Raw genomic sequence first — 51,364 nt, 5'->3', positions numbered from 1 at the left:
CCGCCTGCGGGCTGGAGGCTATCCGCGCTATTGCCAACGAGGTGCCGGAGGCCATCATCGGCGCCGGTACGGTGATCAATCCGCAGCAGCTGCGGGAGGTGACCGAGGCGGGGGCGCAGTTCGCCATCAGCCCGGGGCTGACCGAAGCCTTGCTGCAGGCGGCGACGGTGGGGCCTATCCCGCTGATCCCGGGCATCAGCACCGTTTCCGAGCTGATGCAAGGTATGGATCACGGCCTGCGCGAATTCAAATTCTTCCCGGCGGAAGCCAACGGCGGCGTGAAGGCGCTGCAGGCGATCGGCGGCCCGTTCCCGCAGGTGCGTTTTTGCCCGACCGGCGGCATTACGCCGAGCAACTACCGCGATTATTTGGCGCTGAAAAGCGTGCTTTGCATCGGCGGTTCCTGGCTGGTGCCGGCGGATGCGCTCGAAAGCGGCGACTATGCGCGCATCACTGAACTGGCGCGCAGCGCCGTCAGCGGGGCTGCGTTGTAACCCGCACCGCGCCTGGGGTTGGCGCTTATTTGCGCACCCGCGAATGTCGCAAGGCTCAACGCTTCGTTGAGCCTTTTTTAATTTTTATCGAGATTAACTTTCTTATTTTTAACCCGTTTTTTTCTGCTTTTTTATGAAAACGGCAGTTTGCTTTCTCATTTTGGCTGTGGTAAAAATATCTCAGTCGAAAATTTTACTTTTATGAGGATATTGGGCAAATCGCACGGTGTGCGGCTGATAATAGAGAACTATTATGATGACTATTAACGGAACTACCCTCAGAACCTCTACTTGCCAACTCTTCCTGTCTGCGATCCTTGCCAGTGAGCATCACTGGTGCAGCGAGCTATAGCGTCTTTCTCCCTTAACCGGTGCAGGTGGCGGGCTTAGGCCTTCACGCTACCGTTCAGCCGGGCAAACATTCTTTTTGCGTTTGGGTCAGTTTATCCCCAGGGAACTCTGCGTCTTGCGCGCCGCAATACGGCCGTTCGACGAGATAAATCGGGATAAATATGCCTTGGCGCGCGTAATTCGCCGTTTGGGAGAAAAATTATGATTTATTGGATCTTTTTAGGTTTGGCCATCATGACCGAAATCATCGGCACCTTGTCGATGAAATACGCCAGCGTCAATGGCGGCATGATCGGGCACATCGTGATGTACGTGATGATCACCGCTTCTTATGTGTTGCTGTCGGTGGCGGTAAAACGCGTGGCGCTGGGCGTGGCCTATGCGCTGTGGGAAGGCATCGGCATTCTGTTCATTACCCTGTTCAGCGTGCTGTGGTTCGACGAGCCGATCTCGGCGCTGAAGGTGTTGGGCCTGGCGACGCTGATCGCCGGCATCATGCTGGTGAAATCCGGCACCCGCAAAGAGCGAAAACAGGTCAGCCCGCGAGGTGACAACCATGCAACAGTTTGAGTTGTACCACATTGGGTTCCTGGGACTGGCGATCGTGCTGGAAATCATCGCCAACATCTTCCTGAAGATGTCGGACGGCTTCCGCAAAATTTGGCTGGGGCTGTTGTCGCTGCTGTCGGTACTCGGCGCGTTCAGCGCCCTGGCGCAGGCGGTGAAGGGCATCGATCTGTCGATCGCTTATGCGCTGTGGGGCGGTTTCGGTATCGCCGCCACCATCGCCGCAGGCTGGATCATGTTCGGCCAGCGGTTGAACGCCAAAGGCTGGATTGGCCTGGCGCTGCTGCTGACGGGGATGGTGATCCTCAAACTGTCCTGATAGCCGGCAATAAAAAAACCGCAGGCGTTGCCGTCTGCGGTTTTTTTCGTCTGCGCTCAGGCTTACAGCGCGGCGATGATTTTGATTTCCACCTTGTACTTCGGATTCATCAGCTGCGCCTGCACCGTGCAGCGCACCGGCGCGCTGCCGGCGACCACCCAGGCGTCCCAGGCGGCGTTCATCGCGGCGAAGTCGGCGGTGTTGGCCAGGAAGATGGTGGCATCCAGAATGCGGCTTTTGTCCGAACCGACGCGCGCCAGCAGCACGTCGATGGCGGCGAGGGCGTTGGCGGTCTGCGCGGTCGCGTCGTCGTCCAGGTTTTCCGGCACGCTGGTGTAGTAAACGGTCTCGTTGTGCACCACGGCTTCGGACCAGCGCTGATCGGGATCAATTCTTTCGATATTCATTTGCTTATCTCCATATCATAGTCGCGCTAAGGGTAGCACAGCCGGTCATGAAAATGCGCGGCGATAAAGTGGGTGGTAGCCGGGCGGCAGGCTTGGCATAATCACCGCTGAATGACACCGGCAGAGAGACAGCGTGACAGACGATTTTGCAACAGACGGCGCATTGGCGCAGGCTATCAAGGGATTCAAACCGCGTGAGCCGCAGCGGCAGATGGCGCAAGCCGTTACCGAGGCGATCAATTTCAAGCAGGAGCTGGTGGTCGAAGCCGGCACCGGCACCGGCAAAACCTTCGCTTATCTGGCGCCGGCGCTGCGCGCCGATCGTAAAGTGATCATCTCGACCGGTTCGAAAGCGTTGCAGGATCAGCTGTATGCGCGCGATCTGCCTACCGTTGCCAAGGCCTTGAAGTACAAAGGCAAGCTGGCGCTGCTGAAGGGGCGCTCCAACTACCTGTGTCTGGAACGGCTGGAGCAGCAGTCGATGGCCGGCGGCGAACTGGCGGGGCAGACGCTGATCGATCTGGTGCAGCTGCGCAAGTGGTCGTCGCAGACCAAAGAGGGCGACATCAGCACCTGCAGCGAAGTGGCGGAAGACAGCTTCGTCTGGCCATTGGTGACCAGCACCAATGACAACTGCCTGGGCAGCGACTGCCCGCTGTATCAGGATTGCTTCGTGGTCAAGGCGCGTCGCCGCGCGATGGATGCGGATGTGGTGGTGGTGAACCATCACCTGTTCCTGGCGGATATGGTGGTGAAAGAGGGCGGTTTCGCCGAGCTAATCCCGGAAGCCGAGGTGATGATTTTCGACGAGGCGCACCAAATCCCCGACATCGCCAGCCAGTATTTCGGCCAGCAGCTCACCAGCCGCCAACTGTTGGATCTGGCGAAGGACATCACCATCGCCTACCGCACCGAGGTGCGCGACGCCGCTCAACTGCAAAAAAGCGCCGACCGTCTCAGCCTGAGCACGCAAGATTTTCGCCTGAATCTGGGCGAGCCGGGTTTTCGCGGCAATCTGCGCGACGTGCTCGGCGAACCCAACGTGCAGCGCGCTCTGTTGCTGCTCGATGACGCGCTGGAGCTGTGTTATGACGTGATGAAGCTGTCGCTGGGGCGTTCGGCGCTGCTGGACGCTGCCTTTGAACGCGCCACGCTGTACCGCGCGCGGCTTAAGCGGCTGAAAGCGGTGACGGAGCCGGGCTACAGCTATTGGTATGAATGCAACTCGCGCCACTTCGTGCTGGCGCTGACGCCGCTGACGGTGGCCGATCGGTTCCGCGAAATGCTGGACGACAAGCCGGGCAGCTGGATCTTTACCTCGGCCACGCTGTCGGTCAATGACCAGTTGGGTCATTTCACCGAACGGCTGGGGCTGACCAAGGCCAAAACGCTGCTGTTGCCGAGCCCGTTCGACTATGCCAAACAGGCGTTGCTGTGCGTGCCGCGCTTTTTGCCTTCGCCGAATCAGCCCGGCGGGGCCCGCCAGCTGGCGCGCATGCTGCGGCCATTAATCGAAGCCAACAACGGCCGCTGCTTCTTTTTATGCACCTCGCACCAGATGATGCGCGAGTTGGCGGAAGAGTTCCGCGCCACGATGACGCTGCCGGTGCTGTTGCAAGGGGAAACCAGCAAAGGGCAGCTGCTCGCGCAGTTCGTCGCCGCCGGTAACGCGCTGCTGGTGGCGACCAGCAGCTTCTGGGAAGGGGTGGACGTGCGCGGCGACGCGCTGTCCTGCGTCATCATCGATAAACTGCCGTTTACTTCACCGGACGATCCGCTGCTGAAGGCGCGCATTGAGGATTGCCGCCTGCGCGGCGGTGACCCGTTCAATGACGTGCAGTTGCCGGATGCGGTCATCACCCTGAAACAGGGCGTCGGCCGCTTGATCCGCGACACTGACGACCGCGGCGTGCTGGTGATTTGCGATAACCGTCTGGTGATGCGGCCTTATGGCGAGGTGTTCCTCAATAGCCTGCCGCCGACGCCGCGCACCCGCGATCTGAAGCAGGCCATCGCCTTCCTGCAGGCCGCCGATGCGTCGGCCACGTGAAAGATGAAGGGCTTACGGGGCTGTGCTACAATGCGCGCCCTGTATGAAAAACCCAGTTTTATTCCCGCCAGAGGTTGGCATGTCCACGCGAATTTTAGCGATCGATACCGCGACGGAAGCCTGTTCCGTCGCCGTCTGGAATCAAGGCGAAATCCACGCCCTGTTTGAGCTGTGCCCACGCGAGCATACGCAACGAATTTTACCTATGGTGCAGCAGGTGCTGGCGGAATCCGGTCTGGCGCTCAACCAGCTCGACGCGCTGGCCTTCGGTCGCGGCCCCGGCAGCTTTACCGGGGTGCGCATCGGCATCGGCATCGCTCAGGGCCTGGCGCTGGGCGCCGATCTGCCGATGATTGGCGTTTCCACGCTGCAAACCATGGCGCAGGGCGCCTGGCGCGTCAGCGGCGCGGCGCGCGTGCTGGCGGCGATCGATGCGCGTATGGGGGAAGTCTACTGGGGGCAGTTCGAACGCCAGGTGGACGGCAGCTGGTTGGCAAGCGAAGGCGAAGCCGTGCTGTCGCCGGCGCAGGCGCTGGAGCGTGCGCAGCGCCTGCAGGGCGAATGGGCCCACGTCGGCACCGGCTGGCAAACCTATCCCGACCTGGTCAACGGTTCAACCCTGAGCGTACGCGACGGCCAAATGCTGTTGCCGCAGGCGCAAGACATGCTGCCGCTGGCGCTGCACGCCTGGCAACAGGGGTTGGCGGTGGCGGTGGAAAACGCCGAGCCCACCTATCTGCGCAATGAAGTGACCTGGAAAAAACTGCCGGGCCGCGAGTAAGCGCGGCGTATTGTGCTGTTGTTGAGGCCGGGCGACGAAAGCCTGCAACTTGAACGATGAAACGCGGTCAAAGTTACAGGCATTTCAGGAGATTGCGACCATGTTAATCCGCACTGCAAGTAAAAAGCTGTCGCTGCTGGCCGTCGCCTGCGGCGCGCTGGTTCTGACCGGGTGCGTCACCGTACCGGATGCGATCAAAGGCACCAGCCCCTCGCCGGTGACTCAGCTTTCCTCGGTACAAAATGCACCGAACCTGTTTACCGGCGCGGAAGCCCGCTTCGGCGGCACCGTGGTCAACGTCGCCAATGAGCAAGGGCGCACGGTGCTGGAGATTGCGGCGGTGCCGCTCGACAGCGGTGCACGGCCGATACTGGGCGAACCGTCGCGCGGCCGCTTGCTGGCCACGGTAAACGGCTTCCTCGAACCGGTTGATTTCAAAGGCCAGTTGGTGACCGTCGTCGGCCCTATTACCGGGCTGAAAGAGGGGCGGATCGGCATGACGCCGTATCGCTTCGTGACGATGAACGTGACCGGTTTCAAACGCTGGCATCTGGTGCAGCAGGTGGTGATGCCGCCGGCGCCGATGGGCCCTTGGGGCTGGCGCGGTGGCCCGTGGGGGCCCGGTTGGGGGGCAGGCTATGGCTGGTATAACCCTGGCCCGGCACAGGTGCAAACCATTGTAACCGAGTAGCATACGCTTGATGTGAACAAATTTGACAGGGCGGCTCAGGCCGCCTTTTTGTTTTTTGGGATAAGGAATATCCGACAATTAGTGACGTACATCGCAACCTGAATAATGTTTAAAACCCAAACTGGTCTGCTGAGTTAAAATATTGTTATGGTTAGGCTGCGAGTTTGAGGGCTGCGATGATAATTAGTAATGATTTCAGGAGTAATACCTTGGATAAGGTCTGGTTAAAACGGTATCCGGCAGATGTGCCCGCAGAGATTGATGCCGATCGCTATTCGTCGTTGATCGAAATGTTTGAGCATGCCGTGCAACGCTATGCCGATCAGCCTGCCTTTATCAACATGGGCGAGGTGATGACCTTCCGCAAACTGGAAGAACGCAGCCGGGCTTTCGCGGCTTACCTGCAAAATGAACTGGGCCTGAAGAAGGGCGACCGCGTCGCGCTGATGATGCCAAACCTGTTGCAATACCCCATCGCGCTGTTCGGCATTCTGCGCGCCGGCATGGTGGTGGTCAACGTCAACCCGCTGTATACCCCGCGCGAGCTGGAGCACCAGTTGAACGACAGCGGTGCCAGCGCCATCGTCATCGTCTCCAACTTTGCCCATACGCTGGAAAAAGTGGTGTTCAACACCCCGATCAAACACGTGATCCTGACGCGCATGGGCGATCAGCTTTCGGCCGCCAAAGGCACGCTGGTCAACTTCGTGGTCAAGTACGTTAAGCGCCTGGTACCGAAATACAACCTGCCGGACGCCATTTCATTCCGCAGCGCGCTGCAGCGCGGCCGGCGTCTGCAATATGTGAAACCGGACATCATTAATGCCGATCTGGCCTTCCTGCAATACACCGGCGGCACCACCGGGGTGGCAAAGGGCGCGATGTTGACGCACCGCAACATGCAGGCCAACCTCGAGCAGGCCAAAGCCGCCTATTTGCCGCTGTTCCGCGAAGGGCAGGAACTGGTGGTGACGGCGTTGCCGCTGTATCACATTTTCGCGCTGACGGTGAACTGCCTGCTGTTTATCGACCTGGGCGGGCGCAATTTGCTGATCACTAATCCGCGCGATATTCCGGGGCTGGTGAAGGAACTCGGCAAATATCCGTTCACCGTCATGAGCGGGGTCAATACCTTGTTCAACGCGTTGCTGAACAACGAGGATTTCCACAAGCTCGATTTCTCTACGCTGCGTTTCTCGGTCGGCGGCGGGATGTCGGTGCAAAAAGCGGTGGCCGAGAAGTGGGAGCAAACCACCGGCAAACACCTGCTGGAAGGCTATGGCCTGACGGAGTGCGCGCCGCTGGTGGCCGGTAACCCTTACGATCTGAAACACTACAGCGGCAGCATCGGTTTGCCGGTGCCGTCGACGGACATTCGGCTGGTTGACGACAACGGTCACGATGTGCCGTCGGGCGAACCCGGCGAACTGTGGGTCAAAGGGCCGCAAGTTATGTTAGGCTATTGGCAGCGCCCGGACGCCACCGACGAAGTGCTGAAAGACGGCTGGCTGGCGACCGGTGATGTGGTGACCGTAGACGATCAGGGGTTTGTGCGCATCGTCGACCGTAAGAAAGACATGATCCTGGTCTCCGGTTTCAACGTTTACCCGAACGAAATCGAGGACGTGGTCAGCCAGCATCCGAAGGTGCTTGAATGTGCGGCGATCGGCGTGCCCAGCGAAGTCTCCGGCGAAACGGTGAAGATCTGCGTGGTGAAGAAAGACGCCTCGCTGACCAAGGAAGAGCTGTTGACCCATTGCCGTCGCCACCTGACCGGGTATAAAGTGCCTAAAATTGTTGAGTTCCGCGATGAACTGCCGAAGTCGAACGTCGGCAAGATTTTGCGGCGAGAACTGCGTGATGAGCAAAAAACACCAAAACCGGCCGATGCCGCCTAGGTGTCGCTCTCGCGCCTGACTATCAACAACGCCGGTGAATGCCGGCGTTGTTGTGTTTGAATCCTACAAGAGAATGATGTTTTGAATTATCAGTTGATCACTACCGATGCCGGATTGCAGCAGGTCTGCGAGCAGGCGAGAAAGCATGCCCAGATTGCGCTGGACACCGAGTTTGTCAGAACGCGCACCTACTATCCGCAGCTGGGCCTGATCCAGCTCTACGACGGTGAACAACTCTCCCTCATAGATCCTCTGCCGATCAAGCAATGGCAGCCGTTTGTCGACCTGCTGGCCGACACCGCCGTGGTGAAGTTCCTGCATGCCGGCAGTGAAGATCTCGAAGTGTTTCTCAACGCCTTTAAAACGCTGCCGACGCCGATGGTCGATACCCAGATCCTGGCGGCCTTTACCGGCCGGCCGCTCTCCTGTGGCTTCGCGACGCTGGTGGCGGAGTACATGAAGGTTGAGCTCGACAAGAGCGAGTCGCGCACCGACTGGCTGGCGCGTCCGCTGACCGAAAGGCAGTGTGTGTACGCGGCTGCCGACGTGTTCTATCTGCTACCGATGGCCAAACAGCTGGTGCAGGAGACGGAAGAGGCCGGTTGGACCGCGGCGGCCAATAACGAGTGTCTGCTGCTGTGCCAGCGCCGTAGCGAGACGCTGGCGCCGGCATTGGCCTACCGTGAAATCAGCAACGCCTGGCAGCTGCGCCCGCGTCAGCTCGGTTGTCTGCAGAAGTTGGCGGAATGGCGGCTGCGCCAGGCGCGCGAGCGCGATCTGGCGGTGAACTTCGTGGTGCGTGAGGAAAACCTGTGGCAGGTGGCGCGCTATATGCCGTCTTCGCTGGGAGAACTGGATTCGCTGGGCCTGAGCGGGCCGGAGATCCGTTATCACGGTAAAACGCTGCTGGCGCTGGTGGCGGAAGCCGAAGCGCTGGAAGAATCCGAGTTGCCGGCGCCGTTGGCTAACCTTATCGATCAGCCGGGCTACAAGAAGGTGTTCAAAGACATCAAGGCGGCGATTGCTGCCGTCAGCGAGCAAAGCGGGTTGAGCAGCGAATTGCTGGCATCCCGTCGCCAAATTAACCAATTGCTGAACTGGCATTGGAAACTGAAGGACGGCGAAAGTCGCCCTGAATTAATCAGCGGCTGGCGCGGCGATCTATTAATGGCACCGCTGCAGGACATCCTGAAAGATTATTAAACGCTGATTATCACCAGGGCAGGGTAGGGAAACTCTGCTCGGGTGAATATAGGCAGGAAATAATGCGTTGAAGGTAAATCTGGCCAGAATTTACTTTAAACGAGGCGGCGGCAAAGTTAATTGGGAATTGTCCCAAAGGGAAAAATCGCTTTTTTGCTGCCGATAAAGCTTAATAACTGGATGCACATACAGTTACCCCCTGCACAAAATATACAGGGGGTAATTAATGCGTCGCAATCATTTAGCAGCTTCTTCCGATTCCGGTAATGTCACGTTAAGTTCAAGTACCGAAATATCGTCCCCTTTCTGCTCGAATTGCACGTGCAGCATTTCAGGATCGATCTGAATGTATTTGCAAATAACCGCCAGAATATCGCGTTTCAGATCAGGCAGATACGGGGGCTCACTGTCCCCGCGACGACGCTCTGCGACGATAATCTGCAGCCGTTCCTTGGCTATATTGGCTGTCTGTTTTTTGCGGGACAGAAAGAAGTCTAATAAGGCCATGGTTTATCCCCCAAAAAGGCGTTTCAGGAAACCCTTCTTCTCTTCTTCAATGAAGCGGAATGGGCGTTCTTCCCCCAACAAGCGGCAAACGGTATCGTCGTACGCCTTACCGGCGTCTGACTCGGCATCCAGAATGACAGGCTCACCCTGGTTGGAAGCGCGCAGCACGGACTGGTCTTCCGGAATCACACCCACCAGTGGAATGCGCAGGATTTCCAGCACGTCTTCCATGCTCAGCATGTCGCCACGGCTGACGCGGCCCGGGTTGTAACGGGTCAACAGCAGGTGTTCCTTGATTGGCGATTCGCCTTTCTCGGCGCGGCGTGACTTGGAAGAGAGGATGCCCAGGATACGGTCGGAGTCGCGTACCGAAGACACTTCCGGGTTGGTGGTGATGATAGCTTCGTCGGCGAAGTACAGCGCCATCAGCGCACCGGTTTCGATACCGGCCGGTGAATCGCACACCACGAAGTCAAAATCCATCTCGCCGAGATCGTTGAGAATTTTTTCAACGCCTTCGCGGGTCAACGCGTCTTTGTCGCGCGTCTGCGAAGCAGGCAGGATATAGAGGTTTTCAGTGCGTTTGTCTTTGATCAACGCCTGATTCAGCGTGGCATCGCCCTGAATCACGTTCACGAAATCATACACTACCCGACGTTCGCAGCCCATGATCAGGTCAAGATTACGCAGGCCGATATCGAAATCGATCACGACGGTTTTCTTGCCTTTCTGGGCCAGGCCGGTAGCGATGGCCGCGCTCGAAGTGGTCTTGCCAACGCCCCCTTTACCCGATGTAACAACAATAATGCGTGCCATGAAATGGATTCCTTGTCAAAAGGGCTTAGTTTAAAGGTTGTATGGTTAAAGCGTTATCCAACAGGCTGAGTCGTACGGCCTGCCCGACGTAATCGGACGGGATTTGGTCGCTCAACCAGTACTGCCCTGCGATAGAGACTAGCTCAGCCGCCAGGTGGGTGCAAAAAATCTGACATTGCGTGTCGCCTGACGCGCCTGCCAGTGCGCGACCGCGCATCATGCCGTAGACATGAATGTTGCCGTCGGCAATCAATTCGGCGCCGGCGCTGACGCTGTTGGTCACGATAAGATCGCAGTTGCGGGCGTAAATCTGTTGGCCGGAACGGACAGGCGTGCTGATGATACGCGTTTTGGCGGGGGCGTTATCCGCCACCACGGGCGCAGGCGCAGGCTCCGGCGCCGCCATCTTTTGGCCTTTGCCTTCGCTCAGCAGCGGCAGCCCGGCACGGGCTATCGCGCGCTTTTGACGCTCATCTCTGCAACCGCTGATACCCACAACGCGCAGACCTGCTGCCGCGACAGCCTGTTGAAGTTCTTTCCAGTTCGCATCGCCATCCAGCGTTGCGACGTTGATAACAACAGGGGCGTTTTTCAGAAAAGCGGGCGCTTGCTCAACTTTCTCCTGTAACGCCTGACGTATTACCTCAGGCTGCGAATTATGCAAATGAACAACCGATAGGGTAAAACTGCTGCCTTTTAGCTCAATTGGCGATTGTGACATCTATCCTGACTCAGTCTCAGCAACTTTAAATCCCCGGAATACCACTCGGGGTGCGATATTCCGATGTACTATAAGCATGTTATAGTCAGAGTTATATCCAGGCAAGACGCTCCCTCAATTAAATAGAGTTAAAAAAATGCTTTGTGTGATCTATAGAAGCCCGAAACGCGATCAAACTTATCTTTATGTCGAAAAAAAAGACGATTTCTCTCGTGTGCCGGAAGAGCTGATGAAAAGTTTCGGTGTGCCGCAATTCGCCATGATGCTTTCGCTCGATGAGCGCAAGAAATTGGCCTCGGCGGATATCGAAAAGGTGAAGCAGGCGTTGAAAGACGAAGGCTATTACCTGCAGTTCCCGCCGCCGGTAGAAAACCTGCTCAATCAGCATCTGGCGGGCGACAAAGCCTGAGACGGCGGCTATGGCCAGGGGAGGCGCGATGACACGTTCGGCGAGAAGAACCGTATTGGCCGCCTGGCTGGCGCTGGGCGGTGTGCTGATACCGGGCGCGCCGCAGGCGGCACTGGAGGCGGCACTGGAGGCGACGCTGGCGGCGAGCGGCCGGGATCCGGCGCAGTTCCCGGCGTATGTCGAGCAACTCAAGCGCCAGGCGCGGGAGCAGGGCATCAGCCAGAGCACCCTTGACCGTGCTTTTGCGCAAATACATTTCGTCGATCGGGTGATCAAGGCCGATCGCAATCAGCCGGAGCAGAAGGTCACCCTGGATGACTACCTGCGGCGTGTGATGTCGCCCGCCAAGGTACGCCAGGGGCGCGAACTGTACCGGCAGCGCCAGGCGCAATGGACGCGCGCCAGCGAGCGCTATCGGGTGCCGGGGCGCTATATCATCGCGCTGTGGGGCATGGAAAGCGCCTACGGTAAGATTCAGGGTCGGGAAGACGTGGTGTCTGCGCTGGCGACGCTGGCGTTTGAAGGGCGCCGCGAGGCCTTTTTCAGTCAGGAGCTGATGGCGGCGTTGCAGATAGTCGAGCAGGGGCACGTCGGCGATACGCCGCTGAAAGGCTCCTGGGCAGGCGCAATGGGGCAATGCCAGTTTATGCCGAGCTCCTTCTTGCGCTACGCGGCGGACGGCGACGGTGACGGGCGCATCGATATCTGGAACAACATTGATGATGTCTTCGCGTCTACGGCCCGTTATTTGTCCAAAGAGGGCTGGCAGGCCGGCATCGGCTGGGGGCGCGAGGTCAAATTGCCCGCCGGTTTCAATCGGGCCGAGCTGGGGTTGAAAGACGCGCAGGCGCGCAGCGTCAATGCCTGGCAACAACGCGGGGTGCGTCGTGCGGATGGCAGTGCGTTGCCGCATGCCGTTCAGCGCGGTTGGATCATCGCGCCGGATGACCTGCAGGGGCGGACGTTCCTGGTCTATGATAATTTTCGCACCCTCATGCACTGGAATCGCTCTTACTATTTCGCCCTCGCCGTGGGTATGATGGCGGACGCGATCGGGCATTGATCCGGCCCACCAATAATCGGCTTGGCGCGCCAAGCCTCTACAGTTTGGGAGAAGCGGTATGTATCAACATAGAGACTGGCAGGGTTCGCTGCTCGATTTCCCGGTGAACAAGGTGGTCTGCGTCGGCAGCAACTACGCCGATCACATCAAGGAAATGGGCAGCGCGGTTTCCGTCGAGCCGGTAGTGTTTATCAAACCGGAAACGGCGCTGTGCGATATTCGCCAGCCGGTGGCCATCCCGAAAGAGTTCGGTGCGGTGCATCATGAGGTGGAGCTGGCGGTACTGATCGGCACGCCGTTGAAACAGGCCAACGAAGACCGCGTTGCGCGGGCGATCGCCGGCTACGGTGTGGCGCTCGATCTGACGCTGCGCGATCTGCAGGCGGGCTTTAAAAAAGCCGGTCAGCCTTGGGAAAAGGCCAAGGCCTTCGACGGTTCCTGCCCGATGTCGGGGTTTATCCCGGTGGCGGAATTCGGCGATCCGCAAAATGCCGAGCTGTCGCTGACCGTTAACGATCAACTGCGCCAGCAGGGCAATACGCGTGACATGATCACGCCGATCCTGCCGCTTATCAGCTACATGAGCCGTTTCTTCACGCTGCGCGCCGGCGACATCATCCTGACCGGCACGCCGCAGGGCGTGGGCCCGATGGCCTCCGGCGACATGCTTAAAATCAGCCTGAACGGCAAAACGCTCAGCACCCGCGTGATCTGATCTCTCTTGCCGCCGGCGCCGTCGGCGGCAAAGCTTGCATCTTGTGGTTAAAATGTCTATATAGTCCCCCCTCGAACCTGTGCGCAGGTGACTTATCCATTTACCGAAACCGGACGCTAACATGTCACAACTCGCTTTTTGGCAACAGAAAACGCTGGCGGAAATGTCAGAACAAGAGTGGGAATCGCTGTGCGACGGGTGCGGGCAATGCTGTTTGAATAAGCTGATCGACGAAGATACCGACGAGATTTATTTTACCAACGTAGCCTGCAACCAGCTCAACATCAAATCCTGCCAATGCCGTAACTATGAGCGGCGCTTCGAGCTGGAAGAGGACTGCATCAAACTGACGCGCGAGAACCTCACGACCTTCGATTGGTTGCCGCCGACCTGCGCCTATCGCCTGATCGGTGAAGGCAAACCGCTGTTCCCTTGGCATCCGCTGCTGAGTGGCTCCAAGGCGGCGATGCACGGCGAGCGCATCACGGTGCGGCATATCGCGGTGCGCGAGAGCGAAGTCGTGGACTGGCAGGATCATATCCTCAACAAGCCGGACTGGGCCAGGTAACGTCACCCCTTGGGCAGCAAGAGGGCGGCGTATTCAGACATTCCGTCCTCTGTGCTATCTAGCGCGCTACCGTCGGGCGTGGGGGTTATGGCATAACCGCCACTTCACGCTTTTTTATCGCGGCGATGCCAGTTAGCCAGATTTTTCAGCGGCTGCTTCACATACGGGCTGGCTTTGATCAGGCTGAACAGCAGTTTATTCACCGCCGTACCCACCTTGTCCATCGGCCGGTCGATATCGATAAACAGCACCGTACGCAGCTCGTCGGTGTCGTTGCGGACCTCGTGCTCGTAGGAATCATCAAACAGAATCACCTTGCCCTCATCCCAGTGCAGGATCTGATCGTCAACGCGGATCCACAGCCTTTCCCGATCCTTTGGCACGATCAACCCCAGGTGCGCACGCACCACGGCACGGGTCGGGCCCTTGTGGGGCACGATGTGATAGTGCGGTTTAAGGATCGAAAACATCGCGGTGCGCATGCCGGGGATCTCGCTGACCGCCTATGCAGTCAGGCAGAGACAGGGCCTGGCTCACCGAAAGAAAGGGTGAAAATCACAACGTCATTCAGCATAAGGAAAGCATCGCGAATGATTTTAATCATTAGTGCGCGAACGGTGAGCGGGGCTTGGGATAAAGGGGAATATTCGCCAATCAAATGAGGGGGGAAGGAAAAAAGCCCCTGCAAAGATGAGGGGCAAGACACACAACAACACCAGGGAAATCGGTAATACTCACTTTGCCGATACTATAAGGATTTTATGGGCAAACTTCACCAAAATATTGTGCTCTGAATGTGACAAAGACGCAGTGGTTCATAAGTAACGGTAATTTATTGCTGCTCTAAGGCGGAAAGGAAAGCGCTGCTGCCGCCCGTTGTTGCCCGCCAACATCGCAGAAGTTTAATGTTATGTAAATTACGCGCTTAACCGAGCCGGAATGCTTCTTTTTAAACGATAAGTTGGGTAATTTGGCCGCTCTCCCGCATGTTCGAGAGTATAACAATGAAAATGATCCGTCTGTTTGCCGTGGCTGGAGCGCTGATTGTGCTCGTTTATTTCCTTACGCATACCTGAAATGGGGTTATCTCTGAATTTGACCGCAATACCCTAAAAAAACGGCGCCTTTCGGCGCCGTTTTTTGTTTGTCTGCCGATCAGCGGCCGAACAGGTCGCGGCGACGTGGGCGAACAAATTGTGCGATCAGCACAATCAGTGCCACCAGCAGGTAGGTGCCGAAGATGCCGACCAGCCACTGTGGCATTTCCAGCGTCAGGAACTGCCATTGGCGCACGGAGCAGTCGCCGGAAGCGTGGAACACCGCCGGCAGCCATTTGTCCAGCGGCAGCCACGAAGGGAAGCTGACGAAGAAATCGCAGGTATTGAACGGCGAAGGGTGCAACTGGATCATGGTGTGCTTCCACGCCAGCTGTACGCCTTCCCAGGCGCTGTAGATCCACAGCAAGATCGCCACATAGCGCAGTGGGGTTTTCGGCGCGATGGCACCCACCAGCGAGGCGCCGAGGATGCCGAACAGCGCGCAACGCTCGTAAATGCACATGACGCAGGGCTGCAGCAGCATAACGTGCTGGAAATAGAGCGCGACCAGTTCCAACACCAACGCTGTCAGGGCCATCAGCAGCCAGGCGCCGCGTCCTTGTGAACAGCGGTTAAAGAATTGCAACATATCTAGATTCTTCCATGCAGTAAGCAATTGAACCGGCAGTGTAAACCAATTCCTTCTCGCTGCCAGCCACCTGGGCCGGATTCAGCGTAAAAATAGTCGGTTCACCCTGCCGGCGCCGCCTTAGTGGCCGACGGCGTCGATGGGCGGCAGCGCCAGCCAATGCCACTGCGTCAGCAGCTCGGTCGCCGGCTCCAGCGTGAACTGGACGCACAGCAGACCGACCACCGTCAGAACCACCGTATAAGGCAGGGCCATCCACACCATGCGGCCATACGACAGACGCACCAGCGGCGCCAATGCCGACGTCAGCAGGAACAGGAAAGCGGCCTGGCCGTTAGGGGTGGCAACCGAAGGCAGGTTGGTGCCGGTATTGATGGCAACCGCCAGCAGCTCAAACTGCTTCAGCGCGATGGTGCCGGTCTCCAGCGCCGCGCGCGCCTCGTTGATATAAACCGTACCGACGAACACATTGTCGGAAACCGACGACAGCAGACCGTTGAACAGGTAGAACAGCGAAAGCTGAGAGGCGGGGTCGGCGCGCAGCACAAACTGGATCACCGGGCTGAACAGGTGCTGCTCGATGATCACCGCGACCACGGTGAAAAACACCGTCAGCAGGGCGGTGAACGGCAACGCTTCCTGGAACGCTTTGCCGATGGCGTGTTCGTCGTTTACGCCGCACAGGGAAGTGGCGAGGATGATCACCGACAGGCCGATCAGCCCAACTTCCGCCAGATGGAAGGCCAGCGCCAGCACCAGCCAAACGCCGATCAGCGCCTGCATCACCAGCTTGAGGCGTTCTTGCCTGCTGCGGCCGGCGGTGGCTTTGCGATCATACTCTTTCAGCACGTCGCGCACCGCCGCCGGCAACTGCGCGCCATAGCCAAACAGGCGAAAACGCTCTACCAGCCAACAGACCAGCAGACCGCACACCAACACCGGCAGCGTGACCGGCGCCATCCGCAGGAAGAAATCGATAAAGCCCCAGCCCGCGCTTTTGGCGATGATCAGGTTTTGCGGCTCGCCTACCATGGTCATGACCCCGCCGAGCGCGGTGCCGACGCCGGCGTGCATCAGCAGGCTGCGCAGAAAGGCGCGGAATTGTTCCAGCGTCTGCTTGCGCTCTTCACCGGTGAAATCGCTGTCATCGCCGATGTCGCCATCGGGGCGATTCGACGTCACGTTGTGATAGATGGAATAAAAGCCGGTAGCCACGCTAATCACTACCGCCACGACCGTCAGCGCGTCGAGGAAGGCGGAAAGGAAGGCGGCGGCCAGGCAGAACGCCAGCGACAGCAGCGTTTTCGAACGGATGTTGAGCAGCAGCTTGGTGAAGACGAACAGCAGCAGCTGCTTCATAAAGTAGATGCCGGCCACCATAAAGACCAGCAGAAGCAAGACTTCCAGGTTATGTTCGATTTCCTGCGAGACCTGCGCCGGGCTGGTCATGCCGATGGCCACCGCCTCCAGCGCCAGCAGGCCGCCCGGCAGCAGCGGGTAGCATTTCAACGCCATCGCCAGGGTAAAGATGAACTCGACCACCAGCAGCCAACCCGCGACAAACGGGCTGGCGAAGAAGAACACCAAGGGGTTGATCGCCAAGAAAATGAGAATAGTCAGTTTGTACCAGTCGGGAGATTGCCCCAGAAAGTTTTTGAGCAGGGCGCTGCGCAGGGTTGTTTCCATTGTCCTTTATGCATCCTTAAATCAGTCGTAGCACGTACCCTAACAATGCGGCGGGGGCGGGCGCAACCGGAGCTTGTTTTACGGTGGCAAATTTCTGACGGCCGGTGTTTTTGCGCGTTTTTTGCCACTTTATGCACACTTTCGTTTATTGTTTTTCGCTCACGCTATGTCATGTCAGCACGATCTGGTATGATGAGCTGATTACTTTTACTGATTTTATCGTCGCAACGGAACGTCAAACACATGGTCATAAAGGCGCAGAGTCCTGCCGGTTTCGCGGAAGAGTACATTATTGAGAGTATTTGGAATAATCGCTTCCCCCCTGGCTCTATTTTGCCCGCGGAGCGTGAGCTTTCGGAGTTGATTGGCGTCACGCGCACCACGTTACGTGAAGTGTTGCAACGTCTGGCCCGCGATGGCTGGTTGACCATTCAGCATGGCAAACCGACCAAAGTGAACAATTTCTGGGAAACGTCCGGCCTCAATATCCTTGAGACCGTGGCCCGTCTCGATCACAAGAGCGTCCCGCAGCTGATCGACAACCTGCTGTCGGTGCGCACCAATATCGCGTCGATCTTTATTCGCGCCGCGGTGCGCAATCATCCGGAACAGGCCCAGGAAGTGCTGGCGAAGGCCGCCGAGGTAGAAGATCAGGCGGACGCTTTCAATCTGCTCGATTATGAGATCTTCCGCGGCCTGGCGTTTGCTTCCGGCAACCCGATCTACGGCCTGATTTTCAACGGCCTGAAAGGGCTGTACACCCGCGTGGGCCGTTACTACTTCTCCAACCCGGAAGCGCGCAAGCTGGCGCTAATCTTCTACAGCAAGCTGTCCACGCTGTGCCATGAGAAGCTGTACGACCAGGTGATGGATACCGTGCGCAACTACGGTAAAGACAGCGGGGCGATTTGGCAGAGCATGCAGGGCACCATGCCGAGCGATCTGACTGAAGCGCGTCGCTAATCGCGTATTCATGAAATCAGAAAGGGCGCCCTGCGGCGCCCTTTGTCGTTGTGGCGGTTACAGCGGCGTCGGCCGCGGCGGGCAACGATCGAGCAACTCCACGCTGCCATCTTCGTTTTGCTGCTCGAGGATCACGTCGAAGCCCCACAGGCGATGCAGGTGCTTCAACACGTCGCGGCGGCTCTTATCCAGCGGTGTGCGTTCTTGCGGGATGTAGCGCAACGTCAGCGAGCGGTCGCCGCGCAGGTCCACGTTCCAGATCTGAATGTTCGGCTCATGGTTGCTCAGGTTGTATTGCGCCGACAGCTCCTGGCGGATCGCCCGGTAACCGGCTTCGTTATGGATCGCGGCAATCTCCAGATAGTTGTTGCGATCGTCGTCCAGCACGGTGAACAACCGGAAATCGCGCATCACTTTGGGCGACAGGAACTGGCTGATAAAGCTCTCGTCCTTGAAGTCGCGCATGGCGAAGTGCAAGGTGTCCAGCCAGTCTTTGCCGGCGATGTCCGGGAACCAGTAGCGGTCTTCTTCGGTTGGCGACTGGCAGATGCGCTTGATGTCCTGGAACATGGCGAAGCCCAGCGCATACGGGTTGATGCCGTTATAGTACGGGCTGTTATACGGCGGCTGATACACCACGTTGGTGTGGCTGTGCAAAAACTCCAGCATAAACCGCTCGGTCACCCGACCCTCGTCGTACAGATGGTTGAGGATGGTGTAGTGCCAGAAAGTGGCCCAGCCCTCGTTCATCACCTGAGTCTGCTTTTGCGGGTAAAAATACTGGCTGACCTTGCGCACGATGCGCAGCACCTCACGCTGCCAGGGTTCCAACAGCGGCGCATTCTTCTCGATGAAATAGAGGATATTTTCCTGCGGTTCGCTCGGATACCGGCGCGCCTGCTCCGGCGATTCTTCGCGTTCGACGCGCGGCAGGGTCTTCCACAGCGTGTTCACCTGGCTTTGCAGATACTCTTCGCGGCTTTTCTGGCGCGCTTTCTCTTCTACCAGGGAGATTTTCTGCGGGCGTTTGTACCTGTCGACGCCGTAGTTCATCAGCGCGTGGCAGGAGTCCAGCAACCGCTCCACTTCATCGACGCCGTAGCGTTCTTCGCACTGGCTGATGTAGTGGCGGGCGAACAGCAGGTAATCGACGATGGAACTGGCGTCGGTCCAGCTGCGGAACAGATAGTTATTCTTGAAGAACGAGTTATGGCCATAGCAGGCGTGCGCCATCACCAGCGCCTGCATGGTGATGGTGTTCTCTTCCATCAGGTAGGCGATGCAGGGATTGGAGTTGATGACGATTTCATAGGCCAGCCCTTGCTGCCCCTGTTTGTAGCGCTGTTCGGTTTCGATGAACTTCTTGCCGAAGGACCAATGGGTATAGTTGATCGGCATGCCGACGCTCGAATAAGCGTCCATCATCTGTTCGGAGGTGATCACCTCGATCTGATGGGGGTAGGTGCCGAGCCGGTAATGCTTGGCGACGCGGTCGATCTGCTCCAAATACACCTGCAGCAGCTCGAACGTCCAGTCCGGTCCATCGCTCAGACGTTTATCATCCTTAACCTTTTCATGTGTTGAAGTAGTCATCAGCGCACCCTCATTATTCACGGGTCTTGCTCAAACGGCAGGCCCTGTAACAAGCATAGTTCAAGTCATAATTAACCGTTGCAAATCAGTGAAATAAAAATGTCGGTACGCAGGGGAGCGAACGGCAGTCAATCCAGCGCCCGCTGGCGCCGCGTCCGTCCCGGCAGAAGGCGGCGCAGCGCCGCGCTTCCTCTTCGAGTATAACCCTGCGGCAGGGGGGCGCAATAGATACTCTGCAGCGCGACAGGGATTGAAATTTGTTATGTTATATTGTAACTTTTTGTTTTCTCAATGACGGACAAGGAGCATCTTTTGGCGAGGCATTTTGGCAAACTGGCGGTGGCGCTGGCAGCGTTGTTTATCGGCGGGCAGGCGCTTGCCCACGGGCATCATTCACATGGCAAGCCGCTGACGGAAGTGGAAAAAAAGGCGGAGGCGGGCGTATTCGACGATAAAGACGTCAAAGATCGCGACCTGGCGGATTGGGAGGGCGTGTGGCAATCCGTGTATCCTTATCTGCTCAATGGGGAGCTCGATCCGGTGTTCAAGAAGAAGGCGGCGCAGGATAAGAGCAAGACCTTCGCAGAAGTGAAGGCCTATTACCGCAAAGGGTACGCCACCGACGTGGATACCATCGGCATTGAGAACGGCGTCATGGAATTTCACCGCGGCGACCAATCCAGCGCCTGCCAGTATAAGTACGCCGGGCATAAGATCCTGACGTATGTCTCAGGTAAAAAGGGCGTGCGTTATCTGTTCGAATGCCAGGATGCCGGCAGCCTGGCGCCGAAATTCGTGCAGTTCAGCGATCACATTATCGGTCCGCGCAAGTCGGCGCACTTCCATATCTTTATGGGCAACACATCGCAAGAGGCGTTGCTGAAAGAGATGGACAATTGGCCGACCTATTACCCATTCCAGCTGCAGACCAAAGAAGTCGTGGACGAGATGCTGCACCATTGATGCCGCTCGCTCACGCAGGTATAAGCCCACTCACGTGGGCTTATAGTCAGTCAAACGGCCTGATTTGCAGGTAATCGTCCGTCACTTCCATTTCAAACAACGTTTCATCCGCCAACAAAGTCGCGCGCATTCGCTCCCGGGCTTGCCGGTAGCGCTCATCCAGCTGAATATCACCGGCGTTTTCCCATGCGGCGCGGCTTGGCCACTGCGCGTAGCCAATAAACTGCCCGCCCATATCACGGTGCAGGCGGGAGCCGAGGCTGCCGCGCTGCAGATAAATGCCTTGGGTCAATTCAAGCCAAGCCTGGCGAAAGGCTTGTTCGTGTCCGGGTTTGACTGAGAACTGATAGAGAGCGATGAACATGCGAGGTTCTCCTGAATAGCGACAGTATGAACTCTAGGTGCGGCTGGGGGCTTGAACGTTCATATCGTGCTGCAGCGAAAACAAGATGACGCCACAGTGAGCGGCCGCTTTATTCCAGCAATAAAAATAAGGCTATTGAGGGCTGAAAATTTACGCGATTTTTCTGCTGCAGCGGGGGGCGCCGTTATTTGCCAGTTGTTTTGGTATTTTTTTCTTTTGTGGTTTTTTATTCTATTTATGGGTTGGCTGATATTTTTATATTCTGTTAAATCCATGTTGCTTATCACGCCAATTTTCTATGCTATCAATGATAGCAATGCTAGCGAGCCAGGGGTGACCTTGCGCCATAATCCCCCTTAAACCGTATCTTATCGCTATTTTCTGGCGGCTATTGCAAATGCGCGGGCCATCGACGATAAATTAATTGTGAATATTGTCACGTTTGATGATGAAGTTGTTGGACGGATTTTTTCACTGAGTTAATTTCCTGTGAGCAGAAGATTATGCTTTGTGAAGCCTTGAGCTGGAGTCAGCGATGCGAGTGGTAATTTTAGGTAGTGGAGTGGTGGGCGTAGCCAGTGCCTGGTATTTGGCGAAGGCGGGGCATGAGGTGACGGTGATCGATCGTCAGCCTGGCCCGGCATTGGAAACCAGCGCGGCGAACGCCGGGCAGATTTCACCGGGCTATGCCGCTCCCTGGGCGGCACCGGGCGTGCCGCTGAAGGCCATCAAGTGGATGTTCCAACGCCATGCGCCGTTGGCGATCCGTTTCGACGGCAGCAGCTTCCAGCTCAACTGGATGTGGCAGATGCTGAAAAATTGCAACACCGAACACTACATGACCAACAAAGGCCGCATGGTGCGCCTGGCAGAATATAGCCGCGACTGTATCAAGGCGCTGCGGCAGGAAACCGGCATCCAGTACGAAGGCCGCCAGGGCGGCACGCTGCAGCTGTTCCGCACCCAGCAACAGTTCGAAAACGCAGCGAAAGACATTGCGGTATTGGAAGATGCCGGGGTGCCTTACAAACTGCTGGAGGCCAGCCAGCTCGCCAGCGTTGAGCCGGCGCTGGCCCAGGTGGCGCACAAGCTGACCGGTGGTCTGCAGCTGCCGAACGACGAGACCGGCGATTGCCAGCTGTTTACGCAACAGCTGGCGAAGATGGCAGAGCAGGCGGGCGTGACTTTTCTGTTCAACCGCAGCGTCGATCGTCTGCTGGTGGAGGGCGACAAGATCGCCGGCGTGCAGTGTGGCGAGGAAGTGTTCAAGGCCGATAGCTACGTGGTGGCGTTCGGCTCCTACTCCACGGCGCTGCTGCGCGGCCTGGTGTCGATACCGGTTTACCCGCTGAAGGGCTATTCGTTGACCATTCCTATCACCGACGAAGCGGCGGCGCCGTTCTCTACGGTATTGGATGAGACGTATAAAATCGCCATCACGCGCTTCGACCAGCGTATTCGCGTTGGCGGCATGGCGGAGATCGTCGGTTTCAACACGCAGCTGGAGCAAAAACGGCGTGAAACGCTGGAGATGGTGGTACGCGATCTCTACCCGAACGGCGGCAGAGTGGCGGACGCGACGTTCTGGACCGGCCTGCGGCCGATGACACCGGACGGCACGCCAATTGTCGGCCGCACTTCGCTGAAGAACCTGTATCTCAATACCGGGCATGGCACGTTGGGCTGGACGATGGCCTGCGGTTCCGGGCAGCTGTTGTCCGATCTGATGTCCGGCATTACGCCGGCGATCCCTTCCGATGATCTGGCGGTGGCGCGTTACAGCGCCGGGTTTCGCCAGCAACACGCGGTTCCGCTGAACGACGTGCATCCCGCACGTTAATCGTCAACGCTGTCATAGACTTTCCCGGCCACGCGCAGGCGCGCGTGGCCGCTGTATGCTGCCCCAAGGAGAACCGATGCCCCGTCCCATAACCGCCACGATGCATCTCGGCGCGATTGAAAATAACCTGCAGGTGGTGCGCCGTTTCGCCCCCGGCGCCAAAGTGTGGGCGGTGGTCAAAGCCAACGCCTATGGCCACGGCATCAACCACGTTTGGCGCAGCATGGCACAAACCGACGGCTTCGCCATGCTGGATCTGGCCGAAGCGGTGCTGTTGCGCGAATTGGGTTGGCAAGGGCCGATTCTACTGCTGGAAGGTTTCTTCCAGCCGCAGGATCTGGCGTTGCTCGATCGTTATCGCCTGACGACGGCGGTGCACAGCGACTGGCAGCTGGCGGCGATCGCCGACGCCACGCTGAGCGCGCCGCTCAATGTCTATCTGAAAGTGAACAGCGGCATGAATCGGTTGGGGTTTGCACCCGAGCGGCTGCGCGAGGTGTGGCAAAGAGCGCAGGCGGTTGCCAATATCGCCGAACTTACGCTGATGAGCCATTTCGCTACCGCCGACGGCCCGGAAGGCGTAACCCAGCAGATGGCCACCATCGAGGCGGCGGCTACCGATATACCGCTGCCGCGCTGCCTGGCCAACTCGGCCGCCACGCTGTGGCACCCTTCGACCCATGGCAGCTGGGTCCGCCCTGGGATCATTCTGTATGGCGCTTCGCCGAGCGGTTGCTGGAATGATGTTGCGGCAACGGGGCTGCAGCCGGCGATGACGCTGAGCAGCGAGATCATCGGCATTCAACAGCTGAAGTCTGGCGATCGCGTGGGGTATGGCGGCCGTTACAGCGCCGCCGGCGCACAGCGTATCGGCGTGGTGGCCTGCGGCTATGCCGACGGCTATCCGCGCCATGCGCCGACCGGTACGCCGGTATGGGTGGATGGTGTACTGACGCGCACGCTGGGAACGGTATCGATGGACATGCTGGCGGTGGATCTGACGCCCTGTCCGCAAGTCGAACTGGGCGCCGAAGTGGAGCTGTGGGGGAAACGCCTGCCGGTGGACGAGGTGGCCACGGCGGCAGGGACGTTAGGCTATGAGCTGCTGTCGGCCTTAGCGGCGCGGGTGCCGGTCGTCACCGAAGCCTGAGCCGTGGCTCAGGCGACTTTTCTAATCTGCCCTTTAATCTGCTTGCTGAGCCGCCGCGCATGCAGCGCCAGCAGGCAGCCTGCCAGCATCACCAGCGCCAGCGAGAGCTTGGGTTGCAGCGGCAACGCCATCGCCACCAAACCCAGCGCGGCGCCGCCCGCCATCTGCACGAAACCGACCAGCGCGGACGCGACGCCGGCCTCATTGGAATACGGCTCCAAAGCGTAGCTGGTGGCTGGGCCCATCACGAACGCCAACCCGGCGCAGGCGCTGGCGACCGGCAGCATATACGCCAGCCAGTGCGCTTGCGCCGTTGCAGGCAACAGCATGACGCCCAGCAGCAGGCCCAGACAGCCCAACCCCATCAACATGCCGCCGGTCGCCAGACAAACCGGGCGGCCGACCTTGTGAATGATGCGGTTGGCGAAGAAGCTGACCAGCATGATCCAGAAACCGTTGGCGCCGAACACCAGCGAGAATTGCAGCGGGGTCAGGCCGGCGGTACCCATCAACACGTTCGGTGCCAGAGAAACGTAGGTCAGCGCCATGCCCATCGCCCCGGAGTTCACCACCGCAAAGGAGAGGAAGCGGCGTTCGCTGAGGATGCGCGCGTATTGGCGCACCGGCAGCCCTTTGACCGGCACGGTATCAGCGGGGCGGGTTTCCGGCAGGCGCAGCGCGATGAGCACCAACACCAGCAGCGCATAGCCGACCAGGAACCAGAAAGGCGCGCGCCAGCCGAAGGCTTCGGCGAGCAGGCCACCGAGCAGCGGCGCCAGCGCTGGGATGATGTTCAGCGTGCCGTTAAGAAAACCGAAAGCGCGGGCGGCGTCGTCGCCATTCAGGCGATCGCGCACGCCGCTGAAGGCGACGACGGCGGTGCAGCAAACCGCTACCCCTTGCAGCAGACGCGAAGCGATGAAAACCGTCGGGCTGGTGGCCAGCGCCGCCATCGCGGCGCCGATCATGTAGAGGATAATGCCGGCCAGCGCCACCGGCTTGCGTCCATAGTTATCGACCAGCGGGCCGGCGATGACCTGGCCGAGGCCGAGCACCAGTATAAACAGCGATATGGTGGATTGGATCAGCGCTTCACTGCTGCCGAGGCCGACGGCAATGGCGGGAATGGTCGGCAGGTAAAGATCGATGCCTAATGGGCCGAGCAGCACCAGGCTGAGAAGCATAAACAGAAACTTTTGCATAACAGGAAAGGCACGTCCGAGTGACAAAGAGGGCTAGAGTAGAGACTCTGGCGGTAAATGAAAAGGGGCAAAGCGGGTCAGCGCTGCGCCCCCTGGCGGTAATAGAGCGCCGAGACGGTATCGGCCACATAGCGGGCCTGGTGGCGAGCATCATCCAGCGCGCGATGCGGCATGCCTTCGAACGGGCGGGTCTTTTTCGGGTTAAAGCCGTGCAGTTCCGCCAGCGTGATCACCGTACGCGCATCCTGAGTATCCCAGAATTTCCACGGGCAGGGCATTTCCAGCTGCTGGAAGGCGTGCTCGAGGATCGCGCAGTCGAACTCTTTGCCGTTGCCCCAGACTTTCACCGTATCGGTGCTGTTCATATGGATGAAGCGGCTAAGGTTGCTCAGCACGCGCTTCAGGCTCTCGGTGCCGCCGAAGGCCTGCTTGCGCGCTTCATCGGACTGCTTCGCCCACCAGGCGACCGTATCCAGGCTGATGGTACGGCCCGGTTGGTCTTTCTGGCTGCTGACGGCGGCTTCGAATTCGGCGCCCAGCTCCCCGGTTCGGGGATCGAAAAACACCGCCGCAACCACCAGGATGACGGCGCTGGGTTTTATATCCAGGGTTTCAATATCTAACATCAGATGGTGCATCGGCGTTTCCGGTGGGTGGCGTGGTGGCTTAATGTTACTACAGAACGTGCGCCGATGCGGCCGGTGTGCACATGAAATCCTTTTAAAGCGCCGCGTTCAGGTTATGATGCTTGGGATACTCTTGTGTGGTTGGTCGCTATCGGTGAGAACGCTTATCTTTATTCTGTGCATGGTTGGCTACTTGCTGCTGCTGGGCTACCTTAGCGTGTTCGTCACGGACAAGATCTGTGAGAAGGCGGGCAACTACACCAAAATATGCCGCATCGTAGACATTTCCGAGCCCCATATCCCCAAATAGCGCCGTGTTTACCCCAGGTAGTCAGTGGTAATCAACGGGGTCAGGATGGCCGCCAGCGCCGTGAGCGCTCCCCATTGCCGCCAACCCAGCCGCGCCAGCCAGTCATGCCGCTGCGGGGGCGTGGCCAGCTGCCCGACGGCCACGGCACCGGTAAGCAGCAGCGTCAGAATCAGCAGCACCAGGCCGCGGCTGACCAGCGTGAATTCAACATGCAGTACATTGGCGTAATACAGGCGCATCAGAATAAAATAACTCAGCAAGATCCAGGCGAAAACGACGTTCTTTTTGAGCACCTGCTGCAGCATCAGCGCGAGGAACAGGCTGTGAAACAGCGACAGCAGGGGCGCCTCAAGCGGATGCCGAACGCAGACGTTGTAGACCGCCATGTAAATGTTGAAGACCAGCAGGATATAGATCACGTAAATATACCAGCCGTAGATCACTTTGAGTTTTTTCAGGCTCGGCGGCAGAGAGAGTGCGTCCGGTTTCATTAATGCCTCCTGATGATGCCAGGCAAACGCTGCGGTTGAAGACGGCGCGGCGGCATCGTAATTTAAAATTCACAGGGTATATATCACCCGAGCGCTAAATGACGATTAAACACGGGATCGGCTTTATTTACGCGCTGGCCTGGAACTCTTTTTCTCTCGCGGGGTCGGCTGGCGTGCGAATATTTGGCGGTTTCTGCACCATGGTGAAAGACGCAATATATTGATATGAAAGATTATAAAAACACTTCGGGCACTAAGATTCTGCTGCTGTTCAGCCTGGCGTTTTACACGCTGTTGCCGCCGCTGTTGACGGCGGCCGTGTTCAACCGTTTCAATCTTAACCCCTTCGCGATCGTCAAATTTTTGCACTTCAACCCGTTTTTGGCCGACCGGGGCATACCCGGTTACCAAACTTTCTTCTACTTGTTGATGCTCTGGTTGGGGATGAATATTTTGCTGTGGCTGCTGGTGTGGGGGATGGGGCGGTTGTATCGGTGCTGGCGAGCGCCGCGCGGCTGATATTTTCCCAAAGGGGAAACGTTGCGCAGGGAAATGACTTTACAGTCAATAATGAGACGTATTATCATCTTTTCGCCGGTGAGGGGAAAGGGTTGTCTCCTTCTGTGCCCCCCGAGCCGGCACGACATTGCTCACATTGCTTCCAGTTTTCATGCCAGCCTTGCGCTGGCGTTTTTTTTATCCCACGCCAAAAATCCGCGACGCCGGCGGCCTTCCCTTTTCATTAGCATGGCTGTTTAAAAGCCCAAGCCCGCCGCGAGGTCTGTTGGGGGATTAGAACAGCGAAAACAGCAACACGACCGGCAGGCTCAACGGCCAGGTTAAGCCGATGGTCAATGCGCTGATACAGCGTATTTTAACGGTGTCCCGGCTAACCAGGTAGGTGAAAATCATAGAAACTAACAGACCAATAAAATAACAGTATTGCGTTGCAACCCACAGCGACGACATGAAACCCGATCCCAGTTGTATTTTTACGCGCGAATTCTAGGAGCTTGGCGGGTGATAATCAATGACCAAAGGCCGTTTATTCATACCTTTATCCATAAGAATGCATAATTTATTTCTATAAAGAACGTAGGGTTATTAACGGCTTTTCGGTTATTACAAAAAGAAATCAACAACATAGTTACCGGTAACATTTTGCGTCGGGCAAGCCCTCTGTTTGAGGGGCTGCGCCAGGTCAGAAAAAAGTCGACGAGGGACGCAGAAAGGGGATAAGACTGTTATCCGTAAATATTATTGATGTATCTGTGGGCGGAAAGGTTAAGGCGGGATAGCGTCAGGTTTCGCTTTCGTGGGCACTTTTGGGGCCGGTTTTAGCGCATCGTCCCGATGCGCTGCTTGCCAGCCAGGGAGGGGGATTTATTGCCGCCGCAGGTTTAATGAATGTTAAGACCGTAGACGAACAGCCACGAAAACAGCAGCGCCAGCAGGCATGCCATAAAAACGATGGAGATCATTTCCTTCACAACTTCATTCCTTTTCCCGGTGAGCTAAATTTACTTCTCTTTGTTTTTGCGCGAAATTTTAGATCGGTATGGGTAAAAATCCTAGTTTTAATCCCGATTTTTTGCTTTGCGCGCTGCGTGGATAGGCCATGGCGATGCCGGGAAATCGCGTGCGTTAACCCGTCGTAGCTATTGCCGAACGCCGCGAGCCTGACTGTATAAAATGAGGACTGCGTGACGTCGCCGGTAGCAAGGCGTGCCCCTTAAGGGCTGCAGTTCATCTGTCTATAGCGCTTCCCTATGATGAAGGAGTCGGCAATGAGCACAAAACCCACTATCGTGCTGGTACACGGATTCTGGGGCGGCGCCGCGTACTGGAGTAAGGTCATCCTCGAGTTGTCGCGCAGGGGATATTTGGCTATGCCAGCGGGGGGCATGCTTTGCGGGTTTCCCATGCCGAAGAGGCGGCGGGATTGATGGACGAAGCGGCCGGTTTTGAATAAAGCCAGGGCAGGAAGGTCATCTGGCTAAAAGGTGACGGTCTGCATCTTCGCTGTCTATTACGCCGGGCCAAAGAGCCGGCGTAATAGGCGCTTATTAAGGATAAGGGTTGATATCGCTATCAAGGGTAATAATGAGCATCATCACTAACACCACGAGGGTGGCAATAATGGCGTAGATTTCCGCCTTGCGCATATCGCCTTAACGCCCGTTGACGCCGATCATTTCTATTGCTGCACGATGCAGTCTCTGAAAATAATCATCGGACTGTTTTTCCACCTCCTGGATAAGGCAGGCGAGCAGATTCTGTTTGGTTATCGGCTTGTTGGCGGTCAGCACCAGCAGCACGCTTTTGCCGAGCAGGCAGCATATTTGCTTATGGTATTCATCAACATCTTGCTTGTTGAGGCCATAGAGAGTGTAGTCGATCATAATGTCTAACCTGCTGACAGGTAAATGCCCGCCGTGGCGGGCTGAGAAGCCATGGAAAAATAAAATGAGGCAAATTTCGCTTAGGAAAGGACTTAAGCGATGAGGTAACGATAACTGAATGGGAATATTCCTATCAAGCCGTGCGGGCCTGGAGGCGAAGGTTTAGGAATAACCTCAGAAGAAAGAATGGAAAGTGGCCGTCAGCACCTGAGCACGTATTTGTTAGGGATCTTTGTAAAGGTACTTTTTCCTTTTGCGTTATTTTTTGCCATCCGTGCATCCACTTGGCGCCCCTCATACGTATATCAGTAATGAGCGACACTTCCGCTCCGCTTACGTTGAGGACTTAATCATGAAAACGCTTATCTCCACTATCTTCACCGGCTCATTACTGTTCAGCGCCGCAACCCTGGCCGTTGCCGCTGATTCGGCATCCGTGATGGTTGGGGGGGCTGCGATGTACCCCTCAAAAAACATTGTGCAAAATGCGCTGAATTCAAAAGATCATACCACGCTGGTCGCGGCGGTTAAAGCTGCCGGCTTGGTCGACACCTTGCAAGGCAAAGGACCTTATACGGTCTTTGCGCCAACGAATGCCGCATTCGCCAAATTGCCGGCCGGTACGGTGGATAATCTGCTAAAACCTGAGAACAAAACTCTGTTGACCAGCGTGTTGACCTATCACGTCGTGGCGGGGAACTATGACATGAAAGCGCTGGAGAGAAAAATTGAGCAAGGCGGAGGACGGGCGGAACTCAAAACCGTCAATGGTCAGTCGCTATGGTTTATGAATAACGGCCCGCATAATATTCAGATCAAAGATGCTAAAGGCGACGTCGCCAACATCAGCACCTATGACGTGCGGCAGCAAAACGGTGTAATCGACGTTATTGATACCGTACTAATGCCCAAGTAATGCCTATACTCGAAATGGGCAAAGTTTAACCCCTTTAGGGATGGCATGGATCACTCGTTGAAAGAAAACCAGATAATGTGCTTAAAGGCGATCGCTAATGGCGATCGCCGAGCATTTGAACGCTTGTACAGTTCGACATCGTCATGTTTGTTCGCCATTGCGCTACGCATGTTGCGTAATCGCCAGTGGGCGGAAGAGGTTATGGTCGACGGTTTTCTTACCGTATGGCAGCGTGCCGGGGATTATGATCCGGCCAAGAGCTCGCCTATGACATGGCTTACTCACATTATAAGGAATCGATGCATTGATGGATTGCGCAGCCGGCAGGGACGCCATGCCGAACTGGAAGAAGAATATAGTGACCAAATCCCTCAGTCGGAAAATGAAAATCTGGATGATGAGGGAGAGCAGGCGAAAAAGCTAAATGACTGTTTGAAGCATCTGACTTCTGAACAACGGCAAAGTATTGTTCTGGCATATTATCAAGGGATGTCGCACGCGGATATCGCTGATTGGTTGCAGCAACCGCTGGGTACGGTAAAAAGCTGGGTCCGCAGGGCGCTAGCGCATCTGAAGGATTGCCTGGGCCTATGAACAGACGCAAAAGTGATGACATGTTGGCTGCAGAATATGCGCTTGGCACGCTCAGAGGGTATGCAAGGTTGCATTTTGAGCGCCGTCTGAAATCGGATAGCGTTTTGGCGACCCAGGTTGGAAAATGGCAAAATATGTTGTCGGGGCTGGATATTGGTATAACGCCGATACCTCCCCCCGAAAGCGTTTGGAAAAAAATTGAATTAAATCTGCCTCGATACGCTTCGCCCCGACGGCGCGGACGAAATTATATTGCATGGGGGCTTGCGGCAGGATTAGGCGTATTGAGCCTGAGCTCGTGGTTTTATTGGCGTACGCCTGAGTTGAAACCGTTAGTGGTCCTGAACGGAACACATCAAGGGACGTGGGTTGTGAGTTCAGATGGCCAAAGAAAAATTGTTCGTATAACCCCCTTAGGCCTGGCCGCTATTCCTGACGGGAAAAGTCTTGAACTATGGCTGATTCCCGTTGGCCATAAGCCCGTTTCAATTGGACTTGTGAACGCGAAGAACGTGAGTCAGTTTTATTTGGCAGATGCAAATTTAGTGAAAGGAACAACGATTGCCATTAGCCTGGAGCCATTAGGCGGCTCGCCGAACCAACAGCCGACGGGCCCCGTGTTGTATTCAGGTGAGTTGCCTCTTTGATTGACGCAGGCTGTATCCCGCAGAAATAGCATTTGAGTTCGTTGAGAATAAAAAACGGCCGGGCATATGTTCTCCGGCCGTTTTATGATTACACGGTTTGCTTGCGAAACAGTTCGCGGAATACCGGATAAATATCGTCCGGTTCGCGGATATGCTGCATGGCGAAGTTGTCGAATTTCGCCTGCAGATCCTCATATTCGCGCCACAGCGTTTGATGAGCGCGACGAGTGATTTCTATATAGCTGTAATAACGCACCATCGGCAGGATCTTCTTCGCCAACAGCTCATGACACAGCGGTGAATCGTCGGCCCAGTTGTCACCGTCCGACGCCTGCGCGGCGTAGATATTCCATTGCGCCGGGTCGTAGCGCTCTTCGACGACGTCGTTCATCAGCTTCAGCGCGCTGGAGACGATGGTGCCGCCGGTTTCTTGCGAATAGAAGAACTCCTGTTCGTCCACCTCTTTCGCCTGGGTGTGGTGGCGAATATAGACTACCTCGACGTTTTTGTAGGTACGGCTCAGGAACAGATAAAGCAGAATGTAAAAACGTTTGGCCATGTCTTTGGTCGCCTGATCCATCGAGCCGGATACGTCCATCAGGCAGAACATCACCGCCTGGCTGGAGGGTTCCGGCCGGCGCTCGTAGTTTTTGTAACGCAGATCGAAGGTGTCGATAAACGGCACGCTTTCGATTTTCTTGCGCAGTTCGGCAATCTCTTTGCGCAGCCGTTCTTCTTCCAGCAACTGCACCGGTTCAGTGTTTTCCAGCTGGTTCAACTCGTCTTCCAGTTCGTGCAACGCGCGCCTTTTCCCGGCGGTCATGGCGGTACGCCGCGCCAGCGAGTTTTGCAGCGATCGCACGACGCTGATGTTGGCCGGCACACCGTTGGCGGTATAGCCTGCGCGGTGGGTTTTGAACTCGGTCAACTGCTTGTACTGGTTCTTTTTCAGGTTGGGCAGGGCAAGATCTTCGAACAAAAGATCGAGATACTCGTCTTTGGAAATCTGGAAGACGAACTCATCCTGGCCTTCACCGTCCTGGCTGGCGTTGCCCTGGCCGCCGCCACCGCCTGATCCGCCCTGAGGCCGCTCAACGCGATCGTTCTGCACGAAGTGGTCGTTGCCCGGATGTACCCGATGGCGCGTGCCGCCGCGCCCCTGATGAAACATCGGTTCGTTGATATCGTCAGTGGGGATGGAGACCGATTCCCCGCTGTCTACGTCGGTGACCGAACGCTTGTTGATGGCTTCGGCAATCGACTGTTTGATTTGCGACTTGTAACGACGCAAGAAGCGCTGGCGGTTCACCATGCTCTTGTTTTTGCCGTTCAGCCGTCGGTCAATGAAATAGGCCATACTTCCCCCAAACGACGTTGCCAACTCTTCATGTCCCGGCCGCTGCAGCGCAATGTGCAGCCCCTCCGTGGGCTGCGCTGCAACGTCCATGACTGTGGACATGGCCCTGATAATGCCGCTTACCTGAGGCGTTATGAGGATTTTCTGACCCGCAGATACCATTCACACAGCAGGCGCACCTGCTTACGGGTATAGCCTTTCTCCATCATACGGTCGACGAAGTCGTCGTGTTTTTTCTGCTCGTCCGTCGAGGTTTTGGCGTTGAACGAAATCACCGGCAACAGCTCTTCGGTATTGGAGAACATTTTCTTCTCGATCACGGTGCGCAGCTTCTCGTAGCTGGTCCAGTTCGGGTTACGGCCGTTGTTATTGGCGCGGGCACGCAGCACGAAGTTCACGATTTCGTTACGGAAATCTTTCGGGTTGCTGATTCCGGCCGGCTTTTCAATTTTCTCCAGCTCGGCGTTCAGGGACTCACGATCGAACAGCTGACCGGTATCGGGATCGCGATACTCCTGATCCTGAATCCAGAAGTCCGCGTAGGTCACGTAGCGATCGAAAATGTTCTGTCCGTATTCCGAGTAGGATTCCAGATAGGCGGTCTGGATCTCCTTGCCGATAAACTCGGCGTATTTCGGGATCAGGTAGCCTTTCAGGTGCTCCAGGTATTTCTCGGCCAAATCCTGCGGGAACTGTTCGCGTTCGATTTGCTGTTCCAGCACATAGAACAGGTGCACCGGGTTAGCCGCCACCTCGGCGTGATCGAAGTTAAACACTCGCGAGAGGATTTTAAAGGCGAAACGGGTGGAGAGGCCGTTCATGCCTTCATCAACCCCGGCGTAGTCGCGGTATTCCTGATAGGACTTGGCTTTCGGATCGGTATCCTTGAGGCTTTCGCCGTCGTACACGCGCATTTTCGAATAAATGCTCGAGTTTTCAGGTTCTTTCAGTCGCGACAGCACGCTAAACCGCGCCAGCGTCTCCAGGGTGCCCGGCGCGCAAGGCGCGTGGGTCAGCTCGCTGTGATCCAGCAGCTTGTCGTAAATCTTGATCTCTTCCGACACGCGCAGGCAGTAAGGCACCTTGACGATATATACGCGGTCGAGGAACGCTTCGTTATTCTTGTTGTTGCGGAAGGTCACCCACTCGGACTCGTTGGAGTGCGCCAGAATAATGCCGTTGAACGGCAGGGCGGAGATGCCTTCGGTGCCGTTGTAGTTGCCTTCCTGGGTCGCCGTCAGCAGCGGATGCAGCACCTTGATCGGCGCTTTGAACATCTCGACAAACTCCATAATCCCTTGGTTGGCGCGGCACAGTGCGCCGGAGTAGCCGTAGGCGTCCGGATCGTTCTGCGCGTGGTTCTCCAGTTTACGGATATCCACTTTACCGACCAGCGCCGAGATATCCTGGTTATTCTCATCGCCCGGTTCGGTTTTGGCGATGGCGATCTGTTCCAGAATGGAAGGGCGCACTTTCACGACTTTAAACTTGGTGATGTCGCCGCCGAACTCATGCAGGCGCTTGGCCGCCCACGGCGACATGATGGTGCCGAGATAGCGACTCGGGATATTGAACTCTTTCTCCAGGATCGAGGCATCTTCCTGCGGATTGAACAGGCACAGCGGATGATCGTTGACCGGGCTGCGTTCGCCGTTGGCGCTGAGGGTGTAGATGGGCACGCGCTGCATCAGCGCCTTCAGGCGTTCTGCCAGCGAGGATTTACCGCCGCCCACCGGGCCGAGCAGGTACAGGATCTGTTTCTTCTCTTCCAGGCCCTGCGCGGCGTGTTTCAGGTAAGAGACGATCTGTTCGATGGCCTCTTCCATGCCGTAGAATTCTTCGAAGGCCGGATAGCGTGCGATCACGCGGTTGGAGAACAGGCGCGACAGGCGTGATTCTAGCGCAGTGTCGACCATCACAGGTTCACCGATAGCCATCAGCAGACGTTCGGCCGCGTTGGCATAGGCACTGCGATCTTGCCGGCAAATGGTAAGAAATTCCTGCAGTGTGAACTCTTCGTCCTTGGCAGCTTCGTAGCGCTGGCGATAGTGGTCAAATATGTTCATGATGCCCGTCCTTTCGTTATTAGCACAGGTTAAAGAGAGCGTGTGATAGTGTTCTGGCTCCCGAAAGATGAGAATACGCCTGAGTACAGCAACCCGTATGCCAACTTGGTGCGCTTATTATCGCGAGTTGCGCTGTATGCCACTGGGCCCAGGATAAATTCACCTTCTGATTTAAGCTTAGTTTGCTTGCCGGAAAATTTCCTGCCGTAGAAAAAGCTTTTTTTAAGTCATATCAATGACTCAGTTATTACCGTGCGAGCCAAATGCCTTGTCTGGCGCGGCCTGCGGGATGAAACGTCATCGTTCCGCCATGATTAATTCATAATTCCGCTATAAGTTATTCGATCTTGGTCGTTTTCTATTGTAAAGATTAGGCGCGTAACTAAATTTTCACATAAACTGTTGCAGCTATTAACCCTGTAATTTATGGAAAAAGAACCAGTGAAGATTTCAAAACTCAAAACGCTAGCAATTATCGCTTCCGCAATGGTTTGTGCGCAAAGTGCTCAGGCGGGAACCTGGTCACTCGGCGCTGCCGCGCTGGTTAGCCCGGACGCGTATCGTGGTTATCAGGACCGCGTTTATCCGGTGCCCGTTATTGACTATGAAGGTGACGACTTCTACTTCCGTACTCTGACCGCCGGTTACTACCTGTGGAAGGATCAAGAAAACCAGCTGAGCATCATGGGTTACTACACGCCATGGGGCTACCGTCCGGGCGACAGCGACGACGATCGCATGAAGCGTCTCGACAAGCGCCGCGGCACGCTGATGGCCGGCCTGGCCTACTCGCACAACGCCGAGTGGGGCACTCTCCGCACCACCTTCACCGGCGACACGCTGAACAACAGCAACGGCCTGGTGGGCGATGTGACTTACCTGTACAAGTTTAATCTGGACGCGCTGACGCTGGTCCCGGGCGTGGGCGTGATGTGGAACAGCAAGAACCAGAACAAATATTACTATGGCGTCAGCGCCAATGAATCGCGCCGCAGCGGCCTAGACAGCTACACCCCAGGCGATAGCTGGGCGCCGTATCTCGAACTGAGCGCCAATTACCAGATCAACAAAAGCTGGAACGCCTTCTTCGTCGGCCGCTATGTGAAGTTGTCTGATGAAGTGAAAGATAGCCCGATGGTGGATAAATCCTACACCGGTTTGTTGATGACGGGTGTGAGCTACACCTTCTAATCACGCATTGCACGAACATCGTGCATGGTGGGCATCAAAAAGGGGCGCTAGCGCCCCTTTTTGCACATTTGTGGTGCGCTGCCGCGCACGATTTTTCAAGCCTGCTTACGGCTGCGGAAGGTAACACCTAAACGAGCAGGTTGTTCGCCGGCGGCGACCAGCGGTTTGCTGACGCGCCCAGTCTCAACGCAGACCATGGTTTTGTAGCCGTCGTTCGGCATATCCCCCATGCTGCATGAGAGTTCTACGCCCGGGTTCCAGGCGATAACGTCACTCATATGATGGTGGTGAACCTCGATGGTGCGCGTGAACGCCGGATCGCGGATCAGGCTGAAGGCCTCGGGGCGGGGGTAGACGCGATCGGTTTGGCCGACAAAGGTCACTTCGCCTGTCTGGCGCGCCTCTGCGCCACCCGCTACCTTGTCGATATAAGGCTCACCCAGGCCCGCCACGCTAACCCGGTCGATGTCGCCTACCTGGAAGTAGCTGTGCAGCGCCGCCGTGGCCTGATAGTCACCGTGCGATTCCAGTTCGATCTCGCATTCTTCACCCAGCTTGAAACGGGCAATCAATGTGAAGGCGTGTGGCCACAGTTTGCGGGTCTGCTCATTGTCTTTCAGCGTGAAGGTCAGGATGACGCCGTTGTCATCTTCATCGTGTGCCGTTAGGCTCCAGGGCTGGTTGCGGGCAAAACCGTGAGAAGGTTGCGCTACCGGGCCGAACCACGGCCAGCAGATCGGCACGCCGCCGCGGATGGCCTTGCCTTTGGCGAATGGGGTGTTATTGCTGAGCCAAATCACCGGCTGCTCACCGCTGGGCTGCCAGGCCAGCAAATGGGCGCCTTGCAGCGCGACGGCCGCACGCACTTTAGGGTGCGAGACCACAACCACGCCCAGCTCATCGAGTTGACGCTGGCTGATGTAAGGCGAAATCTGTTCGGAAACGGGCAGGGTGAAAATTTTCTCGTTCATTTCATGACCTATTGTTTGCCGGAGATACAAATAAAAAAGGGCGACAAAAATGTCGCCCTCATTATCAGCTTAACATCATGCCATTACTTGGAGATGTGAGCGATCAGGTCCAGAACCTTGTTGGAATAACCGGTTTCGTTGTCGTACCAAGAAACCAGTTTCACGAAGTTGTCGTTCAGTGCGATGCCGGCTTTGGCATCGAACACGGAAGTCAGCACTTCGCCGTTGAAATCGGTGGAAACCACGTCGTCTTCAACGTAGCCCAGAACGCCTTTCATAGAACCTTCAGCGGCGTCTTTGATGGCTTTCTTGATTTCTTCGTAGGTAGCTGCTTTTTCCAGACGCACGGTCAGGTCAACAACGGATACGTTAGGCGTCGGTACGCGGAACGCCATACCGGTCAGTTTGCCTTTCAGCTCTGGCAGAACCACGCCAACCGCTTTCGCTGCGCCAGTAGAAGAAGGGATGATGTTCTGGGATGCGCCGCGGCCGCCGCGCCAGTCTTTGTGAGACGGGCCATCAACGGTTTTCTGAGTTGCGGTGGTCGCGTGAACGGTGGTCATCAGGCCTTCAACGATACCGAAGTTGTCGTTGATAACTTTAGCCAGTGGTGCCAGGCAGTTGGTGGTGCAAGAGGCGTTGGAAACGATGTCCTGGCCGGCATATTTGTCAAAGTTAGCGCCGCGAACGAACATTGGGGTCGCATCTTTGGATGGGCCAGTCAGAACCACTTTTTTAGCGCCAGCGGTGATGTGTTTACGCGCGGTTTCGTCGGTCAGGAAGATACCGGTCGCTTCAGCAACCACGTCAACACCCACTTCGTTCCACTTCAGGTTAGCCGGGTCTTTCTCTGCGGTAACACGGATGGTTTTGCCGTTAACAACCAGGTGGCCGTCTTTAACTTCTACCGTACCGTTGAAACGGCCGTGAGTAGAGTCATACTTCAGCATGTAGGCCATGTACTCTGCGTCCAACAGGTCGTTGATTGCAACGATCTCGATGTCAGAACGCTCTTGAGCAGCACGGAAAACAATGCGACCGATACGGCCAAAACCGTTGATACCTACTTTGATAGTCATATATTCCACCAGCTATTTGTTAGTGAATAAAAGGTTGGTTGTAAAATTACAAAAACCTTACCCAGCGTCAAGCGGAATCGTGTCAATTCTTGCGGCAAGTCAAACCGGAAGGGTGGTTTTGCACGCTTATTGCACAGTCCATTTGCGCTCGGCCTCATCCGTTATATGGGGACAAGCCGCCAAGTATAAAGTCAGCATACGCAAGATGTGTGATCGCTATCACATATCATCGTGACGTGGCCTTTATGGGCTACAGTTTAGGCCAAAAACCCCTGCAGCGGTGTTAATTTTTTGTTATTATTAATCATTGTTTTCGTTGACATTATCCACATTCAGAGATAAGCACAAATGGCTAAAGAGACAACCCCCGGTCATCCGGTCACGGAACTGAATGAAATCCAACGTTATGTGACACAACAGCGCGGCACCGAAGCGCCGTTCAGCGGCAAATTGCTGCACAACAAGCGCGAGGGCGTGTACCATTGTCTGTGCTGTAACCAGCCGCTGTTCTATTCCGAAACCAAATACGATTCCGGCTGCGGCTGGCCGAGCTTTTATGAGCCGGTTTCCGCCGATGCAATCCGTTATCTTGATGATAATTCACATAATATGCACCGTGTTGAAATCCGCTGCGGCCATTGCGACGCGCACCTGGGGCACGTTTTCCCCGATGGCCCGCAGCCAACCGGCGACCGCTATTGCGTCAACTCCGCCTCGCTGAGTTTCACCGATGGCGAAAATGGCGACCAAACGGCCGGCTAAGTGGTAATTTAACCAACAAAATCGATTCAGCTAATTATTCATCCGTAAGCGAGAAGGGCTCTGATGGACGTGAAAGATCTGATTGAGGCGATGACGCCCGAGATATACCAGCGCCTGGTACAGGCGGTTGAGCTGGGCAAATGGCCGGACGGCGTGGCGCTGACGCCGGAGCAAAAAGAAAACAGCCTGCAGGCGGTGATGCTGTGGCAGTCGATGAACAACGTCGATCCGCAGCACATGAGCATCGGCACCGACGGGCAGATCGTGATGAAGAGCAAGCAAGAGCTGAAGCAGCAGTTCGTCGCCGAGCCGTTGGTGAAACTCAAGCCGCAGTAAGGCTGCCCTAAAACGGGGCGATATCGCCATCGCCCCCTCGGTTTACCGTTTCTCGCCCTTGATTCCCAGCGATTCCGCCAGCTGCTGCGCCAGCCGGTTGTTATCGTCCGCGCCGTATTCCCAGAACATCGCACCGCCCAATCCCTGGCTTTTGATGTACTCGGCCTTGATGGCCACCGAACGCGGGTTCTCGTAGGAGATGGCGAACAGCGGTTTGCCTGCGGCGGATTGCAGCGTCAGGTAAGGTACCTTGGCGTCGTCATCCCAGTGTTCGCGAAAACGATGCTGTGGATCGTTGAGCAATTTGCTGACGATATCGTGGTATTTAAAGTAGGTGTCTTTACCGAGATCCAGCCCCAGCGCGTTGAACAGGGCGGTTTCGCGCGTGCTGAAGTATGGCTGCGTCACCGGATGTTTGGCGGCGTCCGGCTTGTCCCAGTCGATGCCCGCCTCGGTCGCCCGCTTCGGTACCCGGCCGTAGAAACCGATGCCCAGGTTCATCTGTGCCGGTTTCAGTCCGGCAGCCAGATAATTCGTTACCACGAAATCGGCGCTGTAACGGTCGGCGGCCGCCACGGTTGGCCAACGCTTTGAATCGTACAGGTTGGCATTGAAATACTGCGTGCCGTAAGCCATGTCGTAGGTCATCAGATTGATGTAGTCGAGGTAAGGGGCAATGCTTTTTACATCGACCCATTCCTGCGGGCTTTTGACGTTGGCCCCGACGGCGATGGTTAACAACTTGCCTTTACCCAGCGCCTGGTGAAGCTCTTTTAGCAGCAGGGTGAAGTTATCGCGGTCTGCCGGTTGGCTTTCCACCAGCCCCCAGGCGCCGTTCACCGGATATTCCCAGTCCAGATCGATACCATCCAGCTGATACTGGGCGATCACCTGCAGCGCGGAGCGGATGAATATCGCCCGGTTTTCCGCAGTCGCCGCGGCGGCGGAGAAACCCCGTGCGCCCCAGCCGCCGACCGACAGCAGCACTTTCAGCTCGGGGTTCTGCTTGCGCAGCGTCGGTAGCCGTTGCAGATCGGCCATCACCTTCGGCGACAGGTAGATCTGGTGGCGGTGAGCGGGGTCTTTCAGCGCCGCATTGGTTTCGTCTTTCTCGCCGTTGTAGATCAGCCCGAACGAATAGTTGAGGTGGGTGATTTGCGTGACGTCCAGCTTGTCGATGTCGCCACCGGGACCGGCAGTGACGTCGCCGCCGCCGTTGAAGTAGCCGACGGAGAGATAAGCCGCCTGGGCCGTGCCTGCGCCGGCCATAGCCAACTGCACCGCCGCCAGCAAAGGTAGCAGTTTTCGGGTTATTTTCATGTCTGTCTCCTTGGGCCGGCAAGGCCGACCGCACCGCCAGAGGCGGTTACAATAAAGCCGGGCTCAGCGGGCCCCGGATGCGTATAACCGGTTGACGCCAAAAGCGTCGCAGCCATCACAGCAAAAGCGCCTGCCGGTCACAAGCCGTTGGGGAAGAAGAAGGGCGGTATTGTGAGCGGCGTCGATATTTTCGCCGTCGCGCAGAGAGGGCGCCGGTGGCACCCGAGAGGATTTAGCTGGCGAGAAATTGTGACAGGGTAACCAGTTGCGCACCGGCGCGCGCCATGTCCTGCAGCGCCCGCTCGCTGTCGTCCGGCTGCAGATTCACGCCGCGGCAGCCGTCGACGATCACCTGCGTTGGATAGCCGGCAGCCAGCGCATCCAGTACGCTGAACTTGACGCAGTAGTCGGTCGCCAGGCCCATGATTGCCAGCCGCTGGACGCCCTGCGATTGCAGCCAGCCGTGCAGTTCGGTCTGTGCACGGTGGCCGTTATCGAAGAACGCGCTGTAGCTGTCGATGTCCGTCTCCTGCCCTTTGCGAAAAACGGCATTGATATGTTGCCGCTGCAACCGGGGGTGAAAATCGGCACCGTGGCTCCCTTGCACGCAGTGCACCGGCCACCACACCTGCGGCAGGCCCTCCAGCTCGCCGAGGGTGCCGACCTGCGCATGGGAATTCACCGCAAAGCTGCGGTGATTGGCGGGGTGCCAGTCCTGGCTGGCCACGACCGGCTCGCCACGCGCCAAACAGGCAGCGATCGCCTGATTGGCAACCGGGATGACGGCGTCGCCCGCCGTGACCGCCAGCGCGCCGCCGGGGCAAAAATCGTTTTGCAGATCGATCAACAACAGGGCCGTTTTCATCGCCGCTCCAAAGATCAGTAGGTTAACCGTTGATGCTCAGTTCGCCGCGCAGGTCTTGCTGCATCAGGGCGCGGATTTGTTTCGGCGTCAGCGGCTGGCTCAGCAGGTAGTGCAGCTTGGTCAAGGCGGCTTCCACCGTCATGTCGAAACCGCTGATCACCCCGGCGTGCGCCAGCGCGTTACCGGTGGCGTAGCCTTCCATATTGACGCGCCCGGAGATGCACTGCGTCAGGTTGACCACCACGATGCCGCGTTCGGAGGCCGCACGCAACTCGTCGATCAGCTCGGCCTTTTGCGGCGCGTTACCGACGCCGTAGGAGCGCAGGATCAGCGCCTTGACCGGCTGCAGCAGGAAGTTGCGCACCACCGCGCCGGAAATGCCCGGATAGATGGTGACCACGCCGATCGGTTGCGGCGTGATGTCGTGCACCCGCAGCGCGCCGTTGCAAGCCGGGCTGTCGATGCCGTGCTGGCGACGAATGTGAATGCCGGCTTCCAGCAGCGGCGGCAGATTCGGGGAGGCGAAGGCGTCGAAGCCGTCGGCGTGGGCTTTGGTGGTGCGGTTGCCGCGGAACAGCTTGTTGTTGAAGAACAGACTGACTTCGTTCACTGGATGGTTAGCCGCCAGATACAGCGCGTTAAGCAGGTTGGTCTGGCCATCGGAGCGCAGCTCCGCCAGCGGAATCTGCGAACCGGTGACGATCACCGGTTTAGCCAGGTTTTCCAGCATGAAGGAGAGCGCCGATGCGGTGAACGCCATGGTGTCGGTACCGTGCAGGATCACGAAGCCGTCGTAGCGATCGTAGTTCTGTTTGATGTCGTCGGCGATGTGCTGCCAGTCTTCCGGCGTCATGTCCGAAGAGTCGATCAATGGCGCATATTCATGAATGGTGAAATCCGGCATTTCCGGGCGATGGAATTCGGGCATCAGCGCCAGCTGGCGCTGCAGGTGGCCGGAAACCGGGATATAGCCGTGATCGGAACGCTGCATGCCGATGGTGCCGCCGGTGTAGGCGACGTAAATGGATTTCTTTTGCATGGTCATGATTTTAACAAAGATAAGATGGGCTGAATTATAGGGGCATGGCGGCAGAAAAAAAGCCCGGCGATGGCCGGGCTGCAGAATTATTTGTTAGCGGACTTCTCCGCAGGTCAGGCAGATCGCATAACGGTTTTGCGGATCGTTCAGGTTATTGAACAAGCCCGGCTGTTCTTTCACCGCGTTGGCGACCGAGGCCAGCGGGGCGGGCAGCATGGATTGAATCGCCGCCGGCAGCATGGCGTGAATGGAAACGCCGAACTGGCTGAGCACCATATCGCTGAGGCTTGGGGTATCGACGAACCAGTCGAGCTGCCACTGCTGCAGCTTCGCCAGCTCGGCGGCTTTCTTCACCGCGTCGTCGAAATCGCCCAATTGATCGACCAGGCCGTTAACCTTGGCGTCGCTGCCGAGCCAGACGTGGCCTTGCGCGATTTGGTCAACCTGCTGCGGGGTCATCTTGCGCGATTTGGCGACCAAATCGAGGAAGTTCTTATACCCGTTTTCGATGTTCAGCTGCATCATCTGCGAGAACTCTTGCGGCAATGCCTTGGTGACCGCAATGTCGGCCAGCGGCGAGGTTGCCACGCCGTCGGTGTGCACGCCCAGCGTATCCAGGGTCTTCTCGTAGGTGTTGATGATGCCGAAAATGCCGATGGAGCCGGTCAGGGTGCTCGGGCTGGCGATGATGTAGTCGGCCGGCGTCGAAACCCAGTAGCCGCCCGACGCGGCCATGCCGCCCATCGAGACCACCACCGGCTTGCCGGCGGCGCGCACGGCGGCCAGTTCGGAGCGGATCACTTCGGATGCGCTGACGCTGCCGCCCGGGCTGTTGACGCGGAACACCACGGCTTTGATGGCCGGATCCAGGCGCGCCTGGCGCAGCTCGGCGGCGGTGGTATCGCCCCCGACGTTACCCGGCGTCTGCGGGCCGTCCATGATGGCGCCGTTGGCGAACACCACGGCGATCTTACCGCCCTGGTTGGCGTCCGGCTTCGGCTGGTAGTCGTAGATGCTGGTGGCGTTGAAATCGTTCGCCTGTTTATCCCAGCCGAAGGCCTTGACCAGCTGATTTTCGATCGCGGTGCGCGAGGCCAGCTCGTCCACCAGCTTATTGTCCAGCGCATAGCGGGCGGTGTCGCCACCGGCCGCCTGCAGGCCGCTCAGCACGCCGGCGGCGCCTGGGAACAGCTGTTGCGGCGTCAGCTGGCGGTTGGCCGCCACGGTCTCGAGATAGTTTTGCCACAGGCCGCCAATCCAGCGGCTGTCCGCTTCGCGCGCCGCTGGGGACATATCGTCGCGGATCAGCGGCTCGACCGCCGATTTATAGGTGCCGACGCGGAAGATATTGGTAGTGACCTTAAGCATGTCCAACAACGATTTGTAGTAAAGATTGTTGGTGGCGAAACCGTGCAGATCGACCGCGCCCTGAGGCGACAGGTAGATTTTGTTGGCGTAGCTGGCCAGGAAATATTGCGTCTGGTTGTAGCTGTCGCCGATGGCGAAGATCGGCTTGCCGCTGTCGCGGAACTCGCGCAGCGCCTTGCCGATATAACGCAGCGACGGCTGATCGGCACCGGCGAAGTCATTCAGCTGCAACACCATGCCGGTAATGTTTTTGTCGTCTTTGGCCTTACGGATGCTGTCCACCACGTCGAACAGCGAGTTTTCCTGCAGGCGGCTGCTGGAGGCGCCCAACAGCTCGCGGCCCCATTGCCGCACCCGGTTATTTACCGAAGGCTGATCGACCACCACGCCGCTTAAGTCGACCAGCAGCGCGCCGCGCGCCGGGGCCGTCGAGGTGGAGGAACTTTGGAAGGACAGATAGATGCCGACCCCAACCAGGATCAGCAAGACCAGGAACAGGTTAAGGATCAGTTCCCTGATAAAATTCAGCAGACGCCATGTCCACCGGAAAATGCCGGCAATAATTTGCCACAATGTGCGCATGTGCTCTCCAACAAGAGTCGAGAATGTTCCGCTATCCTAATGAGCGGCCGGGTAAATGTCAGCTTTAAATCGTGGCACGCAGACGCTATCGCCGAGGCTGTAACTCGTCGTTTAGCTATGTTAACGTGGCCGGAATGAAAATTGTTATCAGGAGTTTACGATGGATGCTCTGGATCTTTTATTGAATCGCCGCTCGGCTTCGCGCCTGGCGGAACCGGCGCCGACGGGGGAAGTGCGTCAAAATATCATCAATGCGGGCCTGCGTGCGCCCGATCACGGCGCGCTGCAGCCGTGGCGTTTCGTGATGATCGAAAATCAGGGCCTGGAGCGCTTCAGCCAGCTGTTGCAGGCGGCGGCGAAGCAGGATCAACTGGACGAAGCGGCGATCGAAAAGGCCACCAAGGCGCCGTTCCGCGCACCGCTGATCATCACCGTCATCGCCCATTGTACTGAAGAGACCAAGGTGCCGCGTTGGGAGCAGGTGGTTTCCGCCGGTTGCGCGGTGCAGGCGATGCAGATGGCGGCGCTGGCGCAGGGCTTTAACGGCATCTGGCGCACCGGCGCCTGGACCGAGCATGCGCTGGTGCGCGAAGCCTTCGGCTGCCGTGAGCAGGATGAGATCGTCGGCTTCCTCTATCTGGGCACGCCACAGCTGAAGGCCGCCACCAAGGTGACACCGCCGGACAGCACGCCTTTCGTCAGCTATTTCTGAGTTTTCTCCCGCGGGGCGCGGCGAAAATGCGCCAAACCCCGCAAAATCGCATGGTTTTTGAGCAGGCCGTTCGCTTATCGGCGGCCCGCTCTTATCAATCCCCTCGGCAAGCGCTACCCTATGATATCTTGAGTGCCGTTACCGAAGGGAGTGGACTATGACATCGCCAGCGATCCGTTTAACCCAGTACAGCCATGGCGCTGGCTGCGGCTGCAAAATCTCACCGAAAGTTCTCGAAACCATCTTGCACAGCGAGCGGGAAAAGTTTGTCGATCCGCGCCTGCTGGTCGGCAATGAAACCCGTGACGACGCGGCGGTGTACGACATCGGCAACGGCGTCGGCATCATCAGCACCACCGACTTCTTCATGCCGATCGTCGACGATCCGTTCGATTTCGGCCGTATCGCCGCCGCCAACGCCATCAGCGACGTGTACGCCATGGGCGGCAAACCGATCATGGCGATCGCCATTCTCGGCTGGCCGATCGCCAAACTGCCGCCGGAGGTGGCGCAGCAGGTGATCGACGGTGGGCGTTTCGCCTGCCAGCAGGCGGGGATCGCGCTGGCAGGTGGCCATTCAATCGATGCGCCGGAGCCTATTTTCGGCCTGGCAGTCACCGGCGTAGTCAATACCGAACGGGTGAAGAAAAATAGCGCCGCACAGGCCGGGGCGAAACTCTATCTGACCAAACCGCTGGGCATCGGCGTACTGACGACAGCCGAGAAGCAAAGCAAGCTGCGCCCTGAGCATCAGGGCCTGGCGACGGAAGTGATGTGCCGCCTGAACAAGCCGGGCGCCGACTTTGCCGAGGTAGCGGGCGTCACGGCGATGACCGATATCACCGGCTTTGGCCTGCTGGGCCACCTGAGCGAGGTGTGCCAGGGCTCCGGTCTGCAGGCGACGGTCTGGTTCGATCGGGTGCCGAAGCTGCCGGACGTCGAGGCGTATATTGCCGAAGGCTGCGTGCCGGGCGGCACCGGGCGCAACTTCGACAGCTATGGCCATCTGGTGGGCGAGATGAGCGATTTGCAGCGCCAGCTGCTGTGCGATCCGCAAACCTCCGGCGGCTTGCTGTTGGCGGTATTGCCTGAGTCGGAGGCGCAGGTGCTGGCGATTGCCGAGCAGCACGGTATCTCGCTCAACGCTATCGGTGAATTGCATGCCGCACAGACCGGACAGCCGCTGATCGAGGTTGTGTAGTGTCCAACATGCAAGAAAGGCCGGACAGCGACGATTACCCACGCATTTTCCTGCAGGACGTGCCGCTGATTGACGTGCGCGCGCCGATCGAGTTTCAGCAGGGCGCTTTCGCCCAGGCGGTGAATTTACCGCTGATGATCGACAGCGAACGCCAGGCGGTCGGTACCTGCTATAAGCAGCATGGGCAACAAGCGGCGCTCGCGCTCGGCCACCGCCTGGTGAACGGCAAACTGCGCGAACAGCGCACCGCCGCCTGGCTGGCGGCCTGCGCAGAGCGGCCAGCAGGCTATATTTACTGCTTCCGCGGCGGGCTGCGCTCGCAGCTGGTGCAGCAATGGCTGCATGAGGCCGGCGTGGATTATCCGCGTATCACTGGCGGTTATAAGGCACTGCGCAATTATCTGCTCGGTGTACTGACGCAAAGCGCGGCATTGCCGATGGCCCTGGTGGGTGGCAATACCGGCAGCGGCAAGACGCTGCTGGTCAACGAGCTGGCCGACGGCGTCGATCTGGAAGGCGCGGCGCGCCATCGCGGTTCATCTTTTGGCCGAACGCTGGCGGGACAGAGCTCGCAGATAGATTTTGAGAATCGTCTGGCTGTGTTATTGCTGAAAAAACAGCATGGTGGCAGCCGCCGTTGGGTGCTGGAAGACGAAGGGCGGATCATCGGCAGCAACAATCTGCCGTTGCCGTTGTTCAACGGCATGCAGCAGGCACCGGTGGCGGTGATCGACGATCCGTTCGACATTCGCCTGGCGCGCCTGCAGGCGGAATATATCGACGGTATGCGCGAACAGTTCGAACAGGCCTATGGCGTGGAAGAAGGCTGGCGGCAGTACGACGACTATTTGCATCACGGCCTGTTCGCCATCCGCCGCCGTTTGGGCCTGGAGCGCTTCCAGCAGCTGACGCAGCGGTTGGGGGCAGCGCTGCGGGCTCAGCGCCTCAGCGGCCAGGGCGACGCGCACCGCGAATGGTTGGCGCCTCTGTTGCAGCAGTACTACGATCCGATGTATTGCTATCAGTTGGAAAAGAAAGCCCAGCGGATCGTCTTCCGTGGGAACTATGCAGAAGTAAGAGAATTCTTGATGACGTTCAGCCAGAAAAACGGTGATTAATGCGACTGTTCATAGCCGAGAAACCGAGTTTGGCGCGCGCCATTGCCGACGTCTTGCCCAAGCCGCATCGCCGCGGCGACGGCTATATCGCCTGTGGCAACAACGACGTGGTGACCTGGTGCGTCGGCCACCTGCTGGAGCAGGCTCAGCCTGACGCCTATGACAGCCGCTATGCGCGCTGGTCGTTGGCGGATCTGCCGATCATCCCCGAAAAATGGCGCTTGCAGCCGCGGCCTTCGGTCAGCAAACAGCTCAACGCGATTAAAAAGCTGCTGCTCGAAGCCGATGAAGTGGTTCACGCCGGTGACCCGGATCGCGAAGGGCAACTGCTGGTGGATGAGGTGCTGGACTACCTGGATTTGACGGCGGAGAAACGCCAGAACGTGCGCCGCTGTCTGATCAACGATCTCAACCCGCAGGCGGTGGCGCGTGCGGTCGAGCGCCTGCGTGACAATCGGGACTTTATCCCGCTGTGCGTGTCCGCGCTGGCGCGTTCGCGCGCCGACTGGCTGTACGGCATCAATATGACCCGCGCCTATACGCTGTTGGGCCGCAACGCCGGTTACGACGGCGTGCTGTCGGTGGGCAGGGTGCAGACGCCGGTGCTCGGATTGGTGGTGCGCCGCGACGAAGAGATCGAAAACTTCGTGCCAAAAGACTTCTTTGAGGTCAAGGCGCACATCGTCACACCGAAAGAAGAACGCTTTGTGGCGCTGTGGCAACCCAGCGACTCTTGCGAACCTTATCAGGATGAAGAAGGGCGTTTGCTGCACCGGCCGTTGGCGGAACACGTGGTCAAGCGCATCGAGGGCCAGCCGGCCCTGGTCACGGCCTATAATGATAAACGGGAATCAGATACCGCACCGCTGCCGTTCTCGCTTTCCACGCTGCAAATCGAGGCGGCCCGGCGCTACAACCTCAGCGCGCAACAGGTGCTGGACGTTTGCCAGCGGCTGTACGAAACCCACAAATTGATCACCTATCCGCGTTCCGATTGCCGCTATCTGCCGGAAGAACATTTTGCCGGCCGCCACGCGGTGCTGAACGCCATCAGCGTGCACCAACCCGAGCTGTATCCGCAGCCGGTGATCGACAGCGATCGCCGCAACCGCTGCTGGGACGATAAAAAGGTCGATGCGCACCATGCCATCATTCCCACCGCCCGCGCCGGCAAGATCAATTTGACGCAGGATGAACGGAACGTGTATGGGCTGGTAGCGCGTCAGTATCTGATGCAGTTTTGTCCGGATGCGGTGTTCCGCAAATGCGTGATCGAGCTGGATATCGCCGGCGGCAAATTCATCGCCAAGGCGCGTTTTCTGGCGGAGGCCGGCTGGCGCACGCTGCTGGGCAGCAAGGAGCGCGACGAGGAAAACGAAGGTGCACCGCTGCCGGTGGTGGCCAAGGACGATGAGCTGCTGTGCGAGCGCGGTGAAGTGGTGGAGCGCCAGACGCAGCCGCCGCGGCCGTTTACCGACGCTAGCCTGCTGTCGGCTATGACCGGCATCGCGCGATTCGTACAAGATAAAGCGTTAAAGAAAATCCTGCGGGCGACCGATGGTTTAGGAACGGAAGCGACGCGAGCGGGGATCATCGAATTGCTGTTCAAGCGGGCGTTTCTGTACAAGAAGGGACGCTATATTCACTCCAGCGAAACCGGGCGCGCGTTGATTCACTCGCTGCCGGATCTTGCTGCGCGCCCTGATATGACGGCCAACTGGGAGGCCACGCTGACGCAAATCAGCGAGAAATCCTGTCGCTATCAGGACTTTATGCAGCCGTTGGTCGGCACGCTGCAAGAGCTGATTTATCAGGCTAAGCAGAGCCGGGCGAGCATGGCGTTTCGTGGATTGCCGCCGCCGCCCTCCAGCGGAGGCAAAAAACGCAGGAAAAGCGCCGGCAAGGCGCAGGAGAAGAGTGAATGAAGCGTGGACTCAGTAGGGTATTGGCTGCCGCGGCCCTGATGTTTTCCGGCCTAGCGGTCGCCAATCGCGGCGATGTGGACGTGGTGTTACCGGTTTCGCCGGAGATTTGGGGCACGGCCAAAAGCGGCGTCAACCCACCGCCGGCACAGCCCTGCAACCGCTGTTGCGTCTACCAGAATCAAAACTATTCCGAGGGCGCGGTGCTTAAAGTGGAAGGGGAAGTGCTGCAGTGCGTGCGTGAGCCTAACACCATCGGCACCAACCCTTTGATTTGGGTGCGATTGAAGAAGTGACAATGTAACCTGTCGCCGCGCTCAGCGTGCACCGCTTTGCGCGGCGATATAGTCCGCCAGCAGTGGAACGTCGGCGGGCGCCAGGGCGTATTCCTGCGCCTGCTGCGGCGTAACCCAGACCAACGCCGAGTGGCAGCGCTGTTGCAGTTCACCGGAGAACTCCGTGACTTGCCAGGCGTGCAGGCGGATGATGCGTTCGCCTTGCTGCCACTGATTGCTACCCACATAGTCGCCGATACGGGCGCAAATCCCCAATTCTTCATCCAGCTCGCGCGCCAGCGCTTCTGGCTGGCTTTCGCCCGTTTCAACCTTGCCGCCGGGAAACTCCCACTGACCGGCCTGATCGCTGCCTGTGCCGCGCTGGGCCAGTAAAATTTGACCGTTCTGTTCCAGAATAGCGGCTACCACGTCGATAATTTTCATTGGCTTCACAGAGTAAAACCCCGGCGAGCGCCGGGGTGATGGGGTTACAGCGTAAATTCCGCCCAGACCGGCGCATGGTCGGAAGGTTTTTCCATGCTGCGGGTTTGGTAATCGATGCCGGTGGCGATGCAGCGCGAAGCCAGCGGGGTGCTGGCCAGCAGCAGATCGATACGCAGGCCGCGGTTGTCGTCGAACCCTTTGGAACGGTAGTCGAACCACGAGAATTCGTCGTTGCGCCCCGGGTTGGCGTGGCGATAGGTGTCTACCAGGCCCCAGTTCAGCAGGCGGTCCATCCATTCGCGCTCTTCCGGCAGGAAGGAACACTTCCCGGTGCGCAGCCAGCGTTTACGGCTGTCTTCGCCGATGCCAATGTCATAATCGCTCGGGCTGATGTTCATGTCACCCATGATCAACACCGGGGATTCCGCCGACAGCTGCTGCTCCAGGTAGTTTTGCAAATCCTGATAAAAGCGTGTTTTAGCCGGGAATTTGATCGGGTGGTCGCGGCTTTCACCTTGCGGGAAGTAGCCGTTGATCACCGTCAGTGTGCCCTGCGGCGTCGCCAGATCGGCCATGATGATGCGACGCTGCGCATCTTCTTCATCGGTCGGGAAACCGCGGCGCACGGCCAGAGGCTCCGCTTTGGTCAGCAGCGCTACGCCGTAATGGCCTTTTTGCCCGTGATAGAACACGTGATACCCGTGCTGGCTGACTTCTTCCAGCGGGAACATGTCGTCGTGAACTTTCGTTTCTTGCAGGCCGATCACGTCGGGCTGGTGCTGTTCGATAATTGCTGCCAGCTGATGCGGACGCGCGCGCAGTCCATTGATATTAAAAGAGACAAACTTCATGAGCGGTGCCGTTTTCACGAGAAAAATGTGCTGTGATAGTAGCAGAGTTTGGCGGGAAATGTAACGCAGACAGCGGCAGGACCGCTGGCTGCGCAGCGGGTTTATTTCGCCCAGCGGTCGTAATTTTTGGGTTGATAATCGTCAAACTGTTGCAGCAGTGTTTGCGCCGATTCACTGATGTGCAGGGTGCCGAGATAGTCGTGGCGCATAAAGCCCTGATCGGCGACGTGTTCGAGGAATTGGCTCAGCGGGCGGTAGAAGCCGTTAACGTTCAGCAGGCCGACCGGCTTGTTGTGATAGCCGATTTGCCCCCAGGTCCAGATTTCAAACAGCTCTTCCAGCGTGCCGATGCCGCCGGGCAGGGCGATAAAACCGTCCGCCAGCGCGGCCATACGGGCTTTGCGCGTATGCATATCAGGCACCACTTCCAGTTCGGTCAGGCCGCGATGCGCGGTTTCCGCTTCAACCAGGCGCTCGGGGATAATGCCGACAGCTTCACCGCCCGCCGCCAACACGGCATCTGCCACGATCCCCATCAATCCTTTCTTGCCGCCGCCATAGATTAAACGGCGCCCCTGTGCGGCCAGCAGCTGTCCCAGTTGACGAGCCTGCTCGGCATAAGCGGGATTGACGCCTTCGCTGGCGCCACAAAAAACGCAAATATTGTTTCGCATCCACCTGTTCCTTACTGCACTAAAGAAGCCAGTGGTATAGCGAATTGTCGGCCGGAGTTCAAGTTACGGCTGGGAGTGAGGAAATAAAACATCGAGGTGAAAGCGGGGAATAAGGGGAGATAAATTGAGTTTTATTGATACGAGAGCATTGGGTGCGATGTGCTTTAAGTTTGTTTGGGATTTTCTATAAAGAGATGCTGGTGGGAGAAGGATGATTCGTCGCTGTGCGACTCACCCT

Annotated in this window: 55 protein-coding genes; 30 read left to right on the top strand and 25 right to left on the bottom strand. The window is 57.6% G+C overall.

What is annotated here, in order from left to right; genetic code table 11:
• The 3 genes from HMPREF3138_RS19935 to mdtI all read left to right on the top strand — a co-directional run.
• Window positions 1–494 (top strand): bifunctional 4-hydroxy-2-oxoglutarate aldolase/2-dehydro-3-deoxy-phosphogluconate aldolase (locus HMPREF3138_RS19935; protein ID WP_246828740.1); only part of this gene is annotated, 494 nt, incomplete at its 5' end.
• Window positions 495–1,046: 552 nt separating this feature from the next.
• Window positions 1,047–1,415: a multidrug/spermidine efflux SMR transporter subunit MdtJ gene (gene mdtJ, locus HMPREF3138_RS19930; RefSeq protein ID WP_004932327.1), complete on the top strand. Its 369-nt coding sequence runs from the start codon at window positions 1,047–1,049 to the stop codon at window positions 1,413–1,415.
• Complete coding sequence (gene mdtI, locus HMPREF3138_RS19925; protein WP_016927446.1) at window positions 1,402–1,731, top strand: multidrug/spermidine efflux SMR transporter subunit MdtI; 330 nt, start codon at window positions 1,402–1,404, stop codon at window positions 1,729–1,731. The genes mdtJ and mdtI overlap by 14 nt, the downstream gene beginning before the upstream one ends.
• Before the next feature lie 62 nt (window positions 1,732–1,793).
• Here the strand turns inward: mdtI and HMPREF3138_RS19920 are convergent, their stop codons facing one another.
• Window positions 1,794–2,138: a RidA family protein gene (locus tag HMPREF3138_RS19920; protein WP_015378124.1), complete on the bottom strand. Its 345-nt coding sequence runs from the start codon at window positions 2,136–2,138 to the stop codon at window positions 1,794–1,796.
• A 133-nt stretch (window positions 2,139–2,271) separates the two neighbouring features.
• Here HMPREF3138_RS19920 and HMPREF3138_RS19915 point away from each other — a divergent pair, with 133 nt between their 5' ends.
• The 5 genes from HMPREF3138_RS19915 to rnd all read left to right on the top strand — a co-directional run bounded on the left by HMPREF3138_RS19915 (window position 2,272) and on the right by rnd (window position 8,761).
• Window positions 2,272–4,188: a DNA repair helicase YoaA gene (locus HMPREF3138_RS19915; RefSeq protein ID WP_038877150.1), complete on the top strand. Its 1,917-nt coding sequence runs from the start codon at window positions 2,272–2,274 to the stop codon at window positions 4,186–4,188.
• A 79-nt stretch (window positions 4,189–4,267) separates the two neighbouring features.
• Complete coding sequence (gene tsaB / locus HMPREF3138_RS19910) at window positions 4,268–4,969, top strand: tRNA (adenosine(37)-N6)-threonylcarbamoyltransferase complex dimerization subunit type 1 TsaB (RefSeq protein WP_038877152.1); 702 nt, start codon at window positions 4,268–4,270, stop codon at window positions 4,967–4,969.
• A 100-nt stretch (window positions 4,970–5,069) separates the two neighbouring features.
• Window positions 5,070–5,660: a Slp family lipoprotein gene (locus HMPREF3138_RS19905; protein WP_038877154.1), complete on the top strand. Its 591-nt coding sequence runs from the start codon at window positions 5,070–5,072 to the stop codon at window positions 5,658–5,660.
• A gap of 209 nt (window positions 5,661–5,869) precedes the next feature.
• The gene (gene fadD / locus HMPREF3138_RS19900) at window positions 5,870–7,558 is read left to right on the top strand and encodes a long-chain-fatty-acid--CoA ligase FadD (protein WP_038877156.1); all 1,689 of its coding nucleotides are present in this window, start codon (window positions 5,870–5,872) and stop codon (window positions 7,556–7,558) included.
• 81 nt (window positions 7,559–7,639) lie between these two features.
• The gene (gene rnd / locus HMPREF3138_RS19895) at window positions 7,640–8,761 is read left to right on the top strand and encodes a ribonuclease D (RefSeq protein ID WP_038877158.1); all 1,122 of its coding nucleotides are present in this window, start codon (window positions 7,640–7,642) and stop codon (window positions 8,759–8,761) included.
• 237 nt (window positions 8,762–8,998) lie between these two features.
• Here rnd and minE read toward each other — a convergent pair whose 3' ends face one another.
• The 3 genes from minE to minC are packed head-to-tail and all read right to left on the bottom strand — an operon-like array spanning window position 8,999 to window position 10,805.
• Window positions 8,999–9,268 (bottom strand): cell division topological specificity factor MinE, encoded by a 270-nt coding sequence (gene minE / locus HMPREF3138_RS19890; RefSeq protein ID WP_004932303.1) that lies wholly within the window; start codon window positions 9,266–9,268, stop codon window positions 8,999–9,001.
• Window positions 9,269–9,271: 3 nt separating this feature from the next.
• A complete protein-coding gene (gene minD, locus HMPREF3138_RS19885) occupies window positions 9,272–10,084 on the bottom strand; it encodes a septum site-determining protein MinD (RefSeq protein ID WP_016927452.1) in 813 nt (270 codons plus the stop codon).
• A 25-nt stretch (window positions 10,085–10,109) separates the two neighbouring features.
• Window positions 10,110–10,805: a septum site-determining protein MinC gene (gene minC, locus HMPREF3138_RS19880; RefSeq protein ID WP_038877161.1), complete on the bottom strand. Its 696-nt coding sequence runs from the start codon at window positions 10,803–10,805 to the stop codon at window positions 10,110–10,112.
• 136 nt (window positions 10,806–10,941) lie between these two features.
• On the opposite strand from minC, the gene HMPREF3138_RS19875 reads away from it, so the two are divergent.
• The 4 genes from HMPREF3138_RS19875 (at window position 10,942) to HMPREF3138_RS19860 (ending at window position 13,560) form a co-directional block, all read left to right on the top strand.
• Entirely contained in the window at window positions 10,942–11,214 is a 273-nt protein-coding gene (locus tag HMPREF3138_RS19875; protein ID WP_004932294.1) for a YcgL domain-containing protein, read from the top strand.
• Window positions 11,215–11,242: 28 nt separating this feature from the next.
• The gene (locus HMPREF3138_RS19870) at window positions 11,243–12,277 is read left to right on the top strand and encodes a lytic murein transglycosylase (RefSeq protein ID WP_038877163.1); all 1,035 of its coding nucleotides are present in this window, start codon (window positions 11,243–11,245) and stop codon (window positions 12,275–12,277) included.
• Window positions 12,278–12,335: 58 nt separating this feature from the next.
• Entirely contained in the window at window positions 12,336–12,992 is a 657-nt protein-coding gene (locus tag HMPREF3138_RS19865) for a fumarylacetoacetate hydrolase family protein (RefSeq protein WP_004932286.1), read from the top strand.
• A 121-nt stretch (window positions 12,993–13,113) separates the two neighbouring features.
• Window positions 13,114–13,560, top strand: a complete 447-nt coding sequence (locus HMPREF3138_RS19860) for a YcgN family cysteine cluster protein (protein ID WP_025159803.1) — start codon at window positions 13,114–13,116, stop codon at window positions 13,558–13,560.
• A 104-nt stretch (window positions 13,561–13,664) separates the two neighbouring features.
• Here HMPREF3138_RS19860 and HMPREF3138_RS19855 read toward each other — a convergent pair whose 3' ends face one another.
• From HMPREF3138_RS19855 to nhaB, 3 genes are all read right to left on the bottom strand, one after another.
• Window positions 13,665–14,030 (bottom strand): aspartyl/asparaginyl beta-hydroxylase domain-containing protein, encoded by a 366-nt coding sequence (locus tag HMPREF3138_RS19855; RefSeq protein ID WP_223295905.1) that lies wholly within the window; start codon window positions 14,028–14,030, stop codon window positions 13,665–13,667.
• 685 nt (window positions 14,031–14,715) lie between these two features.
• A complete protein-coding gene (gene dsbB, locus HMPREF3138_RS19850; protein ID WP_038877166.1) occupies window positions 14,716–15,246 on the bottom strand; it encodes a disulfide bond formation protein DsbB in 531 nt (176 codons plus the stop codon).
• Window positions 15,247–15,366: 120 nt separating this feature from the next.
• Window positions 15,367–16,932: a sodium/proton antiporter NhaB gene (gene nhaB / locus HMPREF3138_RS19845; protein ID WP_038877168.1), complete on the bottom strand. Its 1,566-nt coding sequence runs from the start codon at window positions 16,930–16,932 to the stop codon at window positions 15,367–15,369.
• Between the two features lie 243 nt (window positions 16,933–17,175).
• On the opposite strand from nhaB, the gene fadR reads away from it, so the two are divergent.
• Window positions 17,176–17,895: a fatty acid metabolism transcriptional regulator FadR gene (gene fadR / locus HMPREF3138_RS19840; RefSeq protein WP_038877169.1), complete on the top strand. Its 720-nt coding sequence runs from the start codon at window positions 17,176–17,178 to the stop codon at window positions 17,893–17,895.
• A 57-nt stretch (window positions 17,896–17,952) separates the two neighbouring features.
• On the opposite strand, the gene HMPREF3138_RS19835 is transcribed toward fadR, so the two are convergent.
• Entirely contained in the window at window positions 17,953–19,488 is a 1,536-nt protein-coding gene (locus HMPREF3138_RS19835) for a SpoVR family protein (protein ID WP_038877171.1), read from the bottom strand.
• A gap of 312 nt (window positions 19,489–19,800) precedes the next feature.
• Here HMPREF3138_RS19835 and zinT point away from each other — a divergent pair, with 312 nt between their 5' ends.
• Complete coding sequence (gene zinT, locus HMPREF3138_RS19830; RefSeq protein WP_038877173.1) at window positions 19,801–20,451, top strand: metal-binding protein ZinT; 651 nt, start codon at window positions 19,801–19,803, stop codon at window positions 20,449–20,451.
• 46 nt (window positions 20,452–20,497) lie between these two features.
• On the opposite strand, the gene HMPREF3138_RS19825 is transcribed toward zinT, so the two are convergent.
• The gene (locus HMPREF3138_RS19825; protein WP_038877175.1) at window positions 20,498–20,815 is read right to left on the bottom strand and encodes an antibiotic biosynthesis monooxygenase family protein; all 318 of its coding nucleotides are present in this window, start codon (window positions 20,813–20,815) and stop codon (window positions 20,498–20,500) included.
• Between the two features lie 51 nt (window positions 20,816–20,866).
• Between HMPREF3138_RS19825 and HMPREF3138_RS26470 the strand changes: the two genes are divergently transcribed.
• The 3 genes from HMPREF3138_RS26470 (at window position 20,867) to dadX (ending at window position 23,805) form a co-directional block, all read left to right on the top strand.
• On the top strand, window positions 20,867–21,175 hold the full coding sequence (locus HMPREF3138_RS26470; protein WP_139145167.1) for a hypothetical protein: 309 nt from the start codon (window positions 20,867–20,869) through the stop codon (window positions 21,173–21,175).
• 175 nt (window positions 21,176–21,350) lie between these two features.
• Window positions 21,351–22,655: a D-amino acid dehydrogenase gene (locus tag HMPREF3138_RS19820; RefSeq protein WP_038877178.1), complete on the top strand. Its 1,305-nt coding sequence runs from the start codon at window positions 21,351–21,353 to the stop codon at window positions 22,653–22,655.
• A gap of 76 nt (window positions 22,656–22,731) precedes the next feature.
• Entirely contained in the window at window positions 22,732–23,805 is a 1,074-nt protein-coding gene (dadX, locus tag HMPREF3138_RS19815) for a catabolic alanine racemase DadX (protein ID WP_038877180.1), read from the top strand.
• Window positions 23,806–23,813: 8 nt separating this feature from the next.
• Here the strand turns inward: dadX and HMPREF3138_RS19810 are convergent, their stop codons facing one another.
• Both HMPREF3138_RS19810 and HMPREF3138_RS19805 read right to left on the bottom strand, forming a co-directional pair.
• Window positions 23,814–25,007, bottom strand: a complete 1,194-nt coding sequence (locus HMPREF3138_RS19810; RefSeq protein ID WP_038877183.1) for a multidrug effflux MFS transporter — start codon at window positions 25,005–25,007, stop codon at window positions 23,814–23,816.
• A 77-nt stretch (window positions 25,008–25,084) separates the two neighbouring features.
• Window positions 25,085–25,645: a 3'-5' exonuclease gene (locus HMPREF3138_RS19805; protein WP_038877185.1), complete on the bottom strand. Its 561-nt coding sequence runs from the start codon at window positions 25,643–25,645 to the stop codon at window positions 25,085–25,087.
• Window positions 25,646–25,787: 142 nt separating this feature from the next.
• Here HMPREF3138_RS19805 and HMPREF3138_RS19800 point away from each other — a divergent pair, with 142 nt between their 5' ends.
• Complete coding sequence (locus HMPREF3138_RS19800; RefSeq protein ID WP_223294931.1) at window positions 25,788–25,943, top strand: hypothetical protein; 156 nt, start codon at window positions 25,788–25,790, stop codon at window positions 25,941–25,943.
• Between the two features lie 8 nt (window positions 25,944–25,951).
• Here HMPREF3138_RS19800 and HMPREF3138_RS19795 read toward each other — a convergent pair whose 3' ends face one another.
• The gene (locus HMPREF3138_RS19795) at window positions 25,952–26,434 is read right to left on the bottom strand and encodes a hypothetical protein (RefSeq protein ID WP_038877190.1); all 483 of its coding nucleotides are present in this window, start codon (window positions 26,432–26,434) and stop codon (window positions 25,952–25,954) included.
• Window positions 26,435–26,659: 225 nt separating this feature from the next.
• Between HMPREF3138_RS19795 and HMPREF3138_RS19790 the strand changes: the two genes are divergently transcribed.
• Window positions 26,660–26,953, top strand: a complete 294-nt coding sequence (locus tag HMPREF3138_RS19790; protein ID WP_038877192.1) for a hypothetical protein — start codon at window positions 26,660–26,662, stop codon at window positions 26,951–26,953.
• Between the two features lie 273 nt (window positions 26,954–27,226).
• Here HMPREF3138_RS19790 and HMPREF3138_RS25810 read toward each other — a convergent pair whose 3' ends face one another.
• Both HMPREF3138_RS25810 and HMPREF3138_RS19785 read right to left on the bottom strand, forming a co-directional pair.
• On the bottom strand, window positions 27,227–27,403 hold the full coding sequence (locus HMPREF3138_RS25810; protein ID WP_033634815.1) for a GhoT/OrtT family toxin: 177 nt from the start codon (window positions 27,401–27,403) through the stop codon (window positions 27,227–27,229).
• 1,202 nt (window positions 27,404–28,605) lie between these two features.
• Window positions 28,606–28,836, bottom strand: a complete 231-nt coding sequence (locus HMPREF3138_RS19785) for a hypothetical protein (protein WP_038877195.1) — start codon at window positions 28,834–28,836, stop codon at window positions 28,606–28,608.
• Between the two features lie 352 nt (window positions 28,837–29,188).
• Between HMPREF3138_RS19785 and HMPREF3138_RS19780 the strand changes: the two genes are divergently transcribed.
• The 3 genes from HMPREF3138_RS19780 to HMPREF3138_RS25805 are packed head-to-tail and all read left to right on the top strand — an operon-like array spanning window position 29,189 to window position 30,993.
• Window positions 29,189–29,752: a fasciclin domain-containing protein gene (locus HMPREF3138_RS19780; RefSeq protein ID WP_038877198.1), complete on the top strand. Its 564-nt coding sequence runs from the start codon at window positions 29,189–29,191 to the stop codon at window positions 29,750–29,752.
• A gap of 45 nt (window positions 29,753–29,797) precedes the next feature.
• Window positions 29,798–30,346, top strand: a complete 549-nt coding sequence (locus tag HMPREF3138_RS19775; RefSeq protein WP_038877201.1) for an RNA polymerase sigma factor — start codon at window positions 29,798–29,800, stop codon at window positions 30,344–30,346.
• The gene (locus HMPREF3138_RS25805) at window positions 30,343–30,993 is read left to right on the top strand and encodes an anti-sigma factor (protein WP_071605359.1); all 651 of its coding nucleotides are present in this window, start codon (window positions 30,343–30,345) and stop codon (window positions 30,991–30,993) included. Before HMPREF3138_RS19775 ends, HMPREF3138_RS25805 begins: the two co-directional genes overlap by 4 nt.
• An 88-nt stretch (window positions 30,994–31,081) precedes the next feature.
• On the opposite strand, the gene HMPREF3138_RS19770 is transcribed toward HMPREF3138_RS25805, so the two are convergent.
• Together HMPREF3138_RS19770 and yeaG are read right to left on the bottom strand one after the other, a co-directional pair.
• Complete coding sequence (locus tag HMPREF3138_RS19770) at window positions 31,082–32,350, bottom strand: YeaH/YhbH family protein (protein WP_038877203.1); 1,269 nt, start codon at window positions 32,348–32,350, stop codon at window positions 31,082–31,084.
• 131 nt (window positions 32,351–32,481) lie between these two features.
• The gene (gene yeaG, locus HMPREF3138_RS19765) at window positions 32,482–34,416 is read right to left on the bottom strand and encodes a protein kinase YeaG (RefSeq protein ID WP_004932230.1); all 1,935 of its coding nucleotides are present in this window, start codon (window positions 34,414–34,416) and stop codon (window positions 32,482–32,484) included.
• A gap of 426 nt (window positions 34,417–34,842) precedes the next feature.
• On the opposite strand from yeaG, the gene HMPREF3138_RS19760 reads away from it, so the two are divergent.
• Window positions 34,843–35,607, top strand: a complete 765-nt coding sequence (locus HMPREF3138_RS19760) for a MipA/OmpV family protein (protein WP_038877206.1) — start codon at window positions 34,843–34,845, stop codon at window positions 35,605–35,607.
• A 95-nt stretch (window positions 35,608–35,702) separates the two neighbouring features.
• Here the strand turns inward: HMPREF3138_RS19760 and HMPREF3138_RS19755 are convergent, their stop codons facing one another.
• Window positions 35,703–36,578: a D-hexose-6-phosphate mutarotase gene (locus tag HMPREF3138_RS19755; protein ID WP_070559255.1), complete on the bottom strand. Its 876-nt coding sequence runs from the start codon at window positions 36,576–36,578 to the stop codon at window positions 35,703–35,705.
• An 83-nt stretch (window positions 36,579–36,661) separates the two neighbouring features.
• A complete protein-coding gene (gene gapA / locus HMPREF3138_RS19750) occupies window positions 36,662–37,657 on the bottom strand; it encodes a glyceraldehyde-3-phosphate dehydrogenase (protein ID WP_004932222.1) in 996 nt (331 codons plus the stop codon).
• A 348-nt stretch (window positions 37,658–38,005) separates the two neighbouring features.
• Between gapA and msrB the strand changes: the two genes are divergently transcribed.
• Together msrB and HMPREF3138_RS19740 are read left to right on the top strand one after the other, a co-directional pair.
• The gene (msrB, locus tag HMPREF3138_RS19745) at window positions 38,006–38,419 is read left to right on the top strand and encodes a peptide-methionine (R)-S-oxide reductase MsrB (protein WP_004932219.1); all 414 of its coding nucleotides are present in this window, start codon (window positions 38,006–38,008) and stop codon (window positions 38,417–38,419) included.
• 63 nt (window positions 38,420–38,482) lie between these two features.
• On the top strand, window positions 38,483–38,755 hold the full coding sequence (locus HMPREF3138_RS19740) for a YeaC family protein (protein WP_038877212.1): 273 nt from the start codon (window positions 38,483–38,485) through the stop codon (window positions 38,753–38,755).
• Between the two features lie 42 nt (window positions 38,756–38,797).
• Here the strand turns inward: HMPREF3138_RS19740 and HMPREF3138_RS19735 are convergent, their stop codons facing one another.
• The 4 genes from HMPREF3138_RS19735 to sppA form a co-directional block, all read right to left on the bottom strand.
• Window positions 38,798–40,075, bottom strand: a complete 1,278-nt coding sequence (locus HMPREF3138_RS19735; RefSeq protein ID WP_038877214.1) for a chitinase ChiD — start codon at window positions 40,073–40,075, stop codon at window positions 38,798–38,800.
• A 232-nt stretch (window positions 40,076–40,307) separates the two neighbouring features.
• Entirely contained in the window at window positions 40,308–40,940 is a 633-nt protein-coding gene (gene pncA, locus HMPREF3138_RS19730; protein ID WP_038877216.1) for a bifunctional nicotinamidase/pyrazinamidase, read from the bottom strand.
• Window positions 40,941–40,962: 22 nt separating this feature from the next.
• Complete coding sequence (gene ansA / locus HMPREF3138_RS19725) at window positions 40,963–41,979, bottom strand: asparaginase (RefSeq protein WP_038877354.1); 1,017 nt, start codon at window positions 41,977–41,979, stop codon at window positions 40,963–40,965.
• A 93-nt stretch (window positions 41,980–42,072) separates the two neighbouring features.
• The gene (gene sppA / locus HMPREF3138_RS19720) at window positions 42,073–43,929 is read right to left on the bottom strand and encodes a signal peptide peptidase SppA (protein WP_038877219.1); all 1,857 of its coding nucleotides are present in this window, start codon (window positions 43,927–43,929) and stop codon (window positions 42,073–42,075) included.
• A 160-nt stretch (window positions 43,930–44,089) separates the two neighbouring features.
• On the opposite strand from sppA, the gene HMPREF3138_RS19715 reads away from it, so the two are divergent.
• From HMPREF3138_RS19715 to HMPREF3138_RS19695, 5 genes are all read left to right on the top strand, one after another.
• Entirely contained in the window at window positions 44,090–44,641 is a 552-nt protein-coding gene (locus tag HMPREF3138_RS19715) for an NAD(P)H nitroreductase (RefSeq protein ID WP_038877221.1), read from the top strand.
• Window positions 44,642–44,798: 157 nt separating this feature from the next.
• Window positions 44,799–45,842, top strand: coding sequence for a selenide, water dikinase SelD (selD, locus tag HMPREF3138_RS19710; protein ID WP_038877223.1), 1,044 nt, complete (start codon window positions 44,799–44,801; stop codon window positions 45,840–45,842).
• On the top strand, window positions 45,842–46,960 hold the full coding sequence (gene mnmH, locus HMPREF3138_RS19705) for a tRNA 2-selenouridine(34) synthase MnmH (RefSeq protein WP_080213375.1): 1,119 nt from the start codon (window positions 45,842–45,844) through the stop codon (window positions 46,958–46,960). Before selD ends, mnmH begins: the two co-directional genes overlap by 1 nt.
• Window positions 46,960–48,885: a DNA topoisomerase III gene (locus tag HMPREF3138_RS19700; RefSeq protein WP_038877225.1), complete on the top strand. Its 1,926-nt coding sequence runs from the start codon at window positions 46,960–46,962 to the stop codon at window positions 48,883–48,885. Before mnmH ends, HMPREF3138_RS19700 begins: the two co-directional genes overlap by 1 nt.
• Window positions 48,882–49,178 (top strand): YnjH family protein, encoded by a 297-nt coding sequence (locus tag HMPREF3138_RS19695; RefSeq protein ID WP_038877227.1) that lies wholly within the window; start codon window positions 48,882–48,884, stop codon window positions 49,176–49,178. Before HMPREF3138_RS19700 ends, HMPREF3138_RS19695 begins: the two co-directional genes overlap by 4 nt.
• A gap of 21 nt (window positions 49,179–49,199) precedes the next feature.
• Here HMPREF3138_RS19695 and HMPREF3138_RS19690 read toward each other — a convergent pair whose 3' ends face one another.
• The 3 genes from HMPREF3138_RS19690 to HMPREF3138_RS19680 form a co-directional block, all read right to left on the bottom strand.
• Window positions 49,200–49,601, bottom strand: coding sequence for a pyrimidine (deoxy)nucleoside triphosphate diphosphatase (locus HMPREF3138_RS19690; RefSeq protein WP_038877229.1), 402 nt, complete (start codon window positions 49,599–49,601; stop codon window positions 49,200–49,202).
• Between the two features lie 44 nt (window positions 49,602–49,645).
• Window positions 49,646–50,452 carry an exodeoxyribonuclease III gene (xthA, locus tag HMPREF3138_RS19685; RefSeq protein ID WP_038877231.1) on the bottom strand — a complete coding sequence of 269 codons (807 nt, stop codon included), beginning with the start codon at window positions 50,450–50,452 and terminating at the stop codon, window positions 49,646–49,648.
• Window positions 50,453–50,553: 101 nt separating this feature from the next.
• A complete protein-coding gene (locus tag HMPREF3138_RS19680; RefSeq protein ID WP_033647601.1) occupies window positions 50,554–51,126 on the bottom strand; it encodes an LOG family protein in 573 nt (190 codons plus the stop codon).
• Window positions 51,127–51,364 lie beyond the last annotated feature (238 nt).

Origin of the sequence: Serratia sp. HMSC15F11 (genome assembly GCF_001808215.1) — a bacterium.
GTDB lineage: Bacteria > Pseudomonadota > Gammaproteobacteria > Enterobacterales > Enterobacteriaceae > Serratia > Serratia nevei.
This window is presented reverse-complemented; position numbering and strand designations above follow the sequence as displayed.

Bases quoted from the DNA above. Each gene is read 5' to 3' on its own strand.
- HMPREF3138_RS19770 (WP_038877203.1), bottom strand. From the start codon at position 32,350: ATGGCCTATTTCATTGACCGACGGCTGAACGGCAAAAACAAGAGCATG.
- tsaB (WP_038877152.1), top strand. From the start codon at position 4,268: ATGTCCACGCGAATTTTAGCGATCGATACCGCGACGGAAGCCTGTTCC.
- msrB (WP_004932219.1), top strand. From the start codon at position 38,006: ATGGCTAAAGAGACAACCCCCGGTCATCCGGTCACGGAACTGAATGAA.
- HMPREF3138_RS19825 (WP_038877175.1), bottom strand. From the start codon at position 20,815: ATGTTCATCGCTCTCTATCAGTTCTCAGTCAAACCCGGACACGAACAA.
- HMPREF3138_RS25805 (WP_071605359.1), top strand. From the start codon at position 30,343: ATGAACAGACGCAAAAGTGATGACATGTTGGCTGCAGAATATGCGCTT.
- HMPREF3138_RS19860 (WP_025159803.1), top strand. From the start codon at position 13,114: ATGTCACAACTCGCTTTTTGGCAACAGAAAACGCTGGCGGAAATGTCA.
- HMPREF3138_RS19810 (WP_038877183.1), bottom strand. From the start codon at position 25,007: ATGCAAAAGTTTCTGTTTATGCTTCTCAGCCTGGTGCTGCTCGGCCCA.
- dadX (WP_038877180.1), top strand. From the start codon at position 22,732: ATGCCCCGTCCCATAACCGCCACGATGCATCTCGGCGCGATTGAAAAT.
- HMPREF3138_RS19760 (WP_038877206.1), top strand. From the start codon at position 34,843: ATGGAAAAAGAACCAGTGAAGATTTCAAAACTCAAAACGCTAGCAATT.
- HMPREF3138_RS19695 (WP_038877227.1), top strand. From the start codon at position 48,882: ATGAAGCGTGGACTCAGTAGGGTATTGGCTGCCGCGGCCCTGATGTTT.
- HMPREF3138_RS19870 (WP_038877163.1), top strand. From the start codon at position 11,243: ATGACACGTTCGGCGAGAAGAACCGTATTGGCCGCCTGGCTGGCGCTG.
- HMPREF3138_RS19835 (WP_038877171.1), bottom strand. From the start codon at position 19,488: ATGACTACTTCAACACATGAAAAGGTTAAGGATGATAAACGTCTGAGC.
- mdtI (WP_016927446.1), top strand. From the start codon at position 1,402: ATGCAACAGTTTGAGTTGTACCACATTGGGTTCCTGGGACTGGCGATC.
- HMPREF3138_RS19920 (WP_015378124.1), bottom strand. From the start codon at position 2,138: ATGAATATCGAAAGAATTGATCCCGATCAGCGCTGGTCCGAAGCCGTG.
- selD (WP_038877223.1), top strand. From the start codon at position 44,799: ATGACATCGCCAGCGATCCGTTTAACCCAGTACAGCCATGGCGCTGGC.
- HMPREF3138_RS19775 (WP_038877201.1), top strand. From the start codon at position 29,798: ATGGATCACTCGTTGAAAGAAAACCAGATAATGTGCTTAAAGGCGATC.
- HMPREF3138_RS25810 (WP_033634815.1), bottom strand. From the start codon at position 27,403: ATGTCGTCGCTGTGGGTTGCAACGCAATACTGTTATTTTATTGGTCTG.
- sppA (WP_038877219.1), bottom strand. From the start codon at position 43,929: ATGCGCACATTGTGGCAAATTATTGCCGGCATTTTCCGGTGGACATGG.
- yeaG (WP_004932230.1), bottom strand. From the start codon at position 34,416: ATGAACATATTTGACCACTATCGCCAGCGCTACGAAGCTGCCAAGGAC.
- HMPREF3138_RS19740 (WP_038877212.1), top strand. From the start codon at position 38,483: ATGGACGTGAAAGATCTGATTGAGGCGATGACGCCCGAGATATACCAG.
- ansA (WP_038877354.1), bottom strand. From the start codon at position 41,979: ATGCAAAAGAAATCCATTTACGTCGCCTACACCGGCGGCACCATCGGC.
- HMPREF3138_RS19735 (WP_038877214.1), bottom strand. From the start codon at position 40,075: ATGAAAATAACCCGAAAACTGCTACCTTTGCTGGCGGCGGTGCAGTTG.
- xthA (WP_038877231.1), bottom strand. From the start codon at position 50,452: ATGAAGTTTGTCTCTTTTAATATCAATGGACTGCGCGCGCGTCCGCAT.
- HMPREF3138_RS19790 (WP_038877192.1), top strand. From the start codon at position 26,660: ATGAAAGATTATAAAAACACTTCGGGCACTAAGATTCTGCTGCTGTTC.
- HMPREF3138_RS19795 (WP_038877190.1), bottom strand. From the start codon at position 26,434: ATGAAACCGGACGCACTCTCTCTGCCGCCGAGCCTGAAAAAACTCAAA.
- HMPREF3138_RS19805 (WP_038877185.1), bottom strand. From the start codon at position 25,645: ATGCACCATCTGATGTTAGATATTGAAACCCTGGATATAAAACCCAGC.
- HMPREF3138_RS19875 (WP_004932294.1), top strand. From the start codon at position 10,942: ATGCTTTGTGTGATCTATAGAAGCCCGAAACGCGATCAAACTTATCTT.
- gapA (WP_004932222.1), bottom strand. From the start codon at position 37,657: ATGACTATCAAAGTAGGTATCAACGGTTTTGGCCGTATCGGTCGCATT.
- minC (WP_038877161.1), bottom strand. From the start codon at position 10,805: ATGTCACAATCGCCAATTGAGCTAAAAGGCAGCAGTTTTACCCTATCG.
- minD (WP_016927452.1), bottom strand. From the start codon at position 10,084: ATGGCACGCATTATTGTTGTTACATCGGGTAAAGGGGGCGTTGGCAAG.
- HMPREF3138_RS19905 (WP_038877154.1), top strand. From the start codon at position 5,070: ATGTTAATCCGCACTGCAAGTAAAAAGCTGTCGCTGCTGGCCGTCGCC.
- HMPREF3138_RS19865 (WP_004932286.1), top strand. From the start codon at position 12,336: ATGTATCAACATAGAGACTGGCAGGGTTCGCTGCTCGATTTCCCGGTG.
- HMPREF3138_RS19785 (WP_038877195.1), bottom strand. From the start codon at position 28,836: ATGATCGACTACACTCTCTATGGCCTCAACAAGCAAGATGTTGATGAA.
- nhaB (WP_038877168.1), bottom strand. From the start codon at position 16,932: ATGGAAACAACCCTGCGCAGCGCCCTGCTCAAAAACTTTCTGGGGCAA.
- HMPREF3138_RS19715 (WP_038877221.1), top strand. From the start codon at position 44,090: ATGGATGCTCTGGATCTTTTATTGAATCGCCGCTCGGCTTCGCGCCTG.
- HMPREF3138_RS19780 (WP_038877198.1), top strand. From the start codon at position 29,189: ATGAAAACGCTTATCTCCACTATCTTCACCGGCTCATTACTGTTCAGC.
- fadR (WP_038877169.1), top strand. From the start codon at position 17,176: ATGGTCATAAAGGCGCAGAGTCCTGCCGGTTTCGCGGAAGAGTACATT.
- dsbB (WP_038877166.1), bottom strand. From the start codon at position 15,246: ATGTTGCAATTCTTTAACCGCTGTTCACAAGGACGCGGCGCCTGGCTG.
- mdtJ (WP_004932327.1), top strand. From the start codon at position 1,047: ATGATTTATTGGATCTTTTTAGGTTTGGCCATCATGACCGAAATCATC.
- pncA (WP_038877216.1), bottom strand. From the start codon at position 40,940: ATGAAAACGGCCCTGTTGTTGATCGATCTGCAAAACGATTTTTGCCCC.
- HMPREF3138_RS19680 (WP_033647601.1), bottom strand. From the start codon at position 51,126: ATGCGAAACAATATTTGCGTTTTTTGTGGCGCCAGCGAAGGCGTCAAT.
- HMPREF3138_RS19855 (WP_223295905.1), bottom strand. From the start codon at position 14,030: ATGTTTTCGATCCTTAAACCGCACTATCACATCGTGCCCCACAAGGGC.
- HMPREF3138_RS19820 (WP_038877178.1), top strand. From the start codon at position 21,351: ATGCGAGTGGTAATTTTAGGTAGTGGAGTGGTGGGCGTAGCCAGTGCC.
- HMPREF3138_RS19700 (WP_038877225.1), top strand. From the start codon at position 46,960: ATGCGACTGTTCATAGCCGAGAAACCGAGTTTGGCGCGCGCCATTGCC.
- HMPREF3138_RS19755 (WP_070559255.1), bottom strand. From the start codon at position 36,578: ATGAACGAGAAAATTTTCACCCTGCCCGTTTCCGAACAGATTTCGCCT.
- minE (WP_004932303.1), bottom strand. From the start codon at position 9,268: ATGGCCTTATTAGACTTCTTTCTGTCCCGCAAAAAACAGACAGCCAAT.
- HMPREF3138_RS19690 (WP_038877229.1), bottom strand. From the start codon at position 49,601: ATGAAAATTATCGACGTGGTAGCCGCTATTCTGGAACAGAACGGTCAA.